Here is a 57,671-nt window from a genome sequence, read left to right as displayed (position 1 = left end):
GCGCTGGCCAAAGACGTGACCGTGATGATCTCCGGCGGCTTCAAAGCCGCGCTGGAGAAGTTGGCCCCGGAATATGAAGCCCAAAGCGGCGATAAAATCATTCTGGTGTCCGGCCCCTCGATGGGCAAAACGCCGCAGGCGATCCCCGCGCGGCTGGCGCGCGGAGAGCAAGCCGATGTGCTGATCATGGTGGGCGACGCGCTCACCCAACTGGAAAAAGAGCGCTGGACCCAGCCGGGTTCGCGCGTGGAGCTGGCCGATTCGCCGATCGGCATGGTGGTCAAACAGGGCGCGCCCAAGCCGGTGATAAAAACGGATGCCGACCTGCGCAATGTCCTGCTGCAGGCGGACTCTTTCGCCTATTCCGACAGCGCCAGCGGCCGCTATGTCAGCGGCCAACTGTTCAAAAAGCTGGGTATCGAGGAACAGGTGAAAGGGAAAGCGCATAAGGTTGAGCGCATTCCGGTGGCCTCTGAAGTGGCGAAGGGGAAATACGCACTGGGCTTCCAGCAGGTCAGCGAATTGCTACCCGTGGCGGGCGTGACCTTTATCGGCGAGCTGCCGGAAAACGTGCAGTACATCACCCGCTTCGCGGGCGCGGTGACCGCCAAGGCGGAGCACCGCCGCGAAGGCAAAGCGCTGCTGGACTTCCTCGCCTCCTCTCAGGCGCAGCCGACCATTCGCGCGACCGGCATGCGAACCGTTCCTGCACCGCAGCCGGTCAGGCAGAGTGATACTGTTCAGTAATCAGCTTTTCCAGCTCGGCGGCGACGAAAGACTGCATGCGGCCGCCGCGTCTGATGAGGCCTACGGTGCGTTTCACCACCGGATCGACCAGCGGCACCGACGTCAACACCGAATGCTCTGAAGCGGGCATCGACATGGCGGGCACGGCGGCAATGCCGATGCCCGCCTCAACCATGCCCAGCATGGTCGTCACATGGCGAGTTTCACACACGCTGGGGCGTTCCGGCACGAGGTGTTCCAGGCGCTGATCGAGCAGATTGCGATTGCCGGAGGTTTTATCCAGCGACACGTAATCCTGCTGATAAAACTCCCGCCAGGTGAGGCTCTTTTTACCGGCGAGCGGATGGTCACGCCGGCAGGCGGCCACGTAGACATCCCCCACCAACGGCACAAACTCAAGATTAGGCTGCAGCCGCCCGGCGAAGCAGATGCCGAAATCGGCCTGGCCGCCGGTGACCGCCTCGATGACATTGCCTGCGCTGCCGTCGATCAGCTTAACGCGCACGCGCGGATAGCGAAGCCGGAAACGGCGTATCACGTCGGGCATGAAATAGTAGGCCGCCGATGGCACCGTGGCGACGGTGACCAGCCCCACCCGCTCCTGGCTGACCTTATCGATATCGGCCATCACCGCTTCGACGTTCATCAGTAACTGCTCCGAACGTTCGGCGAAGGCCTGCCCGTACAGCGTCAAGGTCACGCGCCGGGTGGTGCGGTCGAACAATTTGATGCCCAGCGCGTTTTCCAGCTTCTCAATCCTGCGGCTCAATGCCGACTGCGACAGGCAGATGGACTCTGCGGCCAGCCGAAAATTGCCGTACTCCACCAGCGCGCGAAACGCATAAAGATCGTTGAGATCAAAATTCACGGGCATAACGGCCAACTCTCCTTGCTGAAATGGCAGAGGACGCAAAACAACGATGATAACCGCTTATATCGCCACGGCAACCGGCTTGCTGGTTGAGCCACCAAAGCCCCTATCGCCCCAGCAGCACCATTCCCCAAATAATGATAGTCATCACCACGGCCACCAGCTGCGCTGCGCCGCCCAAATCTTTGGCGCGTTTGGATAACGGATGTAATTCCAGCGAAATGCGATCGACCACGGTTTCAATCGCCGTATTAAGCAGTTCAACCACCAATAGCAGAAAACTGCAGGTGATTAATAACAGCCGCTCTATATTTGTAATATCTAAACCAAATGTAACAACCAGTAAAATGGCGTTAATAACCAATAATTGGCGGAACGCATCTTCGGTAAGCACGGCGTCAATAAACCCGGCCCAGGAATTCCTTATGCTGTAGGTTAATCGGCTTATTCCTTTTTTCTTTTCCACAGGCATACAATCTGCTCTCGTCAAGACTGCGACAATCACTCGCGAATAAATAACGCGGCGTGAATTTATCACGAGTTTATTAATTAAGGACCTTAACTGTTCTCTTCCAGGAGGCGATGCATTCCCTCACGCGCCGTCACCCTGCCCCTGAAACGGCACCGCCCGAAAATACCCTGCCGCGGTTATTATTCTGAGAACGTGAAAAGGCGATGCGTTATCAGCCGGTTAAAGCGTTTTCTCGAACAAGCGGTAGCGCTTATAGGGAACTGCGCCAATGCGTTCTAAAATCGTCCGCATGCCGGTATTGGTTTCCAGGATCCACGACATTTCCAGCGCGTCGATATTGCGCTTCGCGAAAGGCTCGCGCAGCGCCTCAATAAGCAACAGCGCAATAATCGGCCCGATGCGGCTGAATTGATATTCCTGACGCACGCCCATCAACGGCACGCGCGCGGTGCGCACGCCGCTGACTTTCAGCCGCCACAAGAGCTTCGCCCAACCGAACGGCAATAACCGCCCCTGCAGATCGGCAATCGCTTCGTTGATGTTTGGCAGGCCGACAATAAAGGCGCAGGGGGCACCATCCACCTCGGCGATATGGATCATATCGTCGGGCACCAGAAACTTCAGCTGATCCCCCATGGTGGCGAACTCATGCTCGGTGAACGGGACAAACCCCCAGTTATGCTGCCACCCAGAGTTGAACACCTCGCGCAGCACCTGCATCTCCTCGCGAAAGCGCTTGCGATTGAGGCGGCGCACGGTCACCTTTTTGCGCACCTGATCCATCATCCGAGTCAGCGACGGCGAAAAATGCAGATCGGTTCTTTTCATCCAATAGGCAAGCAAATCAATCCCTTCGCTGTAGCCCTGTTGCGCTATCTGGGTCGCGTAGTAGGGTTTCGCGTGCGTCATCAGGGCGGAAGGCGGGGTATCGAACCCTTCGACCAACAGGCCGCTTTCCTGATTGATATTGAGGCTGAATGGCCCGGTGATTTTACGCGCGCCTTTCGATCTCAGCCACTCTTCCGCGACCGTGAATAAGGTGCTGAAAACGGCGGGATCGTCAACGGCGTCAATCATGCCGAAGTGGCCGGTATCCTCGCCATGCAGCTCCCGGTGCAGAGAATCGATTTGCGCCGTGATGCGCCCAACGACTTTGCCATGTTTTTTGGCCACCCATGCCTGCCATTCAATATGGTCGGTGCCGGGATTCTTCTTTGACAGGTGCTCTTCGCGCTCGATATGCAGCGGCTCAATCCAGTTCGGATCATCGCGAAACAGTTGCGAGGGGAAAGCAATAAATTCTTTAAGTTCGCGTTTATCCAGAACTTTCTCAATACGGATCATAAATAGCCTTACGTTTTAATAAAATAATTAAATGAGCGCGCGACAACGCCTTTAGCATTTTTTATGCTGTTCTCTTTTATTGGATTGTGTATTGCCTCCGGTTCAATGATAAGAAAAACCGAATATTACCCCCTGTGAATCAGCGCATTATTGGCTCTACATTCACCCTGTGATGTCCATAATTGATAAAAAAAGGAAACAGAAAGCGGCGCAGCCAGGCTACGCTAATGGTGCTCTTTTATTATTTCGTGCTGTTATGGCAAAAGAAACTCGCCGTTTTTAGTGTACCGACTTTAATCAGGAGGTGTGCCGCCATCTTTACCACTTAATGCTCTTTTTAAGATTAGCCTTAAATGAATCGTTCACTTTTGGATTTCTTGCGGCATACTGTTTAGGAAGTGTTTAAGTTCCAAGATAGCCATGCATGAGGTCATAACCTATGAGCCGACAGTTATTTCCTGCCCGACAGATGCAGACTAAAGAACGGCGAAACCCGGATATTACAATAGCCTCTCGTATATCGCCGGGGTGCCGTTCAGGCTGATAGCACGGGCTACTCGCGCTCTGACCGGTTAATAACCGGCGTGCCGCTCAAGCACGGCAATATACGCTGTTCGCGGAATGAAGATGGTTGAATAACAAACTTATTCAAAAACCTATTCATAGTAAAACATCAATTACCTCGCCAAGAGTGATTTTTCTCTTTTGGTGATTTTTAATCTATGGCTAAGTTTGTCTATGTCTGAAACAAGTTCCGTTCATTCTCTTCCTATGCGCTATGCGGACTTCCCCACTTTAGTGGACGCGTTGGATTACGCGGCGCTGGGCAATACGGGAATGAATTTTTACGACCGTCGCAATCAACTCGTGACCGTTCTCGAATATCGCACGCTGCAGCAAAAAGCGATCTCGGGCGCGCGGCGCTTATTGTCCCTGAAGCTCAAGAAAGGCGATCGCGTAGCGCTTATAGCCGAAACCAGCGCGGGATTCGTCGAAGCCTTTTTTGCGTGCCAATATGCCGGCCTGGTGGCGGTACCGTTGGCGATCCCGATGGGCGTGGGCCAGCGCGACTCCTACACCGCCAAACTGAAAGGGCTGATCGCCAGCTGCAACCCGGCGGCGATCATCAGCAGCGAAGAGTGGACACCGCTCATCGCGTCAGCCACGGAAAACACGTCGGCGATGCACATCCTCAGCGACGAGGATTTTAACGCCTTGCCGGAGCCGGAGATCGCGTTGCCCGCGCCTTCGCCCGACGATATCGCCTACCTCCAATACACCTCGGGCAGCACCCGCTTCCCGCGCGGCGTGATCATTACCCAGCGGGCGGCCATGGCGAACCTGAGCGCGATCAGCCGCGACGGGATCAAGCTGCGTGCGGGCGATCGCTGCGTTTCATGGCTGCCCTTCTATCACGACATGGGCCTGGTCGGTTTCCTGCTGACGCCGGTGGCGACCCAGCTGTCCGTCGATTATCTGCGCACGCAAGATTTCGCCATGCGCCCGATGCAGTGGCTGAAACTGATCGCCAAGAATCGCGGCACGGTGTCCGTCGCCCCGCCGTTCGGCTACGATCTGTGTCTACGCCGCAGCAACGCCAAAGAGCTGGCCGATCTGGATCTTTCCAGCTGGCGGGTTGCCGGCGTAGGCGCCGAGCCGATCCCGGCCGAGCTGCTCGGCCAGTTTGGCGAACACTTCAGCAGCATCAACTTCGACAGCAAAGCCTTCATGCCGTGTTACGGCCTGGCCGAGAACACCCTGGCGGTGAGCTTTTCCGATCCTTGCTCCGGCCCGCAAACCAACGCGGTCGACCGCGATATTTTGGAGTACGAGGGTAAAGCGGTCGCGCCGGGCAAAAAAACCCGCGCCGTCTCGACCTTCGTCAACTGCGGCCGTGCGCTGCCCGGCCACCGCATCGAGATCCGCAGCGAAACCGGGCAACCGCTGCCGGAGCGCCAGGTCGGCCATATCACGATTTCCGGCCCCAGCCTGATGAACGGCTATTTCTGCGACGATGAATCTCAGAAGCAAATTCAGGTGACCGGCTGGATGGATACCGGCGATCTGGGCTACCTGCTGGACGGCTATCTGTACGTCACCGGCCGCAAGAAGGACTTGATCATCATTCGCGGCCGCAATATCTGGCCACAGGATATCGAGTACGTCGCGGAATCCGAACCGGAAATCCGTTCCGGCGATGCGATTGCCTTCGTGACTGAAGAACACGACGAAGCGGCCAGGATCATTTTGCAAATCCAGTGCCGAGTCAGTTCGGAAGAACGCCGAGAACAAATCGTGCATTCGCTGAGCGCGCGCATTCAAAGCGAGTTCGGCATTGCGGTGGACATCGAGCTGCTGCCGCCGCACAGCATTCCCCGCACGTCATCGGGCAAACCTGCCCGTGCGGAGGCCAAAAAACGCTGGCTGAGCGCTTCGCTCTATCCGCAAATGCCGCAGTTGGCCGGTTTCGCGCAATGAGCGGCACCGTCGCAGTGACGGGCGCGACCGGCTTTATCGGCCGGCATATCGTCCAGGAACTGCTGGCGCAAGGGTTTAACGTGCGCGCCCTGACGCGGCAAGCCGGAAAAGCCGCCGCGGACAACCTGCAGTGGATCCCCGGCGCGCTGGAAGATCGGCCCTCGCTCACCGAGCTGGTGCGCGGCGCAGAATACGTCGTGCATTGTGCGGGCCAGGTGCGCGGGCATGCGGAAGCGGTGTTCACCCGCTGCAACGTCACCGGCAGCCTGAACCTGATGCAGGCGGCCAGGCAAAACGGCCGCTGCAATCGTTTCTTGTTCATGTCGTCGCTGGCGGCCCGCCATCCGGCGCTGTCCTGGTACGCCCATTCAAAACAGGCCGCCGAGCAGCAACTCATCGCCGCCTCCGGCGATATCGCGCTGGGGATTTTCCGCCCAACGGCGGTTTACGGGCCGGGCGATAAAGAGCTGAAACCGCTGTTCAACGGCCTGCTGCGCGGCGTACTGCCCCGGCTGGGCGCGCCTGAGGCCAAGCTCACTTTTCTGCACGTGAGCGATTTGGCAAAGGCGGTCAGCCAATGGGTGCAGGCCGAACCCGCGCAGCCGAATATTTACGAACTGTGCGACGGCGTGGCCGAAGGCTATAACTGGCTGCGCCTGCGCGACATCGGCGCCGCCGTGCGTCACGGGCCGGTGCGTCTGGTGAGCATTCCGCTGCCGCTGCTGAAAGCCCTGGCGGATATCAGCGTGGTGTGGAACCGCCTGGTCAAACAAGAGCCGATGCTGACGCGCAGCAAAATACGCGAATTAACGCATCACGACTGGTCCGCCAGTAATCACGCGCTGTCGCAACAGATTAATTGGTTTCCACAGGTAAGTTTGGAGCGCGCACTGCGCGAAGGGCTGTTTTAATTATTCCAATTAGAGGTGTGTCAACGTTCTTATGCTAAATCGCGATGCTGTAATGGATTATATCCTGACGTGTTTGCAAGGTATCGTCGAAGGCGGAGTGGAAATAAAACCTGATAGCGATCTCGTCAATGATCTTGGCCTGGAATCCATCAGAGTCTTGGATCTGCTGATGATGCTGGAAGATGAATTAGATATCTCCATTCCTATCAATATATTGCTTGATGTCAGAACGCCTGAGCAACTGCTTGACGCGCTGCGCCCTTATCTGGAGAAAAACCATGGGACTGTATGATAAGTTTGCGCGGCTCGCCAATGACCGTGAGCAATTTCAAACGTCCGGTCTGAATCCGTTCGGCACCTGCATCGACGAAGTCTATTCCGCCACCCAGGGGCGCATCGGCGATCAAAAGATTGTCCTCGCCGGCACCAATAATTACCTTGGCCTGACGTTCGATGCGCAGGCGATCGCCGCCGGCCAGGCGGCCCTGGCCGCACTCGGCACCGGCACCACCGGCTCGCGCATGGCGAACGGCAGCTACGGATCGCACCTGACGCTGGAACGGGAGCTGGCGGAATTCTTCGATCGCCCAAGCGCTATCGTTTTCTCCACCGGCTATACCGCCAACCTGGGCGTCATCAGCACCCTGGCGGGGCCGGGCGCCGTGGTGTTGATCGACGCAGACAGCCACGCGAGCATTTACGACGCCTGCGCCCTCGGCGGCGCGGAGATTATTCGCTTCCGCCACAATGACGCCGCCGATCTGGAGCGCCGCATGGTGCGCCTGGGCGAGCGGGCCCGCGAGGCGATCATTATCGTGGAAGGCATCTACAGCATGCTGGGTGACGTCGCCCCGCTGGTGGAAATCGTCGATATCAAGCGGCGGCTCGGCGGCTATCTGCTGGTCGACGAAGCGCACTCCTTCGGCGTGATGGGTGAGCACGGCCGCGGCCTGGCCGAAGCGCTCGGCGTCGAGCAAGACGTGGATATTATCCTGGGCACCTTCAGCAAAAGCCTGGCTTCAATCGGCGGTTTCGCCGTCGGCGGCAAAGGGATGGACGTGCTGCGCTACAGCAGCCGGCCGTATATCTTTACCGCTTCGCCGTCGCCGTCCAGCATCGCATCGGTGCGCACGGCGCTGCAAAAAATCGCGCGCCATCCCGAGCTGCGGGAAAAGCTGTGGAGCAACGCGCACCGTCTGTACCACGGCCTCGCCGAACTGGGGTATACCCTGGGGCCGCGCATCAGCCCGGTGGTGCCGGTGATGATCGGTTCAAAAGAAGAAGGATTGCGTTTCTGGCGCGAGCTGATCGCCCACGGGGTGTATGTAAACCTGGTGCTGCCACCGGCCGCGCCGGCGGGCGTCACCCTGTTGCGCTGCAGCGTCAATGCCGCGCACAGCGATGAAGAGATAGACGCCATCGTGCGCGCCTTTGCGGCGCTGAAAAAGTAAAGCCTTCCCTCTCGGCCGCGGCGGCGGTGCCAAAATGGTATCGCCGCCCTGCCGAATCGCTGCGCACTTCAGTGCGCAGCCGTTGATACCCCATCAGCCGAATAGCGATAACCCTGCGCCGCCATAAATTCCCCGATGGCTTTTTCCGCCGCCGAAAGCACCTCCTCGATCGGCCGATCGGCATCGAGATCCACGATGTCGGCGCCTTCGAACGTCAATAACGGCGTGACGGCGATCTTCTTCTCCAACGCCGCTTTGCGGTGATCGGGTTTACGCGCGCAGGCCACGTCCAGACTGACATTCAGCTTGAGTACCAGATCCGGTTTTTGCCCCGCCATCCATTGGAACGCCGCCCGCTCGCGCGCCGCCAGCCAACGGACAAAACGGCTCCCTTCCACGTCGACGGGAAAAACCGTACCGTCGTAAGCGCCGGGGATTTGCGCCTGCGGAAAACGGTCGGTCAACACGATGAAACCTTGCCGACGGTACGCCAGCATGCGGCGGAAACGCAGCAGCCGCCGCCCCACGAAAGCGATGATCACCGCCGACGGCAACAGGCCGATGCGGGATTTTTTCGTTTTGACTTTTTTGGTATTACTCTCGATAGCCTTGCCCACCGAGCGCCCGAGCAGCGGCAATTTCGCCGCCGCGCGGCCGACGTTGCCCGCCTGTTTGCCCAGATGCACTTGCACCGCCGGGCCATAATGTTTCATATACGCGATCAGATGTTCACAAACGGTGGACTTACCCGATCCGTCGCTGCCGATAACCGCAATCAGCGGCGGAAATTTTGCACTCATAATAAGACTCTCTTTCAATACACCAGAAACGGCGTGCCATATTTGAAGCGACCTATCGCTTATCATTGCCGTGGCGGCTACGTGAAAAAATTTACCGTAGCGCGGCGCCAAAAAGCACAAAATATTAAGCGAAAATTGAAAACCTCTGCTCTTTTTTCATCGTGAGCCCTGCCGGGAATTAACATAAAAAGCGAAACCGGCGCGCGCACGAACAATTAGCACAAAATAACAAGAACGAACGCCATAAATATCAATTCAAATAGCGAACAAGAATACCAATCTCATTATTTTATCGCAGCAAAGCACAATAAATATCTTGAACCCAAGGCGTATTGGAATACAATAGTTTTTTTCGCATTGGATCAATTATTGTGAGTCAGCAGATAAGACCTTCATCTGATCGCTCGCCCGTGCGCGTAATAGCGATAACCGGCTGTGACGGCTCGGGAAAATCCACGTTAGCTGCCAGCCTGGTCGAGGCCTTATCGGCGCAAGAACCTGCCGAACTGCTGTATCTCGGCCAGTCTTCCGGGCGCATCGGCGAATGGATCAGTTCGCTGCCGATTATTGGCGCGCCCTTCGGGCGTTATTTGCTGAAGAAATCGCAGCGCGTGCATGAGCGCCCTTCCACACCGCCGGATAATGCCACGGCGCTGGTAATTTTTTTACTCTCCTATTGGCGCGTTTATAAATTCCGTCGCATGCTGAAGAAAAGCCGCAGCGGCGCATTGCTGATCACCGATCGTTATCCGCAGGCCGAAGTGGCAGGGTTTCGTTTCGATGGCCCGCAGCTGGCGAAAACCGCCGGCGGCAATCGCTGGATCCGCGGGCTGAGAAAGCGCGAACAAAAGCTGTACCAATGGATGGCGTCTTATCAGCCCTTATTATTAATTCGGCTGGATATTGACGAACAAACGGCCTATTCACGTAAACCCGATCACTCGCTGGCGGCGTTGCGTGAAAAGATCGCCGTCATCCCGCACCTGACGTTTAATGGCGCTAACATATTGGATTTAGACGGCCGCGAGCCGGCTAACCGTATTTTCGATGCCTCACTGCGCGCCGTTAAAATATCGCTGAGGGCCGCCAATGCCTAGCCGCCAAATAACCTTTTCGTACCGAAACAGATGAAAAAAAATAAACTCACCGCCGAACAGGATACCTCTCCCACCTGCATCACCGGGCTGATTGCCGTGGTGGGCAGCGACGGCACGGGCAAGTCCACGCTGACCGCCGATCTGGTGAAAAACCTGCAGCAACATCGCCCCACGGAGCGCCGCTATTTGGGGCTGATCTCCGGCGAAGACGGCGACAAAATCAAGAAGTTGCCGTTCATCGGCGTGTGGTTGGAACGGCGCCTCGCGGCCAAATCCGATAAAACCCAGCGCATGAGCAACAGGCCGCCGGCGCTGTGGGCGGCGCTGATCATGTACGGCTTTTCGCTGTGGCGCGCCGCCAACCTGCGCAAGGTGCGACGGCTGGCGCAGAGCGGCGTGCTGGTGGTCAGCGATCGCTACCCGCAGGCGGAAATTTCAGGTTTTTACTACGATGGGCCCGGCATCGGCGTGGAACGCGCAAAAGGCTGGCTATTGAGCCGCCTGGCGGCGCGCGAACGCCGTTTATATCAACACATGGCCGTCTATCGGCCGGCGCTGATCATTCGCCTTGATATCGACGTCGATACGGCATTTTCCCGCAAGCCCGATCACAGCTATGAAGAGCTGAAAGACAAGATCGCCGCCATGGTGCGCCTGCAGTACAACGGTGCGCGCATCATCGAGCTGGACGCCAGAGCCCCTTACGACGAGGTGCTGAGCAACGCGCTCAACGCCATTTCCGCCGTAGTGAATCCCGCGAAGCGCCCACAGAGCGATATCGGGCAACCCGGCGAAAACGCCGGCGAAGAAACTCAGGTTTATTAAACGCATACAGGGCAAGCGCATGACGGCGGAACAAAAAGTGCAGCAAAACAACGATAACGGCTGGTTTGGGTTATGAAACGGTGGTTTTCCGATGGCGCGTTTCGCTCCATTTTACGTAATGCCGCCTATTTAGGCTCCGGCAGCGTCGCCAGCGCGCTGCTCGGCCTGCTGGCGCTCTCCTGCGCCGGGAAAGGCATGTCGCCTGAAATGTTCGGCGTGCTGGTGGTGATCCAGGCCTACACCAAAGCGGTCAGCGATTTCATCAAATTCCAGACCTGGCAGTTTGTGGTGCAATTCGGCACCCCGGCGCTGGAGCATCAAAATACCGGGCGCTTCCGCGACGTCGTCGCCTTCTCCTTTGGCCTGGATATCGCCAGCGGCGTCATCGCCGTGCTGGGCGGCATGATCATGCTGCCGTTCTTGTCTCACGCCCTGGGGCTGGACAGCGAAAGCTTCTGGCTCGCCATGCTGTACTGCACCCTGATCCCGTCGATGACCTCGTCCACGCCGACCGGCGTGCTGCGCGCCTTCAACCGCTTCGATCTCATCGCCATCCAGCAGGCGATCAAGCCGTTCCTGCAGGCAGTGGGCAGCGTCATCTCCTATTATTTCGATCTGGGGTTCCCCGGCTTTATCGTCACCTGGTACGCCTCTAACCTGATCGGCGGCACGCTGTTTTGGTGGTTCACCGCGCGCGAACTGCGCCGCCGCGATATCCACGGCGCGCTGAGGCCACGCCTGTTCAACGTCGCGCGCCGCATCGAGGGCGCCTGGAACTTCGTCTGGACCACCAACATTGCCCATACCATCTGGGCCGCGCGCAACTCCTGCACCACCGTGCTGGTGGGCGTGGTGCTCGGGCCGGCCGCCGCCGGGCTGTTCAAGATCGCCATGACCTTCTTCGATGCGACGGGCACCCCGGCCAAGCTGCTGGAAAAAAGCTTCTATCCCGAGATCATGCGCCTGGATCCGCGCACCAAAACCCCGTGGCTGTTGGGCCTGCGCTCCTCGCTGCTGGCCGGCGGCATCGGCCTGGCCGTCGCGGTGTTGATGTTGCTGGTGGGCAAACCGCTCATTTCCGCCGTCTTCGGGCAGCAATACCTGGAAGCCTATGACCTGATTCAAATCATGCTGGGCGCGATCATCGTCTCCATGATGGGCTTCCCGCAGGAATCCTTACTGTTTATGGCAGGCAAGCAGCGCGCTTTCCTGATCGCGCAGGCGACGGCCTCGGCGGCCTACATTGCGCTGCTGGTGTCGATGGCGTATGCCTTCGGCGTGCAGGGCGCCGCCTTCGCTTATTTACTGGGGCAATGTTTAGACGTGCTGTTATCCCTGATACCGACGATCGGCGCCTACCGCAATCGCTTTATGTTGGGGCTGAATGTGCCCAAAGAGAGTAATCAATGACCGCTATCACGAATTGGAAGAAGTTCTCCGCCGAAACCACCCAGGCGCTGTTTGTCGCGGTGGAAGAGGATGACCTGGTCGAGGCGAATATCAGCCTGCCGCAGCAGATCGATCTGGAATGCTCCCCCGAGAGCATCCGGGACAACTACGCGCTATGCCTGCAGTTTTGGGAAGACGGCTTTTCCCGCCGCGAGCTGCTGCAACTGGTGAACGGTTTCCTGCAAGACCCGCAGTTGGCGGCGGCTACGCGCATGCGCTACAAATATATCCGCGCCCGCTATAAGCACTTGCGCTTCGCCCAGCAGCTGTACGGCGCCCCCCACCGCGCCAACCGCCTGTTCCACACCACCACCGTGGTACTCGGCCATTTTCAGGACGCGTTTCGCAACGGCAACCAGAAGAACCTGACGCTGTACGGCAACCTGCTGCGGCTGCTGCTCAGCAAGCCGGTGTGGTCATACGTGCGTTATGCGCTGCGCCACACCCGCCTGGAAAGCGCACAGGGCTTTATCACCTACCGCCAGGAGCAGATGCGCCAGCTGCAAACGCTGATCGCCGGCCCGGCGCTGACCGGGCATCAGTTCCATGACGTGCGCAAAATCGTCAGCCGCCAGGTCTCGTTTTACGACACGCTGAGATCGATCGATCCCGACAACCGCGAGGCCCGGCAGATCTCGCGCTTCCTAGCGGCGATTAACGGCCTGATGGGTGACCGGCATGACGTGATGGTGGCGGACAAGCTGGCCGGCGGCGATATCTATGATCGGCCTGCGATCCTGGATATCGACATCCGCCAGCGCCTGGAGCTGCTGCTGGCGCGCTTTCCGCTGTCGTTTTCCCAGCCGGCCATCGCGGCGGGCAGATAAGCGCATTGCCCGTAGCCATGATGACGTTACCTCGCTTGCTGACCCTTGCGCTGCTGCTGTCACCGCTGGCGGCATCTGCGCATAACTTCGTGCATGGCCGGCCGGTGGCGCCGATCGCCATCGCCGATCGCGGCGAGCTGCTGCTGCGCAACGGCGATTTCAGCTACCGGCCGTGGAACAGCGCAAAACTGGCGGGCAAGGTGCGGGTGATCCAGTACATCGCCGGGCGCACCTCAGCCAAAAAGAAGAACTCGCTGCTGATCAACGCCGTTAAGGACGCGAACCTGCCGGGCGATCGCTTCCAGCCGACCACCATCGTTAACACCGACGACGCGATACCGGGCTCCGGCTTCTTCGTGCGCGGCAAGATCGAGAAAAACAAACGCCATTACCCCTGGGCGCAGTTCATCGTCGACAGCGACGGGCTGGGGCGCATGGCCTGGCGGCTGCCGGAGGAGAGCTCCACCATCGTGGTGCTGGATAAGGCCGGGCGCGTGCAGTGGGCGAAGGACGGCGCACTCACCCCGCAGGAAGTTGACCAGGTGATCGCCCTGCTGCGCACCCTGATCGCGCAGGAGACGCCATGAAGCGCACGCCGCCGGGAGCCGATGACGCATGTCTTTGATTGAACGCTATATCACGGTTGAGATCCGCCGCCTGGTGATGATGATCGCCGGGTTTCTGATCTTTATGTTCGCCAGCTACTCCGCCCAGCGCTACCTGACCGACGCCGCCAACGGCACGCTGGCGCTGCGGGTAGTGGCCGACGTGGTTTTCTATAAATCGCTGATCGCGCTGGAGATGATATTGCCCGTCGCGCTGTATGTCTCGGTGGCGGTAGCGCTGAGCCAGCTGTACAGCGATGCGGAGATCACCGCCATGCTGGCCGCCGGCGCCAGCCCGCTGCGACTGTACAAGGCGGTGCTGCTGCTCGCCGTGCCGCTGGCGATCGCGGTCACACTGCTGTCGCTGTATGGCAGGCCCTGGGCGTACGCCAATATTTATCAGCTGCAGCAACAGTCGCAATCGGTGCTGGACGTGAGCCACCTGCAGGCCGACAAATTCAACGTCAGCGGCAACGGCCGTATGATCCTCGCCAATCACGTCGACAAAACGGCCAACCACCTGACGGACGCCCTGATTTATGTGCGCGGCGGCCATCACACCAACCTGTATCGCGCGCAGTCGGTGGAGGTGCTCGACGCCTCCCCCGCCAGCCCCGCCGTGCGGCTGAAAACCGGCACCGCCTATGTGCTTGATCGTGAGGGCGCCGACGACAACGGGCAGAACTACGACAACTTTGATATCGCGCTTAAACCGTTCGTGCCCAGCGCCGAAAGCCGGCACAAGTCGGCCTCGCCGGCGGAGCTGGCGCGTTCCGCCGATCCGGGCGACGCCGCCGAACTGCAATGGCGCGAGAGCCGCGGGCTGACCACCGTGCTGATGGTGCTGCTAGCGATCCCCTTTAGCCGCATCAAGCCGCGACAGGGGCGCTACGCCGCGCTGTTGCCCCTGACGGTGCTGTTTACCGTGATTTTCTATGGCGGCAACATTTGCCGCACGCTGGTGGCCAACGGCTCTCTGCCACCGATCCCCGGCGTTTGGCTGGTGCCGATAGCGATGGCTGTCGGCATCGCCCTGCTGCTGGCGCGCGACTTATCACTGCTGCGGAAACCCTCCCGATGACCATTTTTAGCCGCTACCTAATGCGCAACGTGTTCATCGGCTTCGCCGCCGCGGCCGGGTTGCTCATCCCGCTGTTCACCACCTTTACGCTGATCAACGAGCTGGAGGACGTCACTCCGGGCGGCTACCGCTGGCAGCAGGCGCTGCTGGTGACCGTGATGACCCTGCCGCGCAGCCTGGTCGATCTGGGGCCGTTTATCGCGCTGCTCGGCGGCATCGTCGGGCTGGGGCAGCTGTCTAAAACCCTGGAGCTGACGGCGATCCGCTCCGCCGGGATGTCGATATTCCGCATCGCGCTGGTGATGCTCGCCGCCGGGCTGCTGATGAACCTCTCGCTCGGCGCCCTCGATGAATGGGCCGCTTCGCCGCTGCAGCAACGCGCGCTGCAGATAAAGAACAACGCGCTGGCGCAGTCGAACGATAACGACGTCACCGTGAACCCGCTGTGGGCGCGGCGCGGCAACGAGTTTGTGACGGTCAAAACCGTCGATGAGAACGACCAGCCCCACGGCATTGAGATCTTCCGTTATCAGGCCAACCGCGCGCTGGAATCTTACATTTACGCCGACAGCGCCAGCACCGCCGCCGACGGCAGCTGGCTGCTGCACAACGTGATGCAAAAAAGCTGGCAAGGCAGAAAGGAGACGATTCAGCGGCAAGATAGCCTGCTCTGGCGCTCGCTGTTCGCCGTGCCGAGCCTGAAAGAGCTGACCCTGCCGGCCGGCAGCTTCTCGCTCCAACAGCTGGATCGCTATATCGATTATCTGCAGGGCTCTGGGCAACCCAGCACCGAATACCGCCTGGCGCTGTGGAAAAAACTCGGCCAGCCCCTGCTGGTGCTGGCGATGATTTTGCTGGCCATCCCGTTTACCTTCACCGCCCCGCGCGCGCCCGGCATGGGCAGCCGATTAGCGCTCGGCGTCATCATCGGGCTGCTGACCTACATCGCTTACCAGATCGTCCTCAATCTGGGGTTGCTGTTCGCCCTCAACGCGCCCTTCACCGCCCTCGCCCCGCCGCTTTTACTCCTGGCATTGTCGCTGGCGCTGGTTTATCGGTTTGATCGGCGGGGTTAGGCATTTTCCGAGGTTGATAAGGGATAAGAAGAGAATCGCAATTTCCATTCCAGAGAAAACATTACGCGCTCACCTGCTCAGCGATTTTTAAGGATGTTAGTTAATGGCAAAGATAGCTGTTTGTATACTGACTTTTAACTCCTCTCGTTTATTACACGAGGTGCTTTCTCCACTCATGGGCATTGCGGATGAGTGGATTGTGGTGGACTCCGGAAGTACGGATAAAACGCTGTCTATTTGCCAAAGCTTTGGAATAAGCCCTATTTACCATCGTTTCGAAACGCATGGACGACAAATGAACTTTGCGATTTCTCAATCTCACCATGATTGGGTACTGTGCCTGGACAGCGACGAAATCCTTGATGCCGAAACCATAGCGTCCATTTTAACATTCAAATCGCAGGCAAACCCGCCACCACAGCAAGCCTATAGAATAAAAAGGAATTGGTTTGTACTCGGGCAGCCAGTCAGAACGATTTATCCCATCTCCTCACCGGACTACCCCGTTCGACTGTTCAATAGAACACAGGTCAGGTTCAATGATGCTCCGGTAGATGATGCCGCTGAAGGCTATATTCACACGTCGGTCATTCCCGGCAATGTTAAGCACGATACTTTTTATTCTCTCCATGAAATACTCAATAAGCTCAATAGCTATACGACAAGGGTAGTCAAATACAGAGACATCAGGCCCTCGATATTTCGTGGCGTCGTAAGCGCGATCGGCGCGTTTTTCAAATGGTACGTACTGAGCGGCGCATGGAAGGAAGGCAAAGTCGGCGCCGTTACTGGGTTTTATGCCGTGGCCTACAGTTTCCTAAAGTATTTTAAATCCTGGTATGGCAAAGATTGATAGCGTTAAGGACAGAAACAGGGGCTGAATGACAACCGCCATCCAGCCCCTGCTTGCCCAGCCGACGTTAACGCAACTCCTTCGCTATCGCGCTAAACATCAGCGAGGCCTCCAACGGTTGGGCGCTGAAAGAAGGCTCCGCCTGCGGCCAGGTGGACCACTGGACGATCACCAGATTCTCCGCCTGATTGACCATGATCATCTGACCGAAGATCCCCAGCGCCCACAGAGAATGCTTGAGGGAGGCCTGCGGAGTGGGTTCTACGTTGGCCGCATTGGCCGGCACTTCGTTGTTCCACCACTGGTAGCCGTAGATGCCGTTGGGATGCGCCGCCGACACCGAGCCCGCCGCCCGCGTCCAGTTGGCCGACTGGGCTACCCAATTTTCCGGCAAGATCTGTTTGCCGTTCGGCAGCGTCCCGTTATGCAGAATGAACTCACCGAAGCGCCCCCAATCTTCCAGCGTGGCGTTGAAGCCGTGCGCGCCCACGTCGTGTTGGCCTTTGGCGTAGGCATGCCACACGCCGTCGCTCGCCATGCCGTACGGCTGCCAGATGCTTTGCTGCAGATAGGCCGCCAGCGGCATGCCGGTGGCGCGCTCCAGCACGTCGCCCAGCAGCCACGCGCCGCCGGAGGAGTAAGACCAGTTCTGCCCGGCAGGGTGCGCACGCTGCAAGCCGGCCACCAGCTTGCGCACGCAGGCATGAGTACCGGGTTTGGCCTCACACTCGGTCAGCTGCGCGAAGTCCGATTTCGGGTTGGTGTAATCCTCATTCCACGCCACGCCGGAAGTGTGGGTGATCAGCTGCCTGAGGGTCACGCCGTCCCACGCGGTGCCTTTCAGATCGGGTTCGTATTGCGTGATAAGATCGTCGAGCGAGCGGATCTTACCCTGTTTAATCGCCACGCCCACCAGCGTGGCGACCACGGATTTGCCCACGGAGCGCGATGTCCACAGGGTAGCGTCGGTATTACCCTGCCCCAGATATTTCCAGGCGATTTTGCCGTCTTTCAATACCAGCATGCCGCTGACGTTCTGGCGCTGCAGGTAATCCTGCAGGTGGTAGGTTTTGCCATTCACCCGATAACTGGCATCGGTTAGCTGTTTAGCGGCAGTAAGCAGCGGCGTGGCGTTGCCATGGTGAAATACATCCCCCGCATAGTTGCGGTAGTCATTACGAAAACCGACCACCCGATCGCTCTGGCTCCAGGTGAGCATCTTGTGCGTGTCCGGCAATTGCGCATCGAAAGGCGCGGGACAGGCGCTAAGTTCGGTGCCCGCACAGGCGGCCAGCACGGCGGGCGCCAGCAGGCCGCTGCAGAGGCTGATGACAACGCCCGCCAACAGGCTGCGGTTAAACACTTTGCTTTTCATATTATTTCTCGCATAGCTCAGGAAGGCGTTCAGCTTAAAAAAACGCGGCCTATAATAAAAAACGCCTGATGGGGGAAAATCCCCCGCAAAATCGACGGAGGAACCGCGTGCCGAGCCTGATTTATTCCTTTGCCCAACTGGAAGCCTTCACCGCCGTGGCCGAGCACGGCAGCCTGGCGAAAGCCGCGCTCAAGCTGGGCAAAGACCGCACGACGCTGCGCGATTTGATTGATTTTCTCGAGGATGGCTTGGGCTATGCGCTGTTCCTGCGCGAGGGGCGCAGCCTGCACCTGACGCCGGAGGGTGAACAGCTGCAACGCCAGGCGCACCTGCTGATGCGCCAGGTGAAAGCGTTTGAGGCGTTTGCCAAAGACGTGCCGAAGAGCGCGGCGCAGGAAATCTCGCTGGTCTACGATCCCTTTACGCCCCGCGCGTTGCTGCAGGCGCTGATTGCCGCCATGGCCCAACGCAACACGCGCCTGAGCCTGATTAACGCCTCGCGCGACGAAGCGGAAAGTCTGCTGGCAAACGGCCAGGCCGATCTGGGCATCTGCCAGGCGCGCAACCGCAGCGTGGGCGACGCCATGGAGTGGCGCGCCTTAGGGGCGATAGAGATGGATTTTTACGCGTCTAAAGCGCTTTTCCCCGGCGCGGAACAGCCGCTTTCGCTGCTGGAGCTCTCGCTCGCGCCGCAGGTGATCATGCACCCGGATTCTGACGAACCCGTGGCGCGCCGCCTGCAAATTTCAGGGCACACTATCTTCACCAACGAGCTGGAAATGCTGCGCGCCCTGCTTGAACAAGGCTGCGGCTGGGGATTCTTGCCGACGCATATGCATGCCGAACAGTGGAAAAGCGTCAACACGCTGCGCACCGAAGTGGGCAGCCAGGGGATCAGCCAAACCATGGTGACCATCTGGAAGCCGGGCAATGACCGGCGGGCGCTGATTGATGAGACGTTGGGGTTGTTGCCGGGGTTGTGGCGGGGGGAAATAGAGACTAACCACATCATGCTAGGTGCATAATAAAAGAATAACCATAAAAAACCTCGTAAGAAATAAAATAACCCGAACCAACTAGCATTTATTTAACCAAAAGACTTAAGTTAGATCGAGTTACTCTAAAACCATCTATTTTTAGACCTTTAACTAATAACTCCTGGACTTACTTTAAATCCAGTAGGTGAAAAGAAAGAAGACCTATCGATTGCAGTGAACAAGTCAATCCTAGCTATATGATGATTGCTTGATGGAATTAACTTTGAATAAAGAAAGTAGTTTAAATTATCTGAATTTAACTCAACTACAAACCCAGATATATCCAGATCATAACAAGACTGCAAAACCTTATGTTTTGTTGATGGGAATTTTATTTTATATATTTCATTATAGCAAGGTTGGAAATACCTTATTAAACCAGCCTCTATCAATCCTATTTTTTGTTTTTTATTTGGTGGATTTCTAATTGCATTTAAAAGTCTTTTTTCGTTTTTGTCAGAGCGATCTGCGCCAACGGCTCGTCCATCAATAGACGAAAATAAATTTTCATGCTTAAACTCATGCATGAAGATCATTATTTCTTTATCTGGGTAGTCATAAGCAGTTCTTGCAAGAATCTTCTGTAACGTTGAATGGCTTCTTAATCTATCCATCGCATTTCTATCCCCTTGATTCCCAAGAGCTTGGCCAACATATAAAACTTCATAGTTATTGAGTTCAGTAACCTCCCCAACTCCGTGTGTTATATACATATTTGCAAGATAATCTGCAGGTATGTAAGTACACTCATGTCCTTTAGAGTCATAACTAATTATCTTCTTAAATGGATAGTCACAAGAAATAGAAATTACATCTTCGTCTAACTCCCATGGGAAATCACTAAACTCAACACTCCTTTCCACTCCATCTATTTTATAGCAGAGACAACCAGATAATTTATTCCCTTCATGCTTAATCGAACCATTTTTAAAGTACGGAGCCGGCCTCGCGGCAATAGTATATATATGGCACTCTGAGATTGCCTTAATTTGCGCTGGGGTCATCTTGTCATCGCTTAACAATTGATTAGCTGTTAGCATCGCTGTATAACTATTTAGATAACCAATACTATATTCAGTTACAAACTTTCTCTTCATATCCAAATTCCTTCTATATCCATAGCAAAATTAAAGAATGAAACATTCCATATAAAAAACTTATCAAATATTTAAATTACTTATAAAAATCGCACCATTGTATGAAATTAAAATAGATATGACAAACCAAGAGTCAAAATTTTTTCAAGTTTACCCCAAGCATTATCATGCCATTATTAATTATAACAAAAGGAATAATACCAGTTGATCATCAATGTAAAGTGTAATTATTCCATTGCATCGCATTATCATAAATAGATTGTGATCACAGTAGTCATAATTTTTTTTCCTTAACATACGAACTTGGGTGTTTTTGTTATTTTTTAGAAGAAATTAAACCCTAACCTTTAGAAGAAAGCGGTGTTTTTATGAGACTTGAAAAGCTAATCTTAAAGAACTTTAGAGGCTATCACGGTGAGCATAGTATTGATATCAACTCACTAACTGCATTAGTAGGTAGAAATGATGTCGGTAAAACTACTATCCTAGATGCGATTGGGATATTTTTCGATCATAAACTATGCAAATATGATTCTACTGATAAGTGTGTTGATAGTACAGACAATGATGATGTAATAATTGGGTGTGTTTTTTCAAATGCTGATGTACGTATCATTTTGGACTCCACATCGGTTACCGATCTTAAGAGTGAATATTTGTTAAACAATGCTGGGAAGTTAGAGATATATAAAATATTTGCAAAAGGTAAAGGAACTGGCAGCATTCAAGCGAAATGTATAGCTCCATCAGCAAAAGGAGTTAAGAACTTACTTGCTAAGAAAAATGATGAGCTTAAGATAATTGCTGAAACACTAGGCGTAGATAAAGCAGATAAAAGATCTAATGTTAGTTTAAGAAAGGAAATTTATAAGAAAAAATCAGATTTAAAACTTAAAGAAATTCTTGTTAAATTGAATTCTGAGGAAGGGAAATTAATCTGCGAAAAGATATACGAAAAACTACCTCACTTTGCATTATTTCGTGCAGACAGGCCAAGTACAGACGAAGAATCTGAAGTGCAGGATCCAATGAGGTCAGCGGTTCAATCGGCACTGCAAAAGATTGAATCCCAACTTGAAGAAATCAAAGAAAACATAAAAAACCACGCTATTGAAGTAGCAAGAAATACAATTAGACATTTAAATGAAATATCACCTAACCTCGCAGCCAACTTAATCCCCAAATTTAGAGCAGAACCTAAGTGGGAAAATATTTTCAAACTATCATTAGAGGATGACAGAGGGATAGCAATCAATAAACGTGGCAGTGGTGTTAGACGTTTAGTCCTTATTAGTTTTTTTAAAGCAGAAGCAGAAAGGCTGCAAAAGGAATTCCCAGAAAAAGGTGTTATATATGCAATCGAAGAACCGGAAACATCTCAGCATCCATCTAATCAAAGACTCCTCATTGAGGCATTTCAGGAACTAGCAAACTCGGAAAAATGTCAAGTTTTGATTACAACTCACGTACCAGCACTTGTGGAAAACATACCTACAGAATCTTTACGCCACATAACAAGGACAGTTGACAATGGTTTAGAAGTAAAAAATGGTGATGATGATGTTTTTAGAAATATAGCGAATGATCTGGGCGTATACCCTGATAGCAGAGCATCTGTTCTCGTATGTGTTGAGGGCCCTAATGATATAAACTTCTTAAAGAATATTGGTAAAATCTACCTTGCCAATGGTATTGAAAACGTTCCTGACATGATAAATGATCCACGCATAGTTTTTATTCCAATGGGAGGGCACACACTCAAAGATTGGGTTAACAATAACTATTTAAAAGGTCTTAATAAACCAGAGGTTCATATATATGACAGAGATACCTCAACCCCTCCACAGTATGAAAATGAATGCAATGCAGTAAATGCGAGAAAAGATGGCTCCATAGCATTTATGACCACAAAAAGGGAAATGGAGAATTATTTACATCCTGATGCCATTCAGGCTGTTTTTGGTATAAAAGTAGCTGTAAATGACATGACTGATGTTCCAAAAACAGTATCTAAACTAACACGTTACAATGAAAGCAAAGCCAAGAAGAAGCTGAATAGATATGCCACAGAAAAAATGAGCTATCAAATGCTCATTGTTAGTGATGCAACTAATGAGACTTTGACCTGGTTTAATGCCATATATGATAGATTATAATGTTATTCATGGGGACTGTGATTTCCGGTCCCTTTTTTTTTAAAATTTCAATAATGGTATAATCTGTTTTTTCAACGTCCTCCCCATTTCGTTAATTAATTAATAAAAAAAATCACCGAGTTATTACATTCTACGACGGCCAGCTTCAGTACAAATAGTTTTCCTTACCATTAACATAAAAACAACTCCCCCCTAGCACCGCCCCCGCCCTTTCCCTACAATAAGGGATCTGTTGAGGCATAACGCAAGGAAAGACGGTGTCGAAAGCCAATCCCAATGCCACTATCGTGGATATCGCCCGCCGCGCCAGGGTGACCAATATCACCGTTTCCCGCGCCTTCAATAAGCCCGAGCTGGTCAAGCCGGAAACCCGCGAGCGCATTCACGCCATCGCCAAAGAGCTGAACTATGTGCCCAACGCGTTCGCACAGGGGCTGAAAAGCAGCAGCAGCCAGATTATCGGCATCGTCACCAGCAGCATGTACAACCCGTTCTATTCCGGCCTGATCAAGACCGTGTCGCGCATTGCGCGCCAGCAGGGCTACCAAATCATGCTGTTCGACACCGACGGCAGCGAAGAGGCGGAAATGCGCGCCATTCAGGCGCTGTTCGGCTACAAGGCGCGCGGCATCCTGCTCTCGGCGGTGCGCGACGACAAGCGCTACCGCCCCGCCTATCTCGAGCTGGCCGAGGTGTACGGCGTGCCGCTGATCCTTATCGACCGCGATCTTTACGATCAGCAACTGAGCGGCGTGTTCCTCGATAACCGCGAGATTGGCGTTTTGGCCGGGCGTTATCTGGCGGAGCAGCCGGAGCAGAAGCTGCTGATTATCGGCGGCCCGGCGGATTCGGAGATCACCTTAACGCGCACTGCCGGCATCGTCGCGGCGCTGCAGGGCAGCGGCCGTGAGATTCATATCATCAACGGCGACTATGATTTCACCTCGCAAGAGAGCGAAGTGCGCGCCTATCTGGCGCAGCCGGAGAACCGCCCGGATTACATCATCGGCCTGAACGGCATCATCACGCTGGGCGCCATCGCCATTTGCCACGAGATGGGGCTTTATCAGCAGGTGAAGTTCTTCTCGATAGACGAGCCGCCGCGCGCCGGCGCTTACGGCCTGCACATTCCGGGGGTGTATCACGATACGCAGAAACTGGGGGAGATCGCCGCGGAGCTGCTGTTCAGCGCCATTAACAGCCCGCGCGGCGAGTTGCCGGTGCGCAGAGAGTTCTTCACCGGCTCGCTGTTGAATCGCTGACGGGCGCTATTGCCCGTAGTAGGCGTGTTTGCCGTGTTTGCGCAGGAAATGTTTGTCCAGCAGCTCCGGCTGCATCGGGGCGATAGCCGGCGCCAGCTGGCGGGTCGCCATCGCCATGATCGCCACCTCTTCCAGCACCACCGCGTTGTGCACCGCATCCGCCGCGTCCTTGCCCCAGGCGAACGGGCCGTGGGAATAGACCAATACTCCCGGCACCTGCTGCGGATCGCGCCCCGCCTGATTGAAGGTCTCGATGATCACCTTGCCGGTTTCTCCCTCGTAATCGCCGGCGATCTCCGCCTCGCTCATCGGCCGGGTGCAGGGAATGTCGCCGTAAAAGTAGTCGGCGTGGGTGGTGCCCAGCGCCGGGATCGGCTGCCCGGCCTGCGCCCAGATGGTGGCGTTGCGGCTGTGGGTGTGCACCACGCCGCCGATATCGGCGAAGGCGCGGTACAGCGCCAGGTGGGTGGCGGTATCGGATGAGGGTTTACGGTGCCCTTCGCGCACCTTGCCCTCCAGATCCACCACCACCAGATCCGCCAGCGTCATCGCCTCGTAGGCGATGCCCGAAGGCTTGATCACCACCAGCCCGCTCTGGCGGTCGATCGCCGAGACGTTGCCCCAGGTAAAGGTCACCAGCCCGTATGCCGGCAGGCTGAGGTTGGCGGCCAGCACCTGCCGCTTGAGTTCGTTCAGCATGCGATGCCTCCCTCATTCATTTGTTGTTCGATCCAGGCCTTGGCCTGGGCAATGCGTTGCTTATCCTGCCCGTCTTCGCGCGCCCACATCTCCAACAGGTAGGGGCCGCGATAGCCGAGCGCGTTGAGCACAGAAAAAGCGTGGGCGAAATCCACGCAGCCCTCGCCGAACGGCACGTCGCGGAACTGCCCGGCGCTGCCCGGCTCCACGGCGACGGTGTCTTTGAGGTGCACGGCGGTGATGCTGCCGATGCCCAGCGCCAGCTCGGCGGTGACGTCGTTGCCCCAGGCGCTGAGGTTGCCGAGATCGGGATACACCGTGAACCACGGGCTGTTAACATGGCGGGCGATGTCGCGCCATTTGCTGATGCTGTTGATGAACGGCGTGTCCATCACCTCCACCGACAGCATCACCTGCGCCCTGGCGGCCTGCGCCGCCGCCCACTGCATGCCCTCGATAAAGCGTTCGCGGCTGTGGCGATCGGCCGGTTCGTAATAGACGTCGTAGCCCGCCAGCTGGATGTTGCGGATGCCGAGATCCGTCGCCAGTTCCAGCGCCTTGCTCATCAGCACCCGCGCCCGTTCGCGGGTGGCGGCGTCGGCGCTGCCGAACGGATCGCGCCGGTGCGCCGACAGGCACAGGCTCGGCACCGTCACCCCGCTGTCGAGCCGCGCCTGGATAAACGCCAGCCGCTGGCGGCGATCCCAGTCCAGCCGCTGCTGGCGCGCCGGCTGCTCGTCGATCGACATCTCCACAAATTCAAAGCCCAGCTCGGCGGCGGTGGCCAGCCGCTGCGGCCAGCTCATATCGGCGGGCAGCGCCTTTTCATACAGCCCCAGACAGGCGGCGTTAGTCGTTTGCATCAGTCACCTCACTCAAAGCCTGGGCGACCGCCAGATAGCGTGCCTGCTGGGCGCGCAGGCGCCGGTGGGCGGCGGTCGCGGGATAATAACAGCGCAGCTTGGGCGGCGCGGCGGCGATCGCCTCGGCGAACCCGGCGTACTCCCCGGCGCCGACGGCGGCGCACAGGGCGGCGGCGCGGCAGCCGCTCTGGCGGGTTTCCACCACCTCGAGCGGCAGGTTGCCGGCGTCGGCGTACATCTGCATCCAGACCTCGGACTGCGTCGGCCCGCCGGTCATGCGCACCCGCTCGATGCGCGGGTTCAGCTGCACCATGCGCTCCTGATGGATCAGGTGCGAGAACACGATGCCCTGATAGATCGCCTGCACCACGTCCGCCATCTCGTGGTGGGCGCTCAGGCCGATCAGCCCGCCCGGCGTGTTGCCGCCGAGGTTGGAGCCGTACAGATAAGGCAGGAACAGCAGCCCGCTGGGCTGCTCGCAGCGCTCGGCCACCCAGGCGTTGAACTGGGCGTAGCGCTGCCGGTCGTCGGCGCAGAACTGGCGCAGGAACCAGGCCAAATTGCCGGCCGAGGTCGGGCTGCCTTCGTGCACGAAATAGCGGCCGTCGATGCAATAGCGCCCCCAGGCGTAGGGATAATCGGCGGGAAGGATGCGCTCGGTCACGCAGGTGGCGATCGACCAGGTGCCTGCCACCGCGCTGAGCGTGCGATCGTCGGCCACGCCGGAGCTGAGCGCCGCGCCCACCACGTCGAACAGGCCGCCGTACACTGCGGTGCCCGCGCGCAGGCCGCACTGCGCCGCCGCCGCGGCCGTCACCCGCCCGGCCAGCTGCGCCGAGCCGATCGTTGGCGCGGTCTTCTCCTGCGCCTCTTCGATGCCGAAGGCCGCCATCAGCGCCGGATCGTAAGCGCCGCTGTGCTGGTTAAACAGGTTGCTGCCGGAAATGTTGGTCACCTCGGCCGCCGCCTCGCCGGTGAGGCGAAAGCGCAGGTAGTCGTGCGCCATCAGGATGCGATCGACGGCGGCGTACTGCGCCGGTTGCCGCTGCTTCAGCCAGCGCAGCAGCAGCGCCGGGTGGCTGGGCCACAGCGGCTGCAGGCTGCGCGGGTAGGTCTGCGCACCCACCCCGGCGCGACGCAGCTCAGCCGCCGTGGCCGCCGCGCGGTTGTCCGAAGAGAGGATACCGTTGCCGACCGGCTTGCCGTGGCGGTCGATGGCGTACAGCCCTTTGCCGTGCGCCGAAAAGCTGACGCCGCGCACCTGGCCGGCCTCCAGCCCCGCCGCGTGCAGCGTCTGGCGGATCGCCGCGCAAACGTCATCCCACAGCGCGTCCATATTGCGTTCGCTGAAGCCCGGCTGGGCGGCAATCGCCGCGCCGTCGCGCTCGGCGATCGCCAGCTCTTCGCCGCTTGCGCGGTACAGCCCGGCCTTGATCACCGTGCCACCGACGTCTATGCCAAGAAAGACTGACATCGCGCCTCCTATTTGCGCCGCACGGAGCTGAGGTAGATGGCGGCCAGGATGATGCCGCCCTTCACCACGTTCTGGATATACGGCGATACGTTCATCAGATTGAGGCCGTTGTTGAGTACCCCGAGCATCATCGCCCCCACCAGCGTGCCAATGATGGCGCCGCGCCCGCCGGAGATCGCCGCCCCGCCCAGCACTACGGCGGCGATGGCGTCCAGCTCGAAGCCTTCGCCGGCGTTGGGCTGCCCGCTCATCAGGCGCGAGGTCAGCACCAGCCCGGCCAGCGCGGCGGTCAAGCCGCTGATCACGTACACCAGCATCTTGTAGCGCGGCACGCGGATGCCGCTCAGGCGCGCCGCCTCTTCGTTGCCGCCCATCGCGTAGACGTAGCGGCCGAACGGCAGCTGGTTGAGCATCAGCCAGGCCAGCACGTACACGCCGAGCATGATCAGGATCGGCACCTGGATGCCCAGCACCGTGCCGCGGCCGAAGAACGCGAACACGTCGGGCAGGCCGGAGATCGGGTAGCCGCCGGTATAAAGCAGCGCCAAGCCGCGGGCGATGCCCATCGACGCCAGGGTGACGATGATCGGCGGCATGCGCAGGTAGGCGATGCAGGCGCCGTTGGCCAGGCCGAACAGCGCGCCGACCGCCAGCGCCGCCACCATCGCCAGCGGGATGGGCACCGCCGCCAGCATCAGCCCGGCGGCGACCGAGCCGACCAGCGCCATCACTGGCCCCACCGAGAGATCGATGCCGCCGGTCAGGATCGCGCAGGTCATGCCCACCGCGATGATGGCATTGATAGACACCTGGCGCGCCACGTTGGTCAGGTTGTTGACGCTGAGGAAGCTGTCGTTCAGCAGGCTCATCAATACGAACAGGACAGCGAAGCCGATAAACGGCAAGACCGCCGGGTGATGCAGCAGTTTTTCCCAGCGTTTGCCGAGGCTGGGGCCGGCGGCGCGGCGCGCCACGGCGGGTTGTTCAATTCCGATCATAGGGCACTCCCGGTCGCGTGAAGCATGATGTGGTTGGATTCGATGTCGTCGCCGGTCAGCTCGGCGACGATGTGGCCGCCGCGAAACACCAGCACGCGGTCGCACACGCCGATGATCTCCGGCAGTTCGGAGGAAATCATGATGATGGAGATGCCCTGCAGGGTCAGTTGCTGCATCAGTTGGTAGATCTCGGCCTTGGCGCCCACGTCGATGCCGCGCGTCGGCTCGTCGAAGATCAGGATGTTGCAGTCGTTGTTGAGCCAGCGGGCGATCACCACCTTCTGCTGGTTGCCGCCGCTCAGGGTGCTGACGGCGGTCTCGGCGTCCGGGGTTTTCACCCCCACGGCGCGGATCAGCCGCTGCACCACGTCGCGATCCTTACGGGCGCTGACGAAAATCTTGCCGCGCCGGTGGTGCCGGTTGAGGGTGATGTTCTGCGCCACCGAAAACGGCAGCACCAGGCCCTCGGTTTTGCGGCTCTCCGGCAGCAGGCCGATACCCTGCGCCAGCGCCTGCGCCGGGGAGCGCAGCGCCGCCGGTTGGCCGCCGAGGCTGACGCGTTTGCGGTGGCAGCGGCTGGCGCCGATCAGCGCCGAGACGGTCTCGGTGCGCCCGGAGCCCACCAGCCCGGCGAAGCCGAGGATCTCGCCCTTGTGCAGGTGGAAGCGGTCGGTCGCGCCGTGCTTCTCACGCTGGATCTCCGCCTCCAGCAGCACCGTCGCGGTATCGACCGGGTGCTGTTTCACCGGGAAGGCGTTCTCGATTTTGCGCCCGACCATCAGCCGCACCAGCTCTTCCACGTTGGTGTCGCCGGTGGCCAGCGTTTCGATGTAGGCGCCGTCGCGCAGCACGGTGATGCGATCGCAGATGGTGAAGATCTCGTCCAGGTGGTGCGAGATAAACACCATGCCGACGCCCAGCAGCCGCAGATCGTTCATCACGCTGAACAGGTGCTCGGCCTCGCCTGGCGTCAGCGTGGCGGTCGGTTCGTCCAGCACCAGCACCCGCGCCTCCAGCGACAGCGCCTTGGCAATTTCAACGAACTGCTGCTGCGCCACGCTCAGCTGCTCCACCGGGCAATCGAGATCGATAGCCACCGTCAGCCGCTTGAAAATGGCCTCGGCCTTGCGCCGCATCGCCCGCCGATCCAGCAGGCCCCAGCGGTTCCTGATCTCCCGGTTGAGGAAGATGTTGTCGATGGCGCTCATGTAGGGAATCAACGAGAATTCCTGAAAAATAATGCCGACCCCGGCCTCGATCGCCTGGCGATAGTTGTTAAAGCGGCGCTGCTCGCCGTCGATAAAAATATCGCCCTCGTCCGGCTGATAGATGCCACACATGATTTTCACCAGCGTCGATTTGCCGGCGCCGTTTTCGCCCAGCAGGGCGTGCACCTCGCCGCGTTGAATGGCCAGATCGATGCCGTCCAGCGCCTTCACGCCGGGAAAGCTCTTTTTTATTCGCTTCAGTTCCAGTAAAGGTGTCACCGTATTGCCCTCCGCACCGAACGCCCCGCCGCAGCGGGGCGAACCCGGCTGCTGTTACCAGCTAAAGCCGGCCGCATTGCTGCGGTCGATCAGCTTCACTTTGACCGGCACGGTTTTCGGCACCGTGGCGCCCCAGTAGCGGGCCAGCGCAATGCCGAGCGCGATGCGCAGCTGGTCGCGCGGGAACTGCGCTGAGGTGGCGATGAACGGCGAATTCGGCTTGAGGATCTCTTTGATGGCTTCCGGCTGGCCGTCGACGCTCACCAGCTTGACCTTGGCGCCGTTGCTTTCGATCGCCGCCAGGGCGCCGAGCGCGCCGACGTCGTTGACGCTGAAGATGCCCGCCAGATCAGGCGCCGACTGCAGCATGTTTTCGGTCACGGTCAGCGCGGTGTCGCGCTCCTGCTTGCCGTTTTGCTTGGTGACAATCTTGATGTCGGGGTATTTTTTCATCGCCGCTTCAAAGCCGCGCACGCGCTCCAGGATCGGCACCACCGGGATGCCGTCGAGGATCGCCACCTTGCCTTTGCCGCCCAGCGCTTTCGCCAGGTACTCGCCCGCCTGGAAGCCGGCGTCGTAGTTTTCCGAGCCGACGAACGAATCCAGCGGCCCTTCCGCCTGGGCGTCGATCGCTACCACCACCGCGCCGGCCTTATGGGCGGAGATCACCGCCGACTGCACCCCCACCGAATCGGTCGGGTTGATCAGCAGGATATCCACCTTCTTCTGCAGCATGTCTTCCACGTCGCCGATCTGTTTGGCGACGTCATGGCGCGCATCGGCCACGTACACCTTGGCGCCGATATCCGCCGCCGCCTGATCCAGCGCCTGCTTCATGGTGACGAAGTAGTCGTTGTTCATTTCCTGGAACGACATACCGATAGTGATTTGCTTGGCCAGCGCCCCATGGCTGGCCGCCAACATTCCACCGGCGACGATAAAAGGCAGGGTCTTTTTGAATAATGAAAACATAGCCAATTCTCCTGTAGGGAAGCTTCTTGTTGTGGTTATCAGAGCAACAGCATGTCTTTACGTTTGGCCGACCGGCCGGCTCCCCATTGCGGATGGGCCGGCGATCGTGACTGCAACAGCGGTACGGCGGGAGGGTCAGGGAACCAGGATCACCTTGATAGAGTCGGTCGAGTCCGCCAGGGCGAAGGCTTCATCCCAGTCGTTCAATGAATAGCTGTGGGTAACCACGCCGTTGGAAGTCACCAGCCCGCGCTCGAACAGATCGATGGCGATTTCATAGCTGTAGGGCGCCAGGTGCGCGCCGCGAATGTCCAGCTCCTTGCGATCGCCGATGATGGACCAATCGACGGTGGTTTCCTTACCGAACACGCTGAACTCCACGAAGCGGCCCAGCTTGCGGATCATCTGCAGCCCCTGGGTGACGCCGATCGGCGCGCCGGTGGCCTCGATGTACACGTCGCAGCCATAGCCGCCGGTCAGCGATTTGACGATCTGGTCGGCATCTTCCTTCAGCGGGTTGATCACCACGTCGGCGCCGAACTCCTTCGCCAGCGCCAGCCGCTCGTCGATGGCATCGATCACGATCAGTTTCTTCGGCGTTTTCAGGCGCGCCACCTGCACCATGCACAACCCGAGCGGCCCGGCGCCGGCCAACACCACTACGTCGTCCAGCTGGATGTCGCCGCGCGCCACGGTGTGGATGGCGCAGGCCATCGGCTCAATCAGTACCGCGTCTTCATGGCTCAGGCTTTCCGGGATCTTGTGCACGATGGCGTTCTCGGAAAAACGCATGTATTCCGCCATGCCGCCCTCCGCCACGTCTTTCTGGAAGCCGTAAATGTTATGCGTCTCACACATCCAGTAGCTGCCGGATTTGCAGTAGCGGCACTCCCAGCACGGCACGATCTGCTCGGCGATCACCCGCTCGCCGATCCGGTATTTGCCTTCCGCGCCCTCGCCCAGCGCGGCGATGCGGCCGTAGAACTCATGCCCCGGCACCACCGGCGGTTTGACCCACGGGTTCTCCCCCCAAAACATCTGCGCGCCGTTCTTGCATTTGCAGTCGCCGGCGCAGATGCCGCAGCCTTCCACCTTGATCACCAGCTCGCGCGCCTTCGGCAGCGGCGTAGGCACCTGTTCGAAACGATAATCCTGCGGGCCGTGGCAAACGACCGCGCGCATTTTTTCCGGCAACTGGCTCATCTCTACCTCCAATACACTCGTTAAACGCTTGAATTTTCTTAATGTTGACGTTGTCATTTTTATCCAACAAAAAACAAGTAACGAAACAACATGATAAATTTCAATGAATTAATCATCACACATCCCGAAAACTCAAAATGACAACGTGAACATTGATCACATATAACCAAAGCTGCAAAAATAATTGTTTGAGCAAAATCACAGTTCGTTAACATTGCGGCTAAAAATGCTACAAATGCGGATCGCGATCCCATTTAAAGGATCGATGAGGATCGGGAGATGATCGAAACGGCGGGAAGAAGATGATTGGCAGGAATGCGGGCCAGGCATCGCACCCGGCCCGATAAAGCGGGTTACTTCACTTCGCCCATCGCTTTCAGCTTTTTGGACAGCTCGCGGCGCTCTTTGGACAGATCGGCATTTTTGATGATGTAGTCATCAACGCGATCTTCGTAGTCGCTGCGCATGTTGGCGATGATGCCCTGAATGTCTTCAATGCTCATGCCGGGCTTGATGTACTCGCTCAGGTTGTCGAGCAGCAGCACGCGCTTCTGGTTATCACGAATTTTCTTTTCGTTGTCGACGATCTCGCGTTGCAGTTTGTTTTTGCGGCGGAACATACGCACAAACTCCAGCACGTCCTGGAAACTCGGCTTATTTGCATTATCCATCTTTATACCCTTGCTTTAGTAATACACAGATTCATTTGCTTACGGCCACATGGCACCAAGATACAGGTTTGTGGCGGTCCGGCACAACAGTGATTGCCTTATCTTACCCACTTTGCCCCGGCGGCCAAAACCCAAAGCGCCGCCTTCATGATCTGACCCCCTATTCACGCTCGGCGGCGGTACAAACCTGGAGCAGATCCCCCAACTCTTCCAGCTGCTGCGCCAGCTCCATGCTGAGCCAAACGTAGCCGTAAATCGGCGCTTCGCCGTGCTGGCCGAGGCTGACCTCCTGCATCAGCGTTTTCAGCTCGCCGGCGATCTCCGCCAACTGCCCCGCCACCGCCTGCCGCTGCGCCTGCGGCCCTTCGCGCATCAGCACCGCCAGCGATTCCAGCGAGCTCAGCGTCAGCAGTTGGGTACTGCGCAGCGTGCGGGCGTTCAACATGATGAAGTGCGTTTCGCGCGAGGCCCAGTAGGCGTCGGCCATCAGCTCCAGCGTGCACACCAAATTGCGGCTGAGGGTTTGCACCGCCTCGAACACCGCTTTGGGGATGCGGGTTTCCTTGCTGGCGGGCACGATCAGGCTGCGCAGCTTCACCACCTGATTCAACAGATCCTTGAGCTGCGGCTCCAGCCGCGGCCGCTCGATAACGTTCGGCGAAAAATACGCGCCGTAGAGGCGGGCGGCGGTTTGCAGGCAGTCCGCCATTTGCATGCGCCACAGAATGTAGGCGCGCTGTGGGTAGATGCTGGTGAACAGCAGCGCCAGCAACGAGCCGAAGATCACGTCGCCGCTGCGCCACAGCGCGGTGTGCATGTCACCGGCGCCCGCGCCGCATACCACCGCCAGCGTGATCCCCACCAACAGCGCCATATACGGCCGTTTGCCGAGCGTCAGGTAACCGCAGACGAACATCACCACGCCGCACCAAGCCAGCATCAGCGGCAGCGAATAGAGTTCCAGATACAGGGCGATCAGGCCGGACGCGGCGCCGAACACCGTGCCGGCAATGCGTTGCAGCGCCCGCTGCAGCACGTTACCCCAAAATGAGATCGGCCCCATCACCACCACCAGGGTGATCAGCGGCCAGGTGCCTTCGGGCACCGCCAGCAGGCGGATCAGCAGAAAGGTCAGAATAAACGCCAGCCCGATGCGTACGCCGTGTACGATGCGGTAGTGGCGATAGGTCAGCAGTTCAAGGGAAGAGATTTTTCGATCGAGGCGCACGATGCCTCCGATAAAGACCAGCCAGGCCGCTATTTTAGCGGAGGAAGCCCGGCGAGGAAAAGGCGAATGAGGCGTCCCCCATTCGCGGTCAGGCTCAGGCGGCGTACTTGTCGACCAGCGCGCGCAGAACGGCGGCGGTTTCGACATCCATCACGCCGTCATACTTCTGCTGACGGAAGTGCAGCTGGAACGCGCGCACCAGCTGGCGATAGCCTTCTGCGGTGTTCGCCGCCGAGGTGTCGTAGCCATATTGGGCGAACTGTTTCAGCAAATCGGCCTGCGCCGGCAGGCCCTGGCTGCAGTATTCCTGCTGGCGCTGCTGCTTGGTCGCTTCGTCATACCAGGCGCCGACGCCGGCCTGATACAGCTGCTGCCACGGGAACTGCGGGCCCGGATCGCTCTTGCGGCCCGGCGCGATATCGGAGTGCGCCACCACGTTCACCGGCGAGATGTCCGGATAACGCTGCAGGATGTTCTGCGCCAGCTGGGTGACCGCTTCGATCTGCTGCGGATTGAACGGCGGGAAGGTGATGTTTCCACCGTCGCCGCTCGCCAGGTTAACGATCTCGATACCGATCGAGGTGTCGTTGATATTGCTGCGGGTGCCCCACTGGCTGGTGCCGGCATGCCAGGCGCGCTCGTTCTCGTCCACCAGGTTGAAAATGCGCACGCCGCTGAAGCCGGCGGCCTGATAGGTGGCCTCGGTCGGATCCGGCACCAGATAGTGCGCGCTGACCGATTTTCCGGTCAACGACTTCACCGAGTCGGCGAAGTTTTGCGCCGTGTAGTGCAGCACCAGAAAGCGCACGCGGTGGCCGAAGCTGGCGACCGATCGGTAGCTATTGTAATCAATCTTGTACATCGTAAAGTCCCTCTCTCGTTTGATTTCACTGAGCGGCCCCTCATCATGACAGGCCGCCCCGCACGGGTGAACCTTTGGCTCACTCTTTTTGTTTTAGCTAATTGCTAAATCATGCGCAAGTATTTTTTAGCAAAATCGTTATTTACCTTTTTGCTAAAGAGTGCGATCATTGCACGATGGAAACTAAAGAAATCAGGCGCAACAATCTGCGCGAATTGATGGCCCGCTACGCCCGGCAAGGCGTCAACCAGAATGAATTCGCCACGCTGGTTGAGTCTTCCGCGCCGACGCTGAGCCAAATCATCGGGGAGAAATCCTCCCGCAATCTTGGCGACAATCTGGCCAGGCGGATCGAGGCCAAGCTGAATTTGCCCAAGGGCTGGTTCGACGTGTTTCATGAAAAGCAGCTGGTGCGCCCGTTTGACAACGTGGCGGCGGAGTCGGACTTCCAGCCCGCCCGTTTAAAACCGGTGGTATGGGAAGATACCGAACAGGACAAGGAAGAGTTTGTGGAGATCCCGCTGCTGGATATTGATTTTTCCGCCGGCGACGGCTGCTACGAAATCGTCGATCGCGAGGAATTTTCGCTGATCTTCCGCCGTTACTATCTGCACAAGATGGGGGTGGCGGTCAACGCCGCGCGCATTATCCGCATCTCCGGCTCCAGCATGGAACCGCGTCTGCAGGATGGCGACGTGGTCGGCATCAACACCGACGACACGCGCATCCGCGAGGGCAAGACCTACGCCATCCGCCACGGCAATTTGCTGCGGGTGAAGGTGCTGATCGAGCAACCGGACGGCGGCGTCATCATCCGCTCCCTCAACCGTGAAGAGTACCAGGACGAGCATCTCAGCTATCAGCAGCGCAAGGAGCAACTGGTGGTGCTCGGCCGCGTCTTCTGGTCCTCTTCGTCCTGGTAGCAGAGCAACCTCGGGCGCCCGCTGCGCCCGGCGGTTATTTGAAGTCCACCACCATCTGCTGCTGGATAGACAACCCGCGAGTCGACTGCACGCAACCGGCGATGTAGTCGGTGAAGCGCGGCGGTTTCGGCATGCCCAGCTTGAGGATCTTCTCGTTGCTGAAACGCACGTTGAGCATGGCGAACGAGCCGTACAGGCGCATCGCCTTCAGCATCAGCCGCTCGTTGCACGGGCCGAAAATGTCTTTCAGCTGACGGCGCATTTTCACCAACGCGTCATACGTCACCTGCGCATACTCATCGCCCACCGGCGCTTTTTCCAGCGCTGCCGCCATGGCGCGGTCGATTTCGGCAAAGCTGACGCTGCGCTCTTCACCGGCGGAGATGTGATAAACGTCGTTCTCCAGCGTTTCGCTGTTCATCAGCATCACCAGCGCATCCGCACAGTAGTCCACCGGGATCACGTCGATATTGTCCTGCAGCGAGCACATAAACTTGCGCAGCATCAGCGCCATGCCAAACACCCAGAAAATGCTGCTCGAAGGCTGGCAGCCCAGGCGGGTGTGGCCCACGACAATCGACGGACGAGCGATGGTCAGCGGCATTTGCGGGCAGCGTTGGCGCATCAGCTGTTCGATGGTGGATTTGGAACGCGTATATTCCACCAGATGCTCGGCATCTTCCTCAAATTCGCCGCTCTCCGCCACCAGCGAACCCGGTTCCGGGGAACAGGACATGGCGGTACCAACATGCAGAAAGCGTTTTAATCCCGGCACCTGCGCCATTCTTTCGGCAAAGGCCAGGGTGCCTTCTACGTTTACCTTCCAAATGAGCGGGTTATTACCAAATGAAGCAACGGCCGCACAGTTAATAACGTGCGTGACATTGTTAATACGTGCGTCAGTTAAAAATTCGGCCGGCTCGGAAAGGTCGCCCAACAATATATTTTCTATCGTAATTTTAGACAGCAGATTCGCGTCGATATTAAACTTTTCCATATTCGTGCGAATACGGGCCAATCCTTGCTGCGCATCATCGGCGCGCACCAGTAAAAGATAATTAATGGACTGATTTTCAATCAATAATTTTTCAAGAACTGCACCACCGAGAAAGCCGGTAGCGCCGGTTAACAGTAGCGTTTTCATCATTGTCACCCACATTGGTATTGAATGTGGGAGATTGTATCTGCGGATATTTAAACAAATATTAAATAGAATTACGGCGCCCAGAATCACTTTTCTTAATATTATCTTAAGGAATCTTTTGAAACATCCATCGTGGCTTTAGTAACAAAAGAAGCGCGTAGATTGGATGATTAATCTCTGCCGTTTAAATACCATTGATGTAGTGCCTGATTTAATTTAACGGTCAATGTTATTTCTCTTCTCGTCCGTGGAGGACCTATGACCTATAACCAAAAAATCTGGTTGGGGGTTTTACTGCTGTGCACCCTGTTTTGGGGGGCGGTGATAAGCGGCGCCTGTTCGCTGTATAACCGGGCAGATCGCCTCAATGCGCACCAGGCGCAGAGCGAGTTCGCCGCGCGCCACAGTCTGGCCCCCAGCTCGAAGCAAAGCGCGCAGGCGTCCACCTCCCCTCGGAATGGGTAGGGACAAGACCCGCTAACGATCCTATTATACCCTAAGGTTAACAGGGAGATAACGATGGTTCGAAAGCTGGATAGCTTACCGCAGGCGCAACGCGAGAAAATAGAAGCCGATTTGCTGGCCATCAGCGTGATCTACAACGAGCGCTACGGCATCGCTTCGACCCAGGCGGAAACAGAACGACAGATCCCCGACCACCTGCTCCCCTACTTTCACCAGCGGCTGGATTTCTATCGCCGTGCGTAATTGCGCGCATTTCGCTAACCGCCGCTTGGCATCGCTCCCTACGCCGTTACAATAGAGGCATATTGTATCCGCCACTGAAGAGACGCGATTTTGAGCAGCAAGGCACCGGCCACATTTTATATTCACGATTACGAGACCTTCGGCAAGAGCCCGTCGCTGGACCGCCCGGCGCAGTTCGCCGGCGTGCGCACCGATATGGATTTCAACATTATCGAAGAGCCGCTGGTCATCTACTGCGCCCCGGCCGATGACTACCTGCCGGAACCCGAGGCGGTGATGATCACCGGCATCACGCCGCAGGTGGCGCGTGCCAAAGGGGTTAACGAGGCCGAGTTCACCCGCCAAATCCATCAGGCCTTCAGCGTGGCCGGCACCTGCATTCTCGGTTACAACAACATCCGCTTCGATGACGAAGTGAGCCGCAATATCTTCTATCGCAACTTCTACGATCCCTACGCCTACAGCTGGCAAAACGGCAACTCGCGCTGGGATCTGCTGGATGTGATGCGCGCCTGCTACGCTCTGCGCCCGGACGGCATCGTTTGGCCGGAAAACGAAGACGGTTTCCCCAGCTTCCGCCTGGAACATCTGACGCGCGCCAACGGCGTCGAGCACACGCAGGCTCACGACGCGATGTCGGACGTTTACGCCACCATCGCCATGGCCAAGCTGGTCAAACAGGCACAGCCGCGGCTGTTCGATTTCCTGCTGCAGCACCGCAACAAGCACAAGCTGAACGCCCTGATCGACGTCGCCGACATGACGCCGCTGGTGCACGTCTCCGGCATGTTCGGCGCGGCGCGCGGCAATACCAGCTGGGTGTCGCCGCTGGCCTGGCACCCGGACAACAAGAACGCGGTGATCATGTGCGATCTGGCCGGCGACATGACGCCGCTGTTGACGCTGAGCGCCGAGCAGCTGCGTGAACGGCTGTATACCCGCCGTGACGATCTGGCGCCGGATCAGGCACCGGTGCCGATCAAGCTGGTGCACATCAACAAATGCCCAGTGCTGGCGCCGGCCAAAACCCTGCTGCCGGAGAATGCCGAGCGGCTGGGCATCGATCGTCAGGCGTGTCTGCAAAATCTGCAGCTGCTGAAACAGCATCCGGAAGTGCGCGAGAAAGTGGTCGCGCTGTTCGCCGAAGCCGAGCCGTTCAAAGGCGCCGACGACGTCGACGCCCGCTTGTACGACGGTTTCTTCAGCGACGCCGACAAGGCGGCGATGAGGATTATCCAGCAGACCAAACCGCAGAACCTGCCGGCGCTGGATCTGGCCTTCAGCGACGGCCGCATGAAAGAGCTGCTGTTCCGCTTCCGCGCGCGCAACTACCCGAATACGCTGGACGACGCCGAGCAGCGTCGCTGGCTGCAACACCGCCAGGAAGCGCTGAGCACAGAGCGCGTGCAGAGTTACCTGCTGCAGCTCGAATCGCTGTATAACCTGCACGAAGGCGACAAAGAGAAAACCGCCCTGTTGAAAGCGCTGTTCGATTACGGCAAAGAGTTGGTGGGATAAACCCCGCAGCAAGCAGAAAAGGAAAAGGCCGCGAAAGCGGCCTTTTTTGTGGCTGAGGAGACGGCTCGCGCTTAGGCGGCGTCTTCGCTCGCTTGCGGCACCGGCAGACGGAAGCTGCGGGTGACGAAGGCCAGGTAGATCAAACCGATGGCCGCCCAAACCAGGCCCAGCGTCATCGAGCTGGCTTCCAGGTTGATCCACAGCGCGCCGACGGTCAGTGCGCCCATCACCGGCAGGATCAGGTAGTTAAATGTGTCCTTCACGGTGCGGTTCATCTTGTCGCGAATATAGAACTGCGAGATCACCGACAGGTTAACGAAGGTGAAGGCCACCAGCGCACCGAAGTTGATCAGCGCGGTCGCGGTCACCAGGTCAAACGACACCGCGGACAACGCGATGGCGCCTACCAGCAGCACGTTCAGCGCCGGGGTACGCCACTTCGGATGCACATAGCCGAAGAAGCGAGTCGGGAACACGCCGTCGCGGCCCATCACGTACATCAGACGCGAAACGCCCGCGTGCGCCGCCATGCCCGACGCCAATACCGTCACGCAGGAGAACACCAGGATCACCGACTGGAAGAACTTGCCCGCCACGTACAGCATGATTTCAGGCTGTGAGGCGTCCGGATCCTTGAAGCGCGAGATGTCCGGGAAGTACAGCTGCACGAAGTAAGACACCACGATAAAGATGATGCCGCCGATCAGCGCCGTCAGGAAGATGGCTTTCGGGATCACTTTTTCCGCGTCTTTGGTCTCTTCGGACAGCGAGCTGATGCCGTCGAAGCCCAGGAACGAGAAGCAAAGGATGGTCGCGCCGGTAATCATCGGCACCACGTGGGCGTTATCGGACCAGAACGGGCGGCTGCTGACCAGCGTACCAGCGCCTTCGCCGTGGTAAATGCCGTTGATCACCAGGCCGAGGAACACGATCATGATCGCCACCTGCACCACCACGATGATGGAGTTCAGGTTAGCCACCAGCTTGATGCCGCGCAGGTTGAAAATCGTCATCAAGCCGACCAGCACCGCCACGAAGATCCAGGACGGTACGCCCGGGAAGATCGCTTCCAGGTAAATCTTGGCCAGCAAAATGTTGATCATCGGCATGAACAGGTAGTCCAGCAGCGATGACCAGCCCACCATAAAGCCGACGTGCGGGCTGATGGCTTTCTGGGCGTAGGTGTAGGCGGAACCGGCGGAAGGGAATTTCTTCACCAGCTTGCCATAGCTCAGGGCGGTAAACAGGATCGCCAGCAGAGCGAAGGCGTACGCGGTCGCGACGTGACCATCGGTCAAACCGGATACGATGCCGAAGGTATCGAAAATGGTCATTGGCTGCAGGTAAGCCAAGCCCATCATCACTACCGGAACTAATGTCAGGGTTTTACGCAGCTGAGTGCGCTGAGCCGGAGCGGCGTTGATGGTGTTATCGGACATTGTTCAGCCCCCCCTTACCTTGAGCCTTGCGGATGGCGGACACGCCAAGACTTAAGGTTGCGGGGAAACTTCGCAACGAGCGACTTAATTCTAAAAGAAGGGGGTTGTAAGCTGGATAACGGGTCGAGGAAACCTCGGCTGCTCCATAGTCGCTGCGGCCACAGCGGAAACCGGCGGGCACCGGCGCTAAAGTGAAAAATTGCCCCATCTTTCTAATCCTCATGAGTCACGACCATAAAGTTTTGTTTGATCGTGCACGAAACTATTTATCTATCCGGATCGGTGTCCGGCCTCGCTTGGTGTATGAAACGCTACGTTGGTAAAACATAATGCAAAAAAAATAACCGACGCTTTCAAAACGTCGGCTATCTGCATTTGAGATATTTTGCACCAGAATGCCTCCGAATGACAAGATCCGGAAACCCTCAAATACAAATTCTTTTTGTCGATCGCACGGAAAACCAGTCCGGCAGGCGAATTAATCCGCTGCCGGCAGGCCAGTCACCCGCACATACCTCTTACTTTATACGCCCATTCAGGCATTTTTCAACATCCAGTCGATCTCGGTTTCCGTCACCCGCCGTTCAAACTGCAGCAGTTCGTCGGTCTTGCAGGCGTGATACACCTGGGTGAAACGCTCGCCCAGATAGTGCGTCAGCGCGTGCTGATGTTCAAACTCGTACAGCGCGTCGCTCTGGCGGATCGGCAGCGGCAGTCCTTCCTGCTCCAGCCCGTTGCCGGTCACCGGCTCAGGCAGCGGCAGTAGGTTGTCCAGCCCGTACAGCATGCCGGCCAGGATCGCCGCCATCACCAGATAAGGATTGGCATCGGCGCCGGCCACGCGGTACTCCACCCGGTGGTTCTCCGGTTCGCCGCAGGGAATGCGCAGCGCCACGGTGCGGTTGTTGTGGCCCCAGGCGGCCTGGATCGGCACATACATCCCCGGCTGGAAGCGCCGGTAGGCGTTGACGTTCGGCGCCAGCAGCGCCATCGACGCCGGCATCAGGGTGATCATCCCGGCCAATGCCTGTTTCAAGAGCGGCGAATCCTCGCCTTTGGCGTCGGCAAACAGGTTGTTGCCCGCACTATCCTGCATGCTGACATGCACGTGCATGCCGCTACCGGCGTAATCCTCATAGGGTTTGGCCATAAAGGTGGCGTGCATGTCGTGGTTCTCGGCCACCAGCCGCACCAGCCGCTTCAGCGCCAGCGCGTGGTCGCAGGCCAGCAGGATGTCGTCGGTATGACGCAGGTTGACCTCGAACTGCCCCGGCGACGCCTCCGCCACCGCGCCGTCCGCCGGCAGCCCCTGCAGCTTCGCCAGCGCGTCGATATCGTTCAGCACCTCGGCGAAATGGTTCAGGTTATCGACGGAGTACACCTGGCTTTGGGTGTTGCGTTCCTGAGTGCCGGGCGCACACGGCGGCTGCAGATCGCCTTCCGCGTCGCGCAGCCTATCGATGAGATAAAACTCCAGCTCTACCGCTGCCACCGGAAACAAACCGCGCTGTCGCAGCGCCTGCCACACGCGGTTCAGCACATTGCGGGGTTCAACGTCAAAGGGAGTGCCATCTTCATCCAACATGGTGAGCAGCACCTGGCCGATGTGCTCCGGATCGGCGGCTGACGGCGTCAGCGAACCGGGCACCGGCAGGCAAATGCGGTCCGGTTCGCCGAGCTCCTGCCCAAGGCCGGTCTCCTCCACCACGTTGCCAAGGATGTCCATGGCGAACACCGACGCGGGGAAGTAGCTGCCTTTTTCCAGTTTTTTTAACCCAGAGACGGGTATGCGTTTGCCGCGGAAGGAACCATTAAGATCGGTGAGAAGGATATCGACATACTGCGTGGCGGGATGGCGTTCCAAATAATGAGCAACCTCATTTTGGAACGCGCTACTTCGCCTCTCTTCATGATGCTGTGCAAAATGTTCAACTGCTGCGCTATTGGTTTGCATACGTCACCCGCCATTATGCTCTGAAGGCGCGTTGGCGCCCGTCCACCGTTCGATTCAACACATGATTGGATTTCTCGTCAGGCCGCGCCGCTGCCGGGCGCTCAAAATAACATCCACAATATGAAACATAGTATTAACAGAATGGGTTTGCAAATGTTACAATCCTGTTTGATTATTCGCCAGCGACTGCTAAATTGATAAAATATTGACCGAAAAGGCCTTACTGCCATTTTCACGTCAACTATTTTGTCCAACGCACCAAGAGTGAACATGGGCAATATATTTTCCAAACCCACCCTAACTACCGATATCATGCAGTATCGTTATCGACCAGACAGGCACCCGATAGCGATCTTCATTTCTGCCTGTCGCCCTTACCAGAAGGAAGTACCGCTATGAGCGAAGTCAGCTTGGCACCGGGCAAACGCCTGTCGCAGATCCGTCAGCAATTGGGTTTGTCACAGCGCCGGGTCGCCGAACTGTCCGGGTTAACCCACAGTGCGATCAGCACCATCGAACAGGACAAGGTCAGCCCGGCCATCAGCACGCTGCAAAAGCTGCTGAAGGTGTATGGCCTGTCGCTGTCTGAATTCTTTGCCGAACCAGAAGCCGCCGACGAACCGCGCGTGGTGATCGACGCCGAAGATCTGATTGAGATCGGCAGCCAGGGGGTGTCGATGAAGCTGGTGCACAACGGCAGCCCGACGCGCAACCTGGCGATGATGCTGGAAACCTACCAGCCCGGTACCACCACCGGTGAAAAGATCAAGCACCAGGGCGAAGAGATAGGCACCCTGCTGGAGGGCGAGATTGTGCTAACCATCAACGGCCAGAGCTACTGCCTGACCGCCGGCCAGAGTTACGCCATCAACACCGGCATCCCGCACAGCTTCAGCAATACCTCGGCGCGCATCTGCCGCATCGTCAGCGCACACACCCCCACCACCTTCTGACCGCTTATCGCTCCGGCGCAGCCTGACGCGGGTTGCGCCCCTGCCTCTCCACGCTTTTCATCGCCGTTATGCCATTTTGTTGGTTGCCAACGGCGCAATCTGTGTTACAACAGAGCAAAACAGCCATCTAAACATCTAAACGGCCTTACTACCCTATGTCAACCGCAACGCCTTCGTGCCTCGAGATGCGCAATATCTCGATCGCCTTCGCCGGCTTCAACGCGCTGCAGGACGTGGACTTCACGCTGCAGGGCGGTTCAATCCATGCGCTGGTCGGCGCCAACGGCGCGGGCAAGTCGACGCTGATGGCGATCCTCTCCGGCGCCCACGATCACTACCGCGGCGAGATCCTGATCGACGGCCGGGCAGTGGAAATTCATTCCCCGCTGCAGGCGCGCCGCCACGGCATCCACGTGGTACAGCAAGAGGTCGACGTCGCGCTGATCCCCACGCTGTCGGTGGCGGAGAACATCATGCTGGACTGGCTGAACGAGCCGGGCCACTGGCTGAACTGGGCGGAGCTGCACCGCCGCGCCGCGCAGCTGCTGCAGCAATGGGCGCTGCCGCTCAACCCGCGCAGACGCCTGGCGGACTGCACGCTGGCGGAAAAACAGCAGGTGCTGCTGGCGCGCGCGCTGTCGCACCGCTGCCGTTTTTTGGTGCTCGATGAACCGACCGCGCCGCTCGATCGCGCCGAGAGCGAGCGCCTGTTCAACGTGGTGCGCCGCCTGCAATCCGAAGGCATCGGCATCGTGTTCATTTCTCACCGCATCCACGAACTGAGCGACATTTGCGATCGGCTGACGGTGCTGCGCGACGGGCGGCGCGTCAGCGAAGACGCCATGCGCGGGCTGAGCGGCGAACAGATCGTCGAGAAAATGCTCGGCCACCGGCTGGACGACATTTTCCCACCGCCGCGCCCGCCGCACGCTGGGCGTAAGCTGCTGCAGGTGGAGGGCTTGCGCGATCGCCATAAGCTGCGCGACGTTTCGCTGCGGCTGCATGAAGGAGAGATCCTCGGCATCGCCGGGCTGGCCGGAGCGGGCAAAACCGAACTGTGCAAGGCATTGTTCGGCGCCAGCACCGTGCAGCTCGAGCGCGGCGAACTGCGCGGGCAGCCCTGGGCGCCACGCGCGCCGCACCTGTCGGTCGAACAAGGATTGGCGCTGGTGCCGGAAGAGCGCCGCAAAGAAGGCATTTTTATCGATGAGGCGATCCCGATGAACCTGAGCGTCAGCGCCGACGACAGCTTCTCGCGCTGGAGCCTGTTCAGCCGGCGGCAAGAGCTGCGCTGGGCGCGCGAGATCATGCAGCGTCTGAACATTCGCGCCTCCGGCCCGCAACAGCGGCTGGCGCGCCTGTCCGGCGGCAATCAGCAAAAAGTGGCGATCGGCAAGTGGCTGCGCGGCAACGCCGAGGTGCTGATCTTCGATGAGCCGACCAAGGGCGTGGACATCAAGGCCAAGCAGGAGCTGTTCAGCCTGATCGACGGCCTGGCTCACGCCGGCAAAGGCGTGATTTACGCCTCCGGCGAGTTCGCCGAGCTGATTGGCCTGTGCGATCGCATCTGCGTGCTGTGGGACGGCCGCATCGTGGCGGAGTTGAACGCCGCCGACATCGACGAAGAAACCTTATTGCTCTATTCCACCGGAGGAACCCCTGCGTGAGTAAAGAATTTGCCTTGCGGCCTGCGCTGCCCTGGCGCCAACAGCTGTTTGATTTCCTCTACAAGTGGGGCATGCTGTTGACCGTCGCGGCACTGATCGCCCTGTTTGGCCTGGCGTCGGACAACTTTCTCGATGCCAATAACATCATCAATATCCTGCGTTCGATCGCCATCGTGACGGTGATCGCCATCGGCGTCTCTATCTCGCTGTCGGTCGGCGGTTTCGATCTGTCGGTCGGCTCGACCGCCTCGCTGGCCAACGCGCTGGTGATTTCACTGTTCGTCTGGCACGGGTTCGGCACCACCGGCGCCATCGTGGTAACGCTGCTGCTGTGCACGCTGGTCGGCCTGTTCAACGCCCTGCTGATCGTGGTGCTCAAAATTCCCGACATGCTGGCGACGCTGGCCAGCCTGTTCGTGATCCAGGGCGTGGCGATGACCTACAGCTACGGCGGTTCCATCACCCAAAACATGGTGCTGCCGAATGGCGACATGGCGGAAGGCCTGATCCCAGAGGTGTTTTCCGCCCTCGGCCAGGTGCCGGTGATCGTGCTGATCATGTTGGCGGTCACCGTGGCGGTACAGCTGTTCCTCTCGTTGACCAAGCACGGCCGCCGGATGTACGCCATCGGCGGCAACCCCGAGGCTGCGCGTCTGTCGGGTATTCGCACCGTACGTTACAGGGTTGCCGCTTACGTCATTTCTTCCTGGCTGGCGGCGCTTGGCGGCATCTTGCTGGCGTCACGTATCGGCTCTTCGCAGGTCAATGCCGGCGGCGGCTATCTGATGGACGCGGTGGCGGCGGCCTATATCGGTTTCTCGCTGGCGGGCTCCGGCAAACCCAATGCGCTCGGCACCCTGATCGGCGCAGTGATCCTCGGCGTGCTGCAAAACGGCCTGGTGATGCTGTCGGTGCCCTACTACGCCATGGATATTATCAAAGGCCTGGTGCTGGCGCTGGCGCTGGCCATCACCTACATCCAGAAACGCTGATCCTCCCCGGCGCACGCCCGCTGCGCCGCTTTTCCCTTTAATTCATCCGGTTACCCTTTCTCGTCAGTAGAACAAGCATACAAATGATATGAATTATCATTAGCGTTTACATTCAGTAAAAAATCCTTACAATACCCTCACGCAACGCTGACGAAGCGAAGTATTTCTCAGCGAACGATGAATAATTTCATTAGAAATTCAATTGGTTAATTACTTTCACTTCAACCCAGGAAAGGTTCACCTCATGGAAACGCCACGTTACAGCAAGCTCGCCGCTCTGGTTGTCGCCTCACTCAGCGCCACCGCCGCGCTGGCCGCGCCGCAGAACGACACCCAGGACACCATGGTCGTCACCGCCTCCGGCTTCCAGCAAAAAATTCAGGACTCCGCCGCGTCCATCTCGGTGATCCCGCGCCAGCAGATCGAAGATAAGGCCTATCGCGACGTGACCGATGCACTGAAAGACGTGCCGGGCGTGGTGGTCACTGGCGGCGCCAGCAGCAGTGACATCAGCATCCGCGGCATGTCCTCCAAGTACACGCTGATCCTGGTGGACGGCAAGCGCGTCGACACCCGCAGCACCCGCCCGAACAGCGACAACGCCGGCATCGAACAGGGCTGGCTGCCGCCGCTGGAAGCCATCGAACGCATCGAAGTGGTGCGCGGGCCGATGTCTTCGCTGTACGGTTCCGACGCCATGGGCGGCGTGATCAACGTCATCACCCGCAAGACTTCACGCACCGAGTGGAAAGGCTCGCTGCACGGCGACGCCACCCTTCAGGAAAACCGCGATTCCGGCGATCTGTTCCAGACCAACGCCTACGCCTCCGGCCCGCTGGTTGAAGGCCTGCTCGGCCTGCGGGTCAACGGCCTGCTGTCGCGCCGCGCGGAAGATAAAATCGCCAACGGTTACAACGAACAGCGCATGCGCAGCGGCACCGCGGTGTTCACCCTGACGCCGGACGAGAAAAACGAATTCGATTTCGAAATCGGCCGCTCGCTGCAGGATCGCAACAGCACGCCGGGCAAATCGGTAGTGGCGGAGCGCTGCAGCAAAGGCAAGTGCACACCAACCGAGGTCAGCGAAAGCCTATACACTCGCACCAACTACGCGCTGACCCACAACGGCTATTACGACTTCGGCAACTCCACAAGCTACGTGCAGCGCGAAGAAACCGGTAACCCGGGCCGTAATATGAAGGCCTACAACACCATCTTCAACACCCAGAACCAGTTCGAGCTGGGTTCCCACATGCTGAACCTCGGCGGCCAATACCGCTATGAAAAACTGGGCGACGGTGGCAACCAGCTTGAATCGGCTCAAGGTCTCAGCAAGCTGACGCGCTGGAGCTGGGCATTGTTCGCTGAAGACGAATGGGCGCTGACCAACGACTTTAGCCTGACCAGCGGCATCCGTATGGACCGTGATGAAAACTTCGGCAGCCACTGGACCCCACGCATGTACGGTGTCTGGCACCTGACCGAACAGTGGACGCTGAAAGGCGGCGTCTCCGCCGGTTACAAATCGCCGGATCTGCGCCAATCCTCCCCTAACTGGGGGCAGGTCACCGGCGGCGGCGTGCGTAAAGGCATCATCGTCGGCAACCCGGATCTGCAGCCAGAGAAGAGCCTGAGCGAAGAAATCGGCCTGATGTGGGATAGCCTGAAAGGCGTTAACGCCGGCGTGACGGTCTTCAACACCGACTTTAAAGACAAAATCACCGAAGTGCGCCGCTGCGAAGACACGCCGGATTGCACCATCGGCGGCACGTCCTACGACTTTATCAGCGATCGCGTCAACGTCGACAAAGCCAATATGCGCGGCGTAGAGGCCACCTTCGGCTGGCAGATCAACAAAGACTGGAAGTGGAACACCAACTACACCTACACCTCTTCCGAGCAGAAGAGCGGCGAGTTCCAGGGCAAGGCGCTCAACCAGATGCCTAAGCACATGCTGAATACCGTGCTGGACTGGCGTGCCACGCAGGACCTCAGCCTGTGGTCGCGCGTTAACTTCCGCAGCAAAACCTCACAATATCTGAGCCGCACCTCGATGGCGACCAGCACGCCATCCTACACCTTCGTCGATGCGGGCCTGAGCTACCAGGCGGCGAAAAACCTGCAGCTGACCGGCGGGGTTTACAACATCCTCGACAAAACCGTGGATTACGATCACTACCGTACCACGCTGGACGGCCGCCGTTACACCGTCGGCATGACCTACAACTTCTGATGCCCTTGGGCGCGCACTGCGCGCCCTTTTCATTCCATCACCGTGAGGAAGCTCCATGAGATTACGCCGCTCCCCCCTGATGATCGCCCTGCTGGCCGCAATGGCGCTGGCGGGTTGCCACAGCAAAACCGATACTCCGATAGCCGCTACTCCGGCCACCGTCAACGTCCAGCACCTGAACGGCAGCACCGAGGTGAAGAAGCACCCGCAGCGCATCGTGGTGCTGGATTACGCGTCTCTGGAAACGCTGCAGCTGCTGGGCGTCGAACCGCTGGCGCTGCCCGGCAACCGCAAGAACTTGCCGGATAGCCTGAAGCGCTATCAGGATGACAAATACCTCAATGCCGGCACCCTGTTCGAACCGGATATGGCCGTGCTGCGCGCCGCCAAGCCGGACCTGATCCTGATCGCCGGCCGGGCGTCCAAAGCTTATGACGAGCTGAACGCGCTGGCGCCGACGCTGAACATGTCCGTCGATCAGCAGGATCAGTTGGGCAGCCTGAAACAGCGCACCCTGCAGCTGGGCGAGCTGTTCGATAAGCAGCAACAGGCGCAGGCGGCGATCGATAAGCTGGATGCGCAGATCGCCGCAGTCAAACCACAGGCCACCCAGGCCGGGCGTGGGCTGGTGGTGCTGTTCTCCGGCGGCAAGATCAGCGCTTACGCGCCCAAGAGCCGTTTCAGCTTCGTCTATGACGCCCTCGGCTTCTCGTCCGCGCTGCAGTCCGACGAAAAAGACGTGCGCGGCAACAAGCTGACACCTGAGCAGGTCGCCAAACTGAATCCGGACTGGCTGTTCGTCATCGACAGAGACGCCGCGACCGGGCGGCCGAACGCGGTGGCACCGCAGAAAATCCTCACCGGCACCGCGCTGAAGAAAACCACGGCGGTGAAAAAAGGCCAGGTGGTCTACCTGCCGGCAGCCGAGGTGTATCTGTCCGGCGGCATCGTCACCGCCCAGCACGTCGTCGAACGCGTGAGCGAGGCCCTAAACCACGCTGCGCGATAAAGAAAGCCCGGCGATGCCGGGCTTTTTCTTGGGTTAAATCGTCGGCTGGTTCACCAGACCGTCTATCAGCACCTGCGGCGTGCCCTGCGAGCAACGCTCGATGCGCCCGCGCACGCCGTAGACCCGCGCCAGGCTCTGCGGCGTAATCACCTGATCCGGCGCGCCATCGGCGATCAGATCGCCATCCTGCAGCATCAGCACGTGGTCGCCGTGACGCAGCGCGATGTTGATGTCATGCACCACCACCACCGTCACGATATTGCGCTTGCGGGTTTCGCGGCGCACCAAATCCATCACGTGGAACTGGTAGTTGAGATCGAGCGCGCTCAGCGGCTCATCCAGCAGCAGCAGCAACGGCTGACGGATCAGCGACTGCGCCAACCCCACCAGCTGTTTCTGGCCGCCGGACAGCTGATCGAGATAGCTCAGCGCCAGGTGGGCGATGCCCAGCTGTTCCAGCAAAGCCATCACTTCCGCTTCGCTGCCGGCGTTGCTGCGGCCGCCCGAGGCGCGCTGCGCCACGATGATCGACTCCAGCACGTGCAGATGCACCCCAGCAGGCAGCGACTGCGGCAGGTACACCACTTTCTCCGCCCGACGGGCGAACGGCATCTGCATCAGATCGCCGTCGTCCAGCCACAGCTTGCCCTGCGCCGGGTTCAGCCCGGCCAGCGAGCGCAGCAGCGTCGATTTGCCGCTGCCATTCGGCCCCAGCAGCACGGTGATTTGCCCGCGCGGCAGCATCGGCACCGAGAGATTGTCGATCACCTGGCGTTTCGGGTAACCCGCCGAGAAGTTTTCTATCCGTAAACCCTGGCTCATACGTTCCCCCGGTGGCGCAGAATAATGCTCAGGAAGAACGGCACCCCGACCAGCGACGTGACGATCCCCACCGGGATGATTACCCCAGGCACCAGGTTTTTCGACGCCACCGAGGCCATCGACAACACCAGCGCGCCAATCAGCGCACTGGCCGGCAGGTAGAAACGGTGATCTTCGCCGAAGATCATGCGGGCGATGTGCGGCGCCACCAGACCGATAAAGCCGATCGGCCCGACGAAAGCCACCGCCAGCGCCGAGAGCATGCTGATGCGCAGCAGCGTGGTCAAACGCAGCCGACGCACGTCGATGCCGAAGCTCACCGCCCGGTCTTCACCCAGACGCAGCGCGGTCAGTTTCCACGAGCTCATCATCGACAGCGGCAGCAGCACGGCGAACACCCCGAACAGAATGCCCAGTTTGTCCCACGAGGCGCGCGCCAGGCTGCCCATGGTCCAGAACACCAGCCCCTGCAGCGTGTCCTCGCTGGCGATGAATTGCATCATCGAGACCAGCGCGTTGAAGGTAAACACCAGCGCGATGCCGAACAGCACCACGCCGGAGGTGGCGACCCGCGTCCAGCGCGTGATGCCGTCGAGCATTAGCGCAGCGAACAGCGCGAAGATAAAGGCGTTGGCGGAGATGAACCACTGGTCGGGAATCCCCGGAATGCCGATGCCAAGCACGATCGCCAGCGCGGCGCCAAAGGCCGCGGCGGAAGAGACCCCGAGGGTAAAGGGGCTGGCCAGCGGGTTATTCAGGATGGTCTGCATCTCCGCCCCGGCCAGGCCGAGCGCAAAGCCCACCACCACCGCCATCAGCGCGTAAGGCAATCGGATGTCCCAGACGATCACCCGCGTGCCGGCATCGGCCGCGGCGGGGTCAAGCAGCGTGTGCCATAAAGACGACAGCGACAGGCCGGACGGCCCCATGGTGAAATCCAGCAGCAGCGAGCCCAGGATCGCCAGTGCCAACACGCCCATCATCATCAGGCGATGGCGAAGAATATGCTGATAACGCCCCATCACGCCGGCGTTGGGTTGCCCCTTGGCGTCAGTCATGGGATCGGTGGATACGCTCATTCGTTAAGATACCTGTTACAACCATCATGACAGCGGCGCGAAGGCGTCCGCCGTGAACCGGAAAGTGTGCGGCAGCAGCCTGCGCGCAGCCGTCCACAATAAAGCAAACGATAATACTTATCAATCATATCAATAGGTGAAAACAGCGTTATCGAAATGTAACAATTTGTTTTTACACGCCATTTTTCAAACCACCACGCTTACCCCCGCCAGCGGCCAGTAGGTTCATTATTCTGAAAGTGATTCCTGATCCGACCAGACTCTGACAAATAACGGCAAAACCACATAGAATCCAAAGCCACAGCACCGCGCGTGCAAAAAACCTTCAGGCCGCCGCAAGAGCGGCCTTATTGACGAGGCTGTAATGAGAAGTCCATCTCCGGCGACAACGCCCAAACGCCCGGCGCTGCTGAACTGGCTGTTATACAGCCCGCTGCAGGCCGATGACGAGCCGTTTCAACGCCAGCTGCGTCTCACGCTGACGCCCTCTCCTCTCACTCCCTGGCTGAATGCCGCAGGGCCGGTCGCGCTGTTAGTGGGGTACGCCTGGCTGAACCGACCGCTGATCGGTATCGGCCTGCTGCTGCTGTTGCTGCTGTTGACCGCCGGGCGAGCCTGGCTGGCGCGCCGGCGTCAACCCGCCTGGCCGGACGCCATGCTGGTGACAGTGTTGCTGTGGACGCTGCTGGTCGGCGCCAGCGCCGCGCTGGCGATGCTGTCGGGCCGCTTCGTTTTAATACTTTTCGCCGGCCTCACCATCACCGCTCTGGCCTGCTGGCTGATGCAGCGCCACGCCGCCGCGCCACGCTTCGCGCTGCTTGAGGTGATCGCGCTGACGCTGCCTTACCTGCTGGCGGCACCGCTGTCGCGCGTGCAAAATCTGTTTGTCCTGGCGGACCTCGCGCCGCTGTGGCTGGTGCTGGCCCATGGCATGATCGCACGCTACCACCGCCAACTGGTGCAGCACGTCACGCTGGCCTGGGAGAAACAGCAGGCGTCGCACCGCGATCGCCTGACCGGCTTCCTCAACCGCGCGGGCGGCGAGGTGGTGATGCGCAGCATCTGCCGCCCCGCAGCGGCACAGACGATCTCCCACCTGTTCATTCTTGAGTTCGGTCCGCTGGCGGCGCTCTACCAAAGCCACGGCGTCCAGATCGGCGACGACGTACTGCGCACCGTCGGCGAGCGTCTCAAGACGCTGATCCGCCCGAGCGACTACGTCTGCCGCTATACCGGCGGCCTGTTTTTGATTCTGGTGCACGATCTGCCCTACGGCGCGGAAAGCGAATTCCTGGCGCGCATCGTGCCGCCGCTGGAGGCACCTTACGATTTTGGCGCGTTCGGCGAGGTGAACATGCAGCTCAACGCTGGCATTGTGGCGCTGACGCAGCATTATGCGACGGTGGAAGATTTGATGAGTTCGGCGCAGCGGGCGCTGGCGGAAGCCAAAGGCGGGAAAAAGTAAAGCCAAACGCGGCGGGAACCCCCGCCGCGTATCACTCACCGAAAATTACTTCACGTCCATCTTCGGGAATTCCATTTCGCTGTACTTCACGACACGGGTGCCTTGCGACAGCTTGTAACCGAACCAGATCAGCAGGAACAGCGGAATGCCGATGTAGGTCGCGGTCACGCCGTACCAGTCGATCTTATCTTGCAGGAAGGCCTGGTAGTTCTGCCCCAGGGTAATGATCAGGCACAGCACGAAGGCGAAGATCGGCCCCAGTGGGAAGAACCCGGAACGGTACGGCAAATCGTTCAGATCGCGCCCCTGCAGCATGTAACCGCGACGGAAACGGTAGTGGCTGATGGCGATGCCCAACCAGGCGATGAAACCGGTCATGCCCGAGGTATTCAGCAGCCACAGGTAAACCGACTGGTTGCCGAACATCGAGGTCAGGAAGCACAGCCCGGCCACCACGCAGGTCGCATACAGCGCGTTACGCGGCACGCCGCCTTTCGACAGCTTGGCGAAAATCCGCGGCGCCTTGCCTTCCGACGCCAGGGTGTACAACATGCGGGTCGATGCGTACATGCCCGAGTTACCGGCCGACAGCACCGCCGTCAGGATCACCGCGTTCATCACCGCCGCCGCCGACAGCAGGCCGGCATGCTGGAACACCAGGGTGAACGGGCTGACGCTGATGTCTTTCACGTCGTTGCGCAGCAGGCTCGGATCGGTGTACGGAATGATCAGGCTGATGATCAGAATGGCGAAGATATAGAACAGCAGGATACGCCAGAACACCTGACGCACTGCGCGTGGGATGTTTTTACCCGGATTCTCCGATTCGCCGGCCGCGATACCGATGAGCTCGGTGCCCTGGAACGAGAAGCCGACGATCATGGCCACGCCGATCATCGCCGAGAACCCGCCGGCAAACGGCGCGTCTCCTACCGTCCAGTTCTGCCAGCCGGCATGCTCGCCGCCCTTCAGAATGCCGACGATCATCAGCACACCGACGGCGATGAAGATAATCACCGTGCTGACCTTGATTAACGCGAACCAGTATTCCGCCTCGCCGAACCCTTTCACCGAAATGTAGTTCAGCAGGAACATCAGACCGAGGAACAAGGCGCTCCAGATCCAACCTGGGGTGTCCGGGAACCAGTAGTTCATTACCAACTGCGAGGCCACCAGGTCAACGGCGATGGTCACCGCCCAGTTGTACCAGTAGTTCCAGCCCAGCGCGAAGCCGAAGCCTTCTTCCACGTATTTGGCGCCGTAAGTGGAGAATGAACCGGAGACCGGCATAAAGGCCGCCAGTTCGCCCAGGCTAGTCATCAGGAAGTACACCATCAAACCGATCAGAGCGTAAGACAGCAGCGCCCCGCCGGGGCCTGCCTGAGAAACCGTGGCCCCCGAGGCCACAAACAGGCCGGTGCCGATGGAGCCGCCGATGGCGATCATGGTCAAATGCCGGGCTTTCAGCTCGCGGCGCAATCCGGGTGCTTGCTGCCCCGATGTTTTTATATCCTGCTGAGCCATTCGTACCCTATCTGCTCTTTGAAAAAATGAGGGCGGATTGTAACAAATACCCGCCGGTGAACTAGCAACATTGCACTGATATAAGATAGCTTCATAATTCAGAGGCAATTATTAGCCGCGGCCCTTATGGCCTTACTTACTCTCATTAATGTGAGCGCGCGCAGGTTTTTATGCTTTTTCGGGCCTGCGCGGCAGCAGAGGGTGTGACGCGCTGTCGATTACAGCGCGCAATAGCTGAGAAAACGCTGCAATGCGTTGGAAATGTGCTTTTGCCGATGGCGGATCAGGTACAGGGTGCGCCGCAGCGGCGGCAGCGGTACCGGCAGTTCCACCAGTGCGCCGCTGGCCAACTGTTCCGCTACCACCCGCCGCGACAGGCAGCTGATGCCGATGCCGTGCCGCACCGCGTGCTTGATCGCCTCCGAGTTGCCGAGCTCCATCACCAGCTGGAAGTGCGGCAGGTGCGCCAACAGCAGATGATCCAGCACCTCGCGGGTGCCCGAACCGCGCTCGCGCAGGATCCACGAGGCATTGGCCAACGCCTCCAGCGTCGGTGGCTGGCGGGTCAAGGGATTGTCCGGCGCGGCGAACACCACCAGCTCATCCTCCAGCCACGGCTGCGTCACCAGCTCCGGCATATGGCAAGGCCCTTCGATCAGCCCCAAATCGACGCGAAAATCCGCCACCGCTACGATCACGTCCTGGCTGTTGCCAACGTTCAGCTCCAGCGGCGTGGCCGGAAAATCCCGACGGTAACGGGCGATCATCTCCGGCAGCATGTAGTTGCCGATGGTGCTGCTGGCGGCGATGCGCAGCGCCCCGCCGTCATGGCGGAACAGCTGCTCTATCTCCCCCGCCTGTTCCAACAGCGCCAGCGCCTTGGGATACAGCAACCGGCCGTGCTCGTTGATCACCAGCCGTTTACCGACGCGATCGAACAGCTGCACGCCCAGCTGCCCCTCCAGATCCGCCAGCGCCGCGCTGACCGCCGACTGCGACAGCGCCAGCACCACCGAGGCCTGAGTGGTCGAACCGCTTTTCAGCACTTCGGTGAAAACTTCCAGTTGACGCAACGTGATATGCATAGCCGTCCCGGTATTGAAAGAAGGTTCTGCCAGAGAACCCAACATGGTGATGTGGGCAGCCCGGCCAGGCTACCCTGTTTGCGGCCAGATCGGCGCGCTATTTGCCCAACGCGACCAGCTGCGCCGCCGCGGCCAGCACCGGCTCGCGCGGCGTGCCGACTTCGTCCCGCAGTATCAATTGCAGCATCGCAACGAGATGATCGCGGTCGATCGCCTTGTTTTCTTCAATCAACCGCCGCACCGCGCGCCCCACTTCCTGATCTACCTGCTCTCTGCGTTGATCGTCGGTATCCATCGCCTGCTCCTGTTAGTTGGAAAGTTGACGGCGGCTCGCCGCTCCTCCACACCCTAGCCGCAATGCGGCGTTATGCCAATGCCTGATCCCATACCACTTATTCAGATAGGTTATAAATATATAATCAATTTCTCTTTTATTCAGCCCAAACGTACTCTTAGCAGCAAGAAACAGACTGAAGGACTGACTTTTATGGCGACTGATACCACTCACACCTATCCCGAGCGACGCTTTCCGCTGTTTGGCCTGCCACGGCTGGTGCCGGGGCTGGCGCTGACCGGCGCGCTCACCGCGTTGGCCGTCTGGGCCGGCGATATTCCCTGGGTGGCGGAGCTGGGGCTGGGGGCGCTGACGCTGGCGATCCTGCTCGGCATTCTGGTGGGCAACACGCTGTATCCCCGCTGGCAAACCGTTTGTCACAGCGGCGTACAACTGGCCAAACAGCGGCTGCTGCGTCTGGGGATTATCCTTTACGGCTTCCGGCTGACCTTTCAGCAGATCGCCGACGTCGGCGCCAGCGGCATCATCATCGACGCACTGACCCTGATCACCACTTTCCTGCTGGCCTGCTGGCTCGGCAAGAAAGTGTTCGGCATCGACAGCCAGACCGCGATACTGATCGGCGCCGGTAGCAGCATTTGCGGCGCGGCGGCGGTGATGGCCACCGAGCCGGTGCTGAAGGCCGATTCTAGCAAAGTGGCGGTAGCGGTCTCGACCGTGGTGGTATTCGGCACCCTGGCTATTTTCGTTTATCCCTGGCTGTATCAGTTGAATGAACACTTCCAGTGGCTGCCGTTCAGCCAGGAAACCTTCGGCATTTACGCCGGCTCCACCATCCACGAAGTGGCTCAGGTGGTCGCCGCCGGGCACGCCATCGGGCCGGACGCCGAAAATGCGGCGGTGATCGCCAAGATGATCCGCGTGATGATGCTGGCGCCGTTCCTGCTGCTGCTGTCGGGCTACATCAGCCGCGGCAGCGCAGGCAAGGCGGAAAAATCCGCCATCACCATTCCGTGGTTCGCCGTGCTGTTTATCGCCGTCGCCGGGCTGAACTCCTTCAACCTGCTGCCGGCCACGCTGGTGCGCCATCTGATCACCGCCGACACCTGGATGCTGGCGATGGCGATGGCGGCGCTGGGGTTGACCACCCACATCAGCGCCGTGCGCCAGGCCGGGATGAAACCGATTCTGCTGGCGACGCTGCTGTTCGTCTGGCTGCTGGTCGGCGGCGGCGCGATAAACCAACTGGTGCAACACCTGCTGTAATCCCCCTCGGCGGTCCGCTTCAGCGGGCCGCCGCTTTTCGCCATTCAATCCGCCCGCCATCAATGCCATAATGTCACCGATAACACAGGAGAATGAAGATGAAGTTTGTCGGTGCACATGTCAGCGCGTCAGGCGGCGTGGATCAGGCGGTTATCCGCGCGCACGAATTGGAGGCGACCGCGTTCGCCCTGTTCACCAAAAATCAGCGTCAATGGAAGGCCGCACCGCTGGCCGCCGACGTGATCGATAAGTTCAAGAGCGCATGTGCCCAGTACGGCTTCGGGCCGGGGCAGATCCTGCCGCACGACAGCTACCTGATCAATCTGGGCCACCCGGTGGCCGAGGCGTTGGAAAAATCGCGCGAGGCGTTTATCGACGAACTGCAGCGCTGCGAACAGCTGGGGCTGACGCTGCTGAACTTCCATCCCGGCAGCCACCTGCTGCAAATCGATGAAGACAAGTGCCTAGCGCGCATCGCCGAATCGATCAACATCGCGCTGGATAAAACCGCTGGCGTGACGGCGGTGATCGAGAACACCGCCGGCCAGGGCAGCAACCTGGGCTTCAAATTCGAACATCTGGCGGCGATCATCGACGGCGTGGAAGATAAGAGCCGCGTCGGCGTTTGCATCGACACCTGCCACGCCTTCGCCGCCGGGTACGATCTGCGTACCGAAGAAGACTGCGAGCACACCTTCAAGCAGTTGGGCGACATCGTCGGCTTCAACTACCTGCGCGGCATGCACCTGAATGACGCCAAGAGCGAGTTCAACAGCCGCGTCGACCGCCACCACAGCCTGGGGGAAGGCAACATCGGCAAAACGGTGTTCAGCTACATCATGCGCGATCCGCGCTTCGACAATATTCCGCTGATTCTGGAAACGGTAAACCCGGATATCTGGGCGGAAGAGATCGCCTGGCTGAAAGCACAGCAGTAACCCTCCCTTGGCCGCTCGCCTATGCGCGAGCGGTTTCCCCCACCGTGTGCTCTGCCGCCAGCATGGCGCCGAACTGACACAGCGTTTCTTCATCCAGGCCCGCCGCCCTAAACACCGCGGTGGTAAAGCTGACCGGCGCCGAGCCCGGTGCCGTAATGACACGGTCATCCACGACGGCGGCGGCGCTCGCAACGTAATGGCGCTGCCCGCTGTAGCCCTCAACATTGCGCGTCAAGAACTCGGCATCGTTGGAGGTATGCGCCCTGCCGTTCAACAGGCCGGCCCGCGCCAACGCCAACGTCCCGCCGCAAATGCCCGCCAGAGTCGCGCCGCGTTGAGACTGCTCGTTGAGCAACGCGCGGATATCCGGCGCCCGTTCGGTTTCC

The 57,671-nt window shown here is 58.7% G+C and carries 53 protein-coding genes (2 of these 53 only partly in view); 28 read left to right on the top strand and 25 right to left on the bottom strand.

Annotated features, from left to right (window positions below):
- On the top strand, nt 1-747 hold the 3' portion of the coding sequence (locus RE418_RS14590) for a substrate-binding domain-containing protein (protein ID WP_049203514.1). 60 nt of this gene lie to the left of the window's left edge; only the last 747 of its 807 coding nucleotides appear in the window; its start codon lies beyond the left edge, outside the window; its stop codon occupies nt 745-747.
- Here RE418_RS14590 and RE418_RS14585 read toward each other — a convergent pair.
- From RE418_RS14585 to RE418_RS14575, 3 genes are all read right to left on the bottom strand, one after another.
- Nucleotides 722-1,621: a LysR family transcriptional regulator gene (locus tag RE418_RS14585; RefSeq protein WP_046896395.1), complete on the bottom strand. Its 900-nt coding sequence runs from the start codon at nt 1,619-1,621 to the stop codon at nt 722-724. The two genes, RE418_RS14590 and RE418_RS14585, sit on opposite strands and share 26 nt — an antisense overlap.
- Nucleotides 1,622-1,724: 103 nt before the next feature.
- Nucleotides 1,725-2,090 carry a diacylglycerol kinase gene (locus RE418_RS14580; RefSeq protein WP_004935528.1) on the bottom strand — a complete coding sequence of 122 codons (366 nt, stop codon included), beginning with the start codon at nt 2,088-2,090 and terminating at the stop codon, nt 1,725-1,727.
- Between the two features lie 219 nt (nt 2,091-2,309).
- Nucleotides 2,310-3,434, bottom strand: a complete 1,125-nt coding sequence (locus RE418_RS14575) for an N-acetyltransferase (RefSeq protein ID WP_089181116.1) — start codon at nt 3,432-3,434, stop codon at nt 2,310-2,312.
- 738 nt (nt 3,435-4,172) lie between these two features.
- On the opposite strand from RE418_RS14575, the gene RE418_RS14570 reads away from it, so the two are divergent.
- The 4 genes from RE418_RS14570 to spt are packed head-to-tail and all read left to right on the top strand — an operon-like array spanning nt 4,173 to nt 8,274.
- Complete coding sequence (locus RE418_RS14570; protein WP_399675189.1) at nt 4,173-5,912, top strand: fatty acyl-AMP ligase; 1,740 nt, start codon at nt 4,173-4,175, stop codon at nt 5,910-5,912.
- Entirely contained in the window at nt 5,909-6,823 is a 915-nt protein-coding gene (locus tag RE418_RS14565; protein WP_025303500.1) for an NAD(P)-dependent oxidoreductase, read from the top strand. Before RE418_RS14570 ends, RE418_RS14565 begins: the two co-directional genes overlap by 4 nt.
- 31 nt (nt 6,824-6,854) lie before the next feature.
- The gene (locus RE418_RS14560) at nt 6,855-7,115 is read left to right on the top strand and encodes an acyl carrier protein (protein WP_015378483.1); all 261 of its coding nucleotides are present in this window, start codon (nt 6,855-6,857) and stop codon (nt 7,113-7,115) included.
- On the top strand, nt 7,102-8,274 hold the full coding sequence (gene spt / locus RE418_RS14555; protein WP_025303501.1) for a serine palmitoyltransferase: 1,173 nt from the start codon (nt 7,102-7,104) through the stop codon (nt 8,272-8,274). Before RE418_RS14560 ends, spt begins: the two co-directional genes overlap by 14 nt.
- A gap of 68 nt (nt 8,275-8,342) precedes the next feature.
- On the opposite strand, the gene RE418_RS14550 is transcribed toward spt, so the two are convergent.
- Nucleotides 8,343-9,074: an ATP-binding protein gene (locus tag RE418_RS14550; RefSeq protein ID WP_025303502.1), complete on the bottom strand. Its 732-nt coding sequence runs from the start codon at nt 9,072-9,074 to the stop codon at nt 8,343-8,345.
- A gap of 371 nt (nt 9,075-9,445) precedes the next feature.
- Between RE418_RS14550 and RE418_RS14545 the strand changes: the two genes are divergently transcribed.
- The 8 genes from RE418_RS14545 (at nt 9,446) to RE418_RS14510 (ending at nt 16,887) form a co-directional block, all read left to right on the top strand.
- Nucleotides 9,446-10,171, top strand: a complete 726-nt coding sequence (locus RE418_RS14545; protein WP_145956994.1) for a hypothetical protein — start codon at nt 9,446-9,448, stop codon at nt 10,169-10,171.
- 30 nt (nt 10,172-10,201) lie between these two features.
- The gene (locus RE418_RS14540; protein ID WP_025303504.1) at nt 10,202-10,996 is read left to right on the top strand and encodes a hypothetical protein; all 795 of its coding nucleotides are present in this window, start codon (nt 10,202-10,204) and stop codon (nt 10,994-10,996) included.
- 72 nt (nt 10,997-11,068) lie between these two features.
- Complete coding sequence (locus tag RE418_RS14535; RefSeq protein WP_004935553.1) at nt 11,069-12,406, top strand: lipopolysaccharide biosynthesis protein; 1,338 nt, start codon at nt 11,069-11,071, stop codon at nt 12,404-12,406.
- Nucleotides 12,403-13,272, top strand: coding sequence for a hypothetical protein (locus tag RE418_RS14530; protein ID WP_049203524.1), 870 nt, complete (start codon nt 12,403-12,405; stop codon nt 13,270-13,272). The genes RE418_RS14535 and RE418_RS14530 overlap by 4 nt, the downstream gene beginning before the upstream one ends.
- A 20-nt stretch (nt 13,273-13,292) precedes the next feature.
- The gene (locus tag RE418_RS14525) at nt 13,293-13,859 is read left to right on the top strand and encodes a YtfJ family protein (RefSeq protein WP_089181689.1); all 567 of its coding nucleotides are present in this window, start codon (nt 13,293-13,295) and stop codon (nt 13,857-13,859) included.
- A gap of 28 nt (nt 13,860-13,887) precedes the next feature.
- Nucleotides 13,888-14,958, top strand: a complete 1,071-nt coding sequence (lptF, locus tag RE418_RS14520; protein ID WP_089181118.1) for an LPS export ABC transporter permease LptF — start codon at nt 13,888-13,890, stop codon at nt 14,956-14,958.
- Nucleotides 14,955-16,034 carry an LPS export ABC transporter permease LptG gene (gene lptG / locus RE418_RS14515; protein WP_089181119.1) on the top strand — a complete coding sequence of 360 codons (1,080 nt, stop codon included), beginning with the start codon at nt 14,955-14,957 and terminating at the stop codon, nt 16,032-16,034. Before lptF ends, lptG begins: the two co-directional genes overlap by 4 nt.
- Before the next feature lie 103 nt (nt 16,035-16,137).
- Entirely contained in the window at nt 16,138-16,887 is a 750-nt protein-coding gene (locus tag RE418_RS14510; protein WP_043143064.1) for a glycosyltransferase family 2 protein, read from the top strand.
- A 67-nt stretch (nt 16,888-16,954) separates the two neighbouring features.
- On the opposite strand, the gene RE418_RS14505 is transcribed toward RE418_RS14510, so the two are convergent.
- The gene (locus RE418_RS14505) at nt 16,955-18,262 is read right to left on the bottom strand and encodes a serine hydrolase (RefSeq protein WP_089181120.1); all 1,308 of its coding nucleotides are present in this window, start codon (nt 18,260-18,262) and stop codon (nt 16,955-16,957) included.
- A 107-nt stretch (nt 18,263-18,369) separates the two neighbouring features.
- Here RE418_RS14505 and RE418_RS14500 point away from each other — a divergent pair, with 107 nt between their 5' ends.
- Nucleotides 18,370-19,287, top strand: a complete 918-nt coding sequence (locus RE418_RS14500; RefSeq protein WP_089181121.1) for a LysR family transcriptional regulator — start codon at nt 18,370-18,372, stop codon at nt 19,285-19,287.
- A 119-nt stretch (nt 19,288-19,406) separates the two neighbouring features.
- Here RE418_RS14500 and RE418_RS14495 read toward each other — a convergent pair whose 3' ends face one another.
- Complete coding sequence (locus RE418_RS14495) at nt 19,407-20,396, bottom strand: hypothetical protein (RefSeq protein ID WP_089181122.1); 990 nt, start codon at nt 20,394-20,396, stop codon at nt 19,407-19,409.
- Between the two features lie 368 nt (nt 20,397-20,764).
- Here RE418_RS14495 and RE418_RS14490 point away from each other — a divergent pair, with 368 nt between their 5' ends.
- On the top strand, nt 20,765-22,552 hold the full coding sequence (locus tag RE418_RS14490) for an ATP-binding protein (RefSeq protein ID WP_089181123.1): 1,788 nt from the start codon (nt 20,765-20,767) through the stop codon (nt 22,550-22,552).
- A 257-nt stretch (nt 22,553-22,809) separates the two neighbouring features.
- Nucleotides 22,810-23,814: a LacI family DNA-binding transcriptional regulator gene (locus tag RE418_RS14485; protein WP_004935582.1), complete on the top strand. Its 1,005-nt coding sequence runs from the start codon at nt 22,810-22,812 to the stop codon at nt 23,812-23,814.
- Nucleotides 23,815-23,820: 6 nt separating this feature from the next.
- Here the strand turns inward: RE418_RS14485 and araD are convergent, their stop codons facing one another.
- The 10 genes from araD to RE418_RS14435 form a co-directional block, all read right to left on the bottom strand.
- Nucleotides 23,821-24,513: an L-ribulose-5-phosphate 4-epimerase gene (gene araD / locus RE418_RS14480; RefSeq protein ID WP_021505898.1), complete on the bottom strand. Its 693-nt coding sequence runs from the start codon at nt 24,511-24,513 to the stop codon at nt 23,821-23,823.
- A complete protein-coding gene (locus tag RE418_RS14475; protein ID WP_089181124.1) occupies nt 24,507-25,376 on the bottom strand; it encodes an L-ribulose-5-phosphate 3-epimerase in 870 nt (289 codons plus the stop codon). The genes araD and RE418_RS14475 overlap by 7 nt, the downstream gene beginning before the upstream one ends.
- On the bottom strand, nt 25,363-26,850 hold the full coding sequence (locus RE418_RS14470; protein WP_043136360.1) for an FGGY-family carbohydrate kinase: 1,488 nt from the start codon (nt 26,848-26,850) through the stop codon (nt 25,363-25,365). The genes RE418_RS14475 and RE418_RS14470 overlap by 14 nt, the downstream gene beginning before the upstream one ends.
- An 8-nt stretch (nt 26,851-26,858) precedes the next feature.
- A complete protein-coding gene (locus RE418_RS14465) occupies nt 26,859-27,848 on the bottom strand; it encodes an ABC transporter permease (protein WP_089181125.1) in 990 nt (329 codons plus the stop codon).
- Entirely contained in the window at nt 27,845-29,335 is a 1,491-nt protein-coding gene (locus tag RE418_RS14460; protein WP_043136367.1) for a sugar ABC transporter ATP-binding protein, read from the bottom strand. The genes RE418_RS14465 and RE418_RS14460 overlap by 4 nt, the downstream gene beginning before the upstream one ends.
- A 54-nt stretch (nt 29,336-29,389) precedes the next feature.
- Entirely contained in the window at nt 29,390-30,307 is a 918-nt protein-coding gene (locus tag RE418_RS14455; protein WP_015378502.1) for an ABC transporter substrate-binding protein, read from the bottom strand.
- A 135-nt stretch (nt 30,308-30,442) separates the two neighbouring features.
- A complete protein-coding gene (locus RE418_RS14450) occupies nt 30,443-31,510 on the bottom strand; it encodes an erythritol/L-threitol dehydrogenase (RefSeq protein ID WP_016927009.1) in 1,068 nt (355 codons plus the stop codon).
- A gap of 353 nt (nt 31,511-31,863) precedes the next feature.
- Nucleotides 31,864-32,181, bottom strand: coding sequence for a PTS system regulator TmaR (gene tmaR / locus RE418_RS14445; RefSeq protein ID WP_004935612.1), 318 nt, complete (start codon nt 32,179-32,181; stop codon nt 31,864-31,866).
- Nucleotides 32,182-32,341: 160 nt separating this feature from the next.
- On the bottom strand, nt 32,342-33,409 hold the full coding sequence (locus tag RE418_RS14440) for an FUSC family protein (protein ID WP_089181126.1): 1,068 nt from the start codon (nt 33,407-33,409) through the stop codon (nt 32,342-32,344).
- A gap of 94 nt (nt 33,410-33,503) precedes the next feature.
- Entirely contained in the window at nt 33,504-34,271 is a 768-nt protein-coding gene (locus RE418_RS14435) for an N-acetylmuramoyl-L-alanine amidase (RefSeq protein ID WP_089181127.1), read from the bottom strand.
- 176 nt (nt 34,272-34,447) lie between these two features.
- Here RE418_RS14435 and RE418_RS14430 point away from each other — a divergent pair, with 176 nt between their 5' ends.
- Nucleotides 34,448-35,194 (top strand): helix-turn-helix transcriptional regulator, encoded by a 747-nt coding sequence (locus RE418_RS14430; protein WP_033643785.1) that lies wholly within the window; start codon nt 34,448-34,450, stop codon nt 35,192-35,194.
- 34 nt (nt 35,195-35,228) lie between these two features.
- On the opposite strand, the gene RE418_RS14425 is transcribed toward RE418_RS14430, so the two are convergent.
- Nucleotides 35,229-36,338, bottom strand: coding sequence for an SDR family oxidoreductase (locus RE418_RS14425; protein ID WP_025303522.1), 1,110 nt, complete (start codon nt 36,336-36,338; stop codon nt 35,229-35,231).
- 258 nt (nt 36,339-36,596) lie between these two features.
- On the opposite strand from RE418_RS14425, the gene RE418_RS14420 reads away from it, so the two are divergent.
- From RE418_RS14420 to sbcB, 3 genes are all read left to right on the top strand, one after another.
- Nucleotides 36,597-36,803: a hypothetical protein gene (locus RE418_RS14420; protein WP_043136378.1), complete on the top strand. Its 207-nt coding sequence runs from the start codon at nt 36,597-36,599 to the stop codon at nt 36,801-36,803.
- A 54-nt stretch (nt 36,804-36,857) separates the two neighbouring features.
- Complete coding sequence (locus RE418_RS14415; RefSeq protein WP_025303524.1) at nt 36,858-37,046, top strand: DNA polymerase III subunit theta; 189 nt, start codon at nt 36,858-36,860, stop codon at nt 37,044-37,046.
- Nucleotides 37,047-37,136: 90 nt separating this feature from the next.
- Nucleotides 37,137-38,564 (top strand): exodeoxyribonuclease I, encoded by a 1,428-nt coding sequence (gene sbcB, locus RE418_RS14410; protein WP_089181128.1) that lies wholly within the window; start codon nt 37,137-37,139, stop codon nt 38,562-38,564.
- Between the two features lie 71 nt (nt 38,565-38,635).
- Here sbcB and RE418_RS14405 read toward each other — a convergent pair whose 3' ends face one another.
- Nucleotides 38,636-40,003: an APC family permease gene (locus tag RE418_RS14405; protein ID WP_025303526.1), complete on the bottom strand. Its 1,368-nt coding sequence runs from the start codon at nt 40,001-40,003 to the stop codon at nt 38,636-38,638.
- Between the two features lie 535 nt (nt 40,004-40,538).
- Nucleotides 40,539-41,957 carry a glutamine synthetase family protein gene (locus tag RE418_RS14400; protein WP_060433627.1) on the bottom strand — a complete coding sequence of 473 codons (1,419 nt, stop codon included), beginning with the start codon at nt 41,955-41,957 and terminating at the stop codon, nt 40,539-40,541.
- A 395-nt stretch (nt 41,958-42,352) separates the two neighbouring features.
- Between RE418_RS14400 and puuR the strand changes: the two genes are divergently transcribed.
- The 5 genes from puuR (at nt 42,353) to RE418_RS14375 (ending at nt 48,811) form a co-directional block, all read left to right on the top strand.
- Nucleotides 42,353-42,910 (top strand): HTH-type transcriptional regulator PuuR, encoded by a 558-nt coding sequence (gene puuR / locus RE418_RS14395; RefSeq protein ID WP_025303528.1) that lies wholly within the window; start codon nt 42,353-42,355, stop codon nt 42,908-42,910.
- Nucleotides 42,911-43,065: 155 nt separating this feature from the next.
- On the top strand, nt 43,066-44,577 hold the full coding sequence (locus RE418_RS14390; RefSeq protein WP_089181129.1) for a sugar ABC transporter ATP-binding protein: 1,512 nt from the start codon (nt 43,066-43,068) through the stop codon (nt 44,575-44,577).
- Nucleotides 44,574-45,569: an ABC transporter permease gene (locus RE418_RS14385; RefSeq protein ID WP_099817478.1), complete on the top strand. Its 996-nt coding sequence runs from the start codon at nt 44,574-44,576 to the stop codon at nt 45,567-45,569. Before RE418_RS14390 ends, RE418_RS14385 begins: the two co-directional genes overlap by 4 nt.
- 244 nt (nt 45,570-45,813) lie before the next feature.
- On the top strand, nt 45,814-47,802 hold the full coding sequence (locus RE418_RS14380; RefSeq protein ID WP_346402151.1) for a ligand-gated channel protein: 1,989 nt from the start codon (nt 45,814-45,816) through the stop codon (nt 47,800-47,802).
- Between the two features lie 55 nt (nt 47,803-47,857).
- Nucleotides 47,858-48,811 carry a siderophore ABC transporter substrate-binding protein gene (locus tag RE418_RS14375; RefSeq protein ID WP_049205275.1) on the top strand — a complete coding sequence of 318 codons (954 nt, stop codon included), beginning with the start codon at nt 47,858-47,860 and terminating at the stop codon, nt 48,809-48,811.
- A gap of 33 nt (nt 48,812-48,844) precedes the next feature.
- Here RE418_RS14375 and RE418_RS14370 read toward each other — a convergent pair whose 3' ends face one another.
- Nucleotides 48,845-49,633, bottom strand: a complete 789-nt coding sequence (locus RE418_RS14370; RefSeq protein WP_089181130.1) for an ABC transporter ATP-binding protein — start codon at nt 49,631-49,633, stop codon at nt 48,845-48,847.
- Nucleotides 49,630-50,712, bottom strand: coding sequence for an iron ABC transporter permease (locus RE418_RS14365; protein WP_025303533.1), 1,083 nt, complete (start codon nt 50,710-50,712; stop codon nt 49,630-49,632). The genes RE418_RS14370 and RE418_RS14365 overlap by 4 nt, the downstream gene beginning before the upstream one ends.
- A 364-nt stretch (nt 50,713-51,076) precedes the next feature.
- Here RE418_RS14365 and RE418_RS14360 point away from each other — a divergent pair, with 364 nt between their 5' ends.
- Nucleotides 51,077-52,177, top strand: a complete 1,101-nt coding sequence (locus RE418_RS14360; RefSeq protein ID WP_089181131.1) for a GGDEF domain-containing protein — start codon at nt 51,077-51,079, stop codon at nt 52,175-52,177.
- Nucleotides 52,178-52,222: 45 nt separating this feature from the next.
- Here the strand turns inward: RE418_RS14360 and RE418_RS14355 are convergent, their stop codons facing one another.
- From RE418_RS14355 to RE418_RS14345, 3 genes are all read right to left on the bottom strand, one after another.
- Nucleotides 52,223-53,701, bottom strand: coding sequence for an amino acid permease (locus RE418_RS14355; protein ID WP_025303535.1), 1,479 nt, complete (start codon nt 53,699-53,701; stop codon nt 52,223-52,225).
- A 218-nt stretch (nt 53,702-53,919) separates the two neighbouring features.
- Entirely contained in the window at nt 53,920-54,786 is an 867-nt protein-coding gene (gene yieE, locus RE418_RS14350) for a DNA-binding transcriptional regulator YeiE (RefSeq protein ID WP_060439430.1), read from the bottom strand.
- Between the two features lie 97 nt (nt 54,787-54,883).
- Complete coding sequence (locus RE418_RS14345; RefSeq protein WP_049294861.1) at nt 54,884-55,081, bottom strand: hypothetical protein; 198 nt, start codon at nt 55,079-55,081, stop codon at nt 54,884-54,886.
- Between the two features lie 192 nt (nt 55,082-55,273).
- Here RE418_RS14345 and RE418_RS14340 point away from each other — a divergent pair, with 192 nt between their 5' ends.
- On the top strand, nt 55,274-56,347 hold the full coding sequence (locus RE418_RS14340) for a YeiH family protein (RefSeq protein ID WP_089181132.1): 1,074 nt from the start codon (nt 55,274-55,276) through the stop codon (nt 56,345-56,347).
- A gap of 98 nt (nt 56,348-56,445) precedes the next feature.
- Complete coding sequence (nfo, locus tag RE418_RS14335) at nt 56,446-57,285, top strand: deoxyribonuclease IV (protein ID WP_049205268.1); 840 nt, start codon at nt 56,446-56,448, stop codon at nt 57,283-57,285.
- Between the two features lie 19 nt (nt 57,286-57,304).
- Here nfo and RE418_RS14330 read toward each other — a convergent pair whose 3' ends face one another.
- On the bottom strand, nt 57,305-57,671 hold the 3' portion of the coding sequence (locus RE418_RS14330) for a DJ-1/PfpI family protein (RefSeq protein ID WP_080350738.1). The gene runs 227 nt beyond the window's last position; 367 of the gene's 594 nt are visible here — the last part of the coding sequence; its start codon lies off the right edge, out of view — the gene reads right to left on this strand; the stop codon is at nt 57,305-57,307.

Origin of the sequence: Serratia sp. szju, from assembly GCF_044594185.1 — a bacterium.
In the GTDB taxonomy this organism is placed as follows: domain Bacteria; phylum Pseudomonadota; class Gammaproteobacteria; order Enterobacterales; family Enterobacteriaceae; genus Serratia; species Serratia bockelmannii.
This window is presented reverse-complemented; position numbering and strand designations above follow the sequence as displayed.

What these genes read in the sequence shown, in the direction of transcription:
- RE418_RS14585 (WP_046896395.1), bottom strand. Translation starts at nt 1,621, where the DNA reads ATGCCCGTGAATTTTGATCTCAACGATCTTTATGCGTTTCGCGCGCTG.
- RE418_RS14405 (WP_025303526.1), bottom strand. Translation starts at nt 40,003, where the DNA reads ATGTCCGATAACACCATCAACGCCGCTCCGGCTCAGCGCACTCAGCTG.
- RE418_RS14430 (WP_033643785.1), top strand. Translation starts at nt 34,448, where the DNA reads ATGGAAACTAAAGAAATCAGGCGCAACAATCTGCGCGAATTGATGGCC.
- RE418_RS14420 (WP_043136378.1), top strand. Translation starts at nt 36,597, where the DNA reads ATGACCTATAACCAAAAAATCTGGTTGGGGGTTTTACTGCTGTGCACC.
- tmaR (WP_004935612.1), bottom strand. Translation starts at nt 32,181, where the DNA reads ATGGATAATGCAAATAAGCCGAGTTTCCAGGACGTGCTGGAGTTTGTG.
- RE418_RS14560 (WP_015378483.1), top strand. Translation starts at nt 6,855, where the DNA reads ATGCTAAATCGCGATGCTGTAATGGATTATATCCTGACGTGTTTGCAA.
- RE418_RS14415 (WP_025303524.1), top strand. Translation starts at nt 36,858, where the DNA reads ATGGTTCGAAAGCTGGATAGCTTACCGCAGGCGCAACGCGAGAAAATA.
- RE418_RS14450 (WP_016927009.1), bottom strand. Translation starts at nt 31,510, where the DNA reads ATGAGCCAGTTGCCGGAAAAAATGCGCGCGGTCGTTTGCCACGGCCCG.
- RE418_RS14425 (WP_025303522.1), bottom strand. Translation starts at nt 36,338, where the DNA reads ATGAAAACGCTACTGTTAACCGGCGCTACCGGCTTTCTCGGTGGTGCA.
- RE418_RS14575 (WP_089181116.1), bottom strand. Translation starts at nt 3,434, where the DNA reads ATGATCCGTATTGAGAAAGTTCTGGATAAACGCGAACTTAAAGAATTT.
- RE418_RS14535 (WP_004935553.1), top strand. Translation starts at nt 11,069, where the DNA reads ATGAAACGGTGGTTTTCCGATGGCGCGTTTCGCTCCATTTTACGTAAT.
- RE418_RS14505 (WP_089181120.1), bottom strand. Translation starts at nt 18,262, where the DNA reads ATGAAAAGCAAAGTGTTTAACCGCAGCCTGTTGGCGGGCGTTGTCATC.
- RE418_RS14375 (WP_049205275.1), top strand. Translation starts at nt 47,858, where the DNA reads ATGAGATTACGCCGCTCCCCCCTGATGATCGCCCTGCTGGCCGCAATG.
- RE418_RS14365 (WP_025303533.1), bottom strand. Translation starts at nt 50,712, where the DNA reads ATGAGCGTATCCACCGATCCCATGACTGACGCCAAGGGGCAACCCAAC.
- puuR (WP_025303528.1), top strand. Translation starts at nt 42,353, where the DNA reads ATGAGCGAAGTCAGCTTGGCACCGGGCAAACGCCTGTCGCAGATCCGT.
- RE418_RS14570 (WP_399675189.1), top strand. Translation starts at nt 4,173, where the DNA reads ATGTCTGAAACAAGTTCCGTTCATTCTCTTCCTATGCGCTATGCGGAC.
- araD (WP_021505898.1), bottom strand. Translation starts at nt 24,513, where the DNA reads ATGCTGAACGAACTCAAGCGGCAGGTGCTGGCCGCCAACCTCAGCCTG.
- lptF (WP_089181118.1), top strand. Translation starts at nt 13,888, where the DNA reads ATGTCTTTGATTGAACGCTATATCACGGTTGAGATCCGCCGCCTGGTG.
- RE418_RS14565 (WP_025303500.1), top strand. Translation starts at nt 5,909, where the DNA reads ATGAGCGGCACCGTCGCAGTGACGGGCGCGACCGGCTTTATCGGCCGG.
- RE418_RS14490 (WP_089181123.1), top strand. Translation starts at nt 20,765, where the DNA reads ATGAGACTTGAAAAGCTAATCTTAAAGAACTTTAGAGGCTATCACGGT.
- RE418_RS14435 (WP_089181127.1), bottom strand. Translation starts at nt 34,271, where the DNA reads ATGTACAAGATTGATTACAATAGCTACCGATCGGTCGCCAGCTTCGGC.
- RE418_RS14470 (WP_043136360.1), bottom strand. Translation starts at nt 26,850, where the DNA reads ATGTCAGTCTTTCTTGGCATAGACGTCGGTGGCACGGTGATCAAGGCC.
- RE418_RS14355 (WP_025303535.1), bottom strand. Translation starts at nt 53,701, where the DNA reads ATGGCTCAGCAGGATATAAAAACATCGGGGCAGCAAGCACCCGGATTG.
- RE418_RS14510 (WP_043143064.1), top strand. Translation starts at nt 16,138, where the DNA reads ATGGCAAAGATAGCTGTTTGTATACTGACTTTTAACTCCTCTCGTTTA.
- RE418_RS14540 (WP_025303504.1), top strand. Translation starts at nt 10,202, where the DNA reads ATGAAAAAAAATAAACTCACCGCCGAACAGGATACCTCTCCCACCTGC.
- RE418_RS14580 (WP_004935528.1), bottom strand. Translation starts at nt 2,090, where the DNA reads ATGCCTGTGGAAAAGAAAAAAGGAATAAGCCGATTAACCTACAGCATA.
- RE418_RS14360 (WP_089181131.1), top strand. Translation starts at nt 51,077, where the DNA reads ATGAGAAGTCCATCTCCGGCGACAACGCCCAAACGCCCGGCGCTGCTG.
- RE418_RS14475 (WP_089181124.1), bottom strand. Translation starts at nt 25,376, where the DNA reads ATGCAAACGACTAACGCCGCCTGTCTGGGGCTGTATGAAAAGGCGCTG.
- RE418_RS14345 (WP_049294861.1), bottom strand. Translation starts at nt 55,081, where the DNA reads ATGGATACCGACGATCAACGCAGAGAGCAGGTAGATCAGGAAGTGGGG.
- RE418_RS14370 (WP_089181130.1), bottom strand. Translation starts at nt 49,633, where the DNA reads ATGAGCCAGGGTTTACGGATAGAAAACTTCTCGGCGGGTTACCCGAAA.
- lptG (WP_089181119.1), top strand. Translation starts at nt 14,955, where the DNA reads ATGACCATTTTTAGCCGCTACCTAATGCGCAACGTGTTCATCGGCTTC.
- yieE (WP_060439430.1), bottom strand. Translation starts at nt 54,786, where the DNA reads ATGCATATCACGTTGCGTCAACTGGAAGTTTTCACCGAAGTGCTGAAA.
- RE418_RS14465 (WP_089181125.1), bottom strand. Translation starts at nt 27,848, where the DNA reads ATGATCGGAATTGAACAACCCGCCGTGGCGCGCCGCGCCGCCGGCCCC.
- nfo (WP_049205268.1), top strand. Translation starts at nt 56,446, where the DNA reads ATGAAGTTTGTCGGTGCACATGTCAGCGCGTCAGGCGGCGTGGATCAG.
- RE418_RS14530 (WP_049203524.1), top strand. Translation starts at nt 12,403, where the DNA reads ATGACCGCTATCACGAATTGGAAGAAGTTCTCCGCCGAAACCACCCAG.
- RE418_RS14495 (WP_089181122.1), bottom strand. Translation starts at nt 20,396, where the DNA reads ATGAAGAGAAAGTTTGTAACTGAATATAGTATTGGTTATCTAAATAGT.
- RE418_RS14340 (WP_089181132.1), top strand. Translation starts at nt 55,274, where the DNA reads ATGGCGACTGATACCACTCACACCTATCCCGAGCGACGCTTTCCGCTG.
- RE418_RS14550 (WP_025303502.1), bottom strand. Translation starts at nt 9,074, where the DNA reads ATGAGTGCAAAATTTCCGCCGCTGATTGCGGTTATCGGCAGCGACGGA.
- RE418_RS14525 (WP_089181689.1), top strand. Translation starts at nt 13,293, where the DNA reads ATGACGTTACCTCGCTTGCTGACCCTTGCGCTGCTGCTGTCACCGCTG.
- RE418_RS14380 (WP_346402151.1), top strand. Translation starts at nt 45,814, where the DNA reads ATGGAAACGCCACGTTACAGCAAGCTCGCCGCTCTGGTTGTCGCCTCA.
- RE418_RS14390 (WP_089181129.1), top strand. Translation starts at nt 43,066, where the DNA reads ATGTCAACCGCAACGCCTTCGTGCCTCGAGATGCGCAATATCTCGATC.
- RE418_RS14455 (WP_015378502.1), bottom strand. Translation starts at nt 30,307, where the DNA reads ATGTTTTCATTATTCAAAAAGACCCTGCCTTTTATCGTCGCCGGTGGA.
- spt (WP_025303501.1), top strand. Translation starts at nt 7,102, where the DNA reads ATGGGACTGTATGATAAGTTTGCGCGGCTCGCCAATGACCGTGAGCAA.
- RE418_RS14400 (WP_060433627.1), bottom strand. Translation starts at nt 41,957, where the DNA reads ATGCAAACCAATAGCGCAGCAGTTGAACATTTTGCACAGCATCATGAA.